This is a genomic window from Chryseobacterium pennae (genome assembly GCF_003385515.1).
GTDB lineage: Bacteria > Bacteroidota > Bacteroidia > Flavobacteriales > Weeksellaceae > Chryseobacterium > Chryseobacterium pennae.
Genome location: NZ_QNVT01000002.1, coordinates 115,343 through 173,013, shown reverse-complemented (window position 1 = coordinate 173,013; position 57,671 = coordinate 115,343). Strand labels below are relative to the sequence as shown.

The 57,671-nt window shown below is 35.7% G+C and carries 52 protein-coding genes, 1 tRNA gene and 1 pseudogene (1 of these 54 cut by a window edge); 26 read left to right on the top strand and 28 right to left on the bottom strand.

All coding sequences use genetic code 11. The annotated features are described in order from the left end of the window. The 10 genes and pseudogenes from DRF65_RS03335 to DRF65_RS03290 all read left to right on the top strand — a co-directional run. On the top strand, window positions 1-421 hold the 3' end of the coding sequence (locus DRF65_RS03335) for a hypothetical protein (RefSeq protein ID WP_115968832.1). It extends 491 nt beyond the left edge of the window; the window shows 421 of its 912 coding nt (coding positions 492-912); its start codon lies off the left edge, out of view; the stop codon is at window positions 419-421. 657 nt (window positions 422-1,078) lie between these two features. After that, window positions 1,079-1,501, top strand: a complete 423-nt coding sequence (locus DRF65_RS03330; protein ID WP_115968831.1) for a hypothetical protein — start codon at window positions 1,079-1,081, stop codon at window positions 1,499-1,501. A gap of 136 nt (window positions 1,502-1,637) precedes the next feature. After that, window positions 1,638-5,986 (top strand): annotated as a pseudogene (locus tag DRF65_RS03325) (CusA/CzcA family heavy metal efflux RND transporter). A gap of 2 nt (window positions 5,987-5,988) precedes the next feature. Continuing rightward, a complete protein-coding gene (locus tag DRF65_RS03320; protein ID WP_115968830.1) occupies window positions 5,989-7,143 on the top strand; it encodes an efflux RND transporter periplasmic adaptor subunit in 1,155 nt (384 codons plus the stop codon). 34 nt (window positions 7,144-7,177) lie between these two features. Next, window positions 7,178-7,648: a heme-binding domain-containing protein gene (locus DRF65_RS03315; protein ID WP_115968829.1), complete on the top strand. Its 471-nt coding sequence runs from the start codon at window positions 7,178-7,180 to the stop codon at window positions 7,646-7,648. A 144-nt stretch (window positions 7,649-7,792) separates the two neighbouring features. After that, window positions 7,793-8,182 (top strand): hypothetical protein, encoded by a 390-nt coding sequence (locus DRF65_RS03310; protein WP_115968828.1) that lies wholly within the window; start codon window positions 7,793-7,795, stop codon window positions 8,180-8,182. 77 nt (window positions 8,183-8,259) lie between these two features. Beyond that, entirely contained in the window at window positions 8,260-8,703 is a 444-nt protein-coding gene (locus DRF65_RS03305) for a thioredoxin family protein (RefSeq protein WP_115968827.1), read from the top strand. A gap of 7 nt (window positions 8,704-8,710) precedes the next feature. After that, a complete protein-coding gene (locus DRF65_RS03300; RefSeq protein WP_115968826.1) occupies window positions 8,711-9,637 on the top strand; it encodes an FAD:protein FMN transferase in 927 nt (308 codons plus the stop codon). Continuing rightward, complete coding sequence (locus tag DRF65_RS03295; protein ID WP_115968825.1) at window positions 9,634-9,855, top strand: DUF4266 domain-containing protein; 222 nt, start codon at window positions 9,634-9,636, stop codon at window positions 9,853-9,855. Before DRF65_RS03300 ends, DRF65_RS03295 begins: the two co-directional genes overlap by 4 nt. Before the next feature lie 35 nt (window positions 9,856-9,890). Further along, window positions 9,891-11,081 (top strand): DUF3570 domain-containing protein, encoded by a 1,191-nt coding sequence (locus tag DRF65_RS03290; RefSeq protein WP_115968824.1) that lies wholly within the window; start codon window positions 9,891-9,893, stop codon window positions 11,079-11,081. A gap of 341 nt (window positions 11,082-11,422) precedes the next feature. Here the strand turns inward: DRF65_RS03290 and DRF65_RS29225 are convergent, their stop codons facing one another. Both DRF65_RS29225 and DRF65_RS03285 read right to left on the bottom strand, forming a co-directional pair. After that, complete coding sequence (locus tag DRF65_RS29225) at window positions 11,423-11,752, bottom strand: DUF6629 family protein (RefSeq protein ID WP_394337812.1); 330 nt, start codon at window positions 11,750-11,752, stop codon at window positions 11,423-11,425. Next, entirely contained in the window at window positions 11,721-12,401 is a 681-nt protein-coding gene (locus tag DRF65_RS03285; RefSeq protein ID WP_115968823.1) for a BON domain-containing protein, read from the bottom strand. The genes DRF65_RS29225 and DRF65_RS03285 overlap by 32 nt, the downstream gene beginning before the upstream one ends. A 145-nt stretch (window positions 12,402-12,546) precedes the next feature. Between DRF65_RS03285 and DRF65_RS03280 the strand changes: the two genes are divergently transcribed. Beyond that, window positions 12,547-15,048 carry a cation-translocating P-type ATPase gene (locus tag DRF65_RS03280; protein WP_115968822.1) on the top strand — a complete coding sequence of 834 codons (2,502 nt, stop codon included), beginning with the start codon at window positions 12,547-12,549 and terminating at the stop codon, window positions 15,046-15,048. 89 nt (window positions 15,049-15,137) lie between these two features. Continuing rightward, window positions 15,138-15,695, top strand: coding sequence for an inorganic diphosphatase (locus DRF65_RS03275; protein WP_115968821.1), 558 nt, complete (start codon window positions 15,138-15,140; stop codon window positions 15,693-15,695). Between the two features lie 86 nt (window positions 15,696-15,781). Here the strand turns inward: DRF65_RS03275 and DRF65_RS03270 are convergent, their stop codons facing one another. The 4 genes from DRF65_RS03270 to DRF65_RS03255 form a co-directional block, all read right to left on the bottom strand. Further along, window positions 15,782-16,843 (bottom strand): MlaD family protein, encoded by a 1,062-nt coding sequence (locus DRF65_RS03270; RefSeq protein WP_115968820.1) that lies wholly within the window; start codon window positions 16,841-16,843, stop codon window positions 15,782-15,784. Between the two features lie 8 nt (window positions 16,844-16,851). Next, window positions 16,852-17,634 carry an ABC transporter ATP-binding protein gene (locus tag DRF65_RS03265; RefSeq protein WP_115968819.1) on the bottom strand — a complete coding sequence of 261 codons (783 nt, stop codon included), beginning with the start codon at window positions 17,632-17,634 and terminating at the stop codon, window positions 16,852-16,854. Beyond that, window positions 17,634-18,398, bottom strand: a complete 765-nt coding sequence (locus DRF65_RS03260; RefSeq protein ID WP_115968818.1) for an MlaE family ABC transporter permease — start codon at window positions 18,396-18,398, stop codon at window positions 17,634-17,636. The genes DRF65_RS03265 and DRF65_RS03260 overlap by 1 nt, the downstream gene beginning before the upstream one ends. Before the next feature lie 108 nt (window positions 18,399-18,506). Next, entirely contained in the window at window positions 18,507-19,169 is a 663-nt protein-coding gene (locus tag DRF65_RS03255; RefSeq protein WP_115968817.1) for a BON domain-containing protein, read from the bottom strand. A gap of 165 nt (window positions 19,170-19,334) precedes the next feature. Between DRF65_RS03255 and DRF65_RS03250 the strand changes: the two genes are divergently transcribed. After that, on the top strand, window positions 19,335-20,267 hold the full coding sequence (locus DRF65_RS03250; protein ID WP_115968816.1) for a 1-phosphofructokinase family hexose kinase: 933 nt from the start codon (window positions 19,335-19,337) through the stop codon (window positions 20,265-20,267). A 52-nt stretch (window positions 20,268-20,319) separates the two neighbouring features. On the opposite strand, the gene DRF65_RS03245 is transcribed toward DRF65_RS03250, so the two are convergent. Together DRF65_RS03245 and DRF65_RS03240 are read right to left on the bottom strand one after the other, a co-directional pair. Then, window positions 20,320-20,796, bottom strand: a complete 477-nt coding sequence (locus DRF65_RS03245; protein WP_115968815.1) for a Dps family protein — start codon at window positions 20,794-20,796, stop codon at window positions 20,320-20,322. A 46-nt stretch (window positions 20,797-20,842) separates the two neighbouring features. Then, window positions 20,843-21,604, bottom strand: coding sequence for an SDR family NAD(P)-dependent oxidoreductase (locus tag DRF65_RS03240; protein ID WP_115968814.1), 762 nt, complete (start codon window positions 21,602-21,604; stop codon window positions 20,843-20,845). Between the two features lie 492 nt (window positions 21,605-22,096). On the opposite strand from DRF65_RS03240, the gene DRF65_RS03230 reads away from it, so the two are divergent. The 7 genes from DRF65_RS03230 (at window position 22,097) to DRF65_RS03200 (ending at window position 29,170) form a co-directional block, all read left to right on the top strand. After that, complete coding sequence (locus DRF65_RS03230) at window positions 22,097-23,467, top strand: L,D-transpeptidase family protein (protein WP_115968813.1); 1,371 nt, start codon at window positions 22,097-22,099, stop codon at window positions 23,465-23,467. Window positions 23,468-23,474: 7 nt separating this feature from the next. Further along, a complete protein-coding gene (locus DRF65_RS03225) occupies window positions 23,475-24,350 on the top strand; it encodes a universal stress protein (protein ID WP_115968812.1) in 876 nt (291 codons plus the stop codon). A gap of 131 nt (window positions 24,351-24,481) precedes the next feature. Next, complete coding sequence (locus tag DRF65_RS03220; protein ID WP_115969169.1) at window positions 24,482-25,669, top strand: PAS domain-containing sensor histidine kinase; 1,188 nt, start codon at window positions 24,482-24,484, stop codon at window positions 25,667-25,669. A gap of 24 nt (window positions 25,670-25,693) precedes the next feature. Continuing rightward, on the top strand, window positions 25,694-26,746 hold the full coding sequence (locus tag DRF65_RS03215; protein WP_115968811.1) for a response regulator: 1,053 nt from the start codon (window positions 25,694-25,696) through the stop codon (window positions 26,744-26,746). A 79-nt stretch (window positions 26,747-26,825) separates the two neighbouring features. Continuing rightward, on the top strand, window positions 26,826-27,206 hold the full coding sequence (locus tag DRF65_RS03210; protein WP_228438481.1) for a Rossmann-fold NAD(P)-binding domain-containing protein: 381 nt from the start codon (window positions 26,826-26,828) through the stop codon (window positions 27,204-27,206). 66 nt (window positions 27,207-27,272) lie between these two features. Then, entirely contained in the window at window positions 27,273-27,692 is a 420-nt protein-coding gene (locus DRF65_RS03205) for an Hsp20/alpha crystallin family protein (protein WP_115968809.1), read from the top strand. Between the two features lie 110 nt (window positions 27,693-27,802). After that, a complete protein-coding gene (locus DRF65_RS03200) occupies window positions 27,803-29,170 on the top strand; it encodes an MBL fold metallo-hydrolase RNA specificity domain-containing protein (RefSeq protein WP_115968808.1) in 1,368 nt (455 codons plus the stop codon). Between the two features lie 376 nt (window positions 29,171-29,546). Here the strand turns inward: DRF65_RS03200 and DRF65_RS03195 are convergent, their stop codons facing one another. Then, window positions 29,547-29,909 (bottom strand): helix-turn-helix domain-containing protein, encoded by a 363-nt coding sequence (locus DRF65_RS03195; RefSeq protein WP_228438479.1) that lies wholly within the window; start codon window positions 29,907-29,909, stop codon window positions 29,547-29,549. A 50-nt stretch (window positions 29,910-29,959) separates the two neighbouring features. Between DRF65_RS03195 and DRF65_RS03190 the strand changes: the two genes are divergently transcribed. Further along, window positions 29,960-31,555 carry a T9SS type B sorting domain-containing protein gene (locus tag DRF65_RS03190; protein ID WP_115968806.1) on the top strand — a complete coding sequence of 532 codons (1,596 nt, stop codon included), beginning with the start codon at window positions 29,960-29,962 and terminating at the stop codon, window positions 31,553-31,555. 95 nt (window positions 31,556-31,650) lie between these two features. Here DRF65_RS03190 and DRF65_RS03185 read toward each other — a convergent pair. The 3 genes from DRF65_RS03185 to uvrA form a co-directional block, all read right to left on the bottom strand. Next, a tRNA-Arg gene (locus DRF65_RS03185) sits at window positions 31,651-31,722 on the bottom strand. A gap of 541 nt (window positions 31,723-32,263) precedes the next feature. After that, window positions 32,264-32,980 carry an alpha/beta hydrolase gene (locus tag DRF65_RS03180; RefSeq protein WP_115968805.1) on the bottom strand — a complete coding sequence of 239 codons (717 nt, stop codon included), beginning with the start codon at window positions 32,978-32,980 and terminating at the stop codon, window positions 32,264-32,266. Between the two features lie 304 nt (window positions 32,981-33,284). Next, window positions 33,285-36,077 (bottom strand): excinuclease ABC subunit UvrA, encoded by a 2,793-nt coding sequence (uvrA, locus tag DRF65_RS03175; protein WP_115969167.1) that lies wholly within the window; start codon window positions 36,075-36,077, stop codon window positions 33,285-33,287. Between the two features lie 637 nt (window positions 36,078-36,714). Here uvrA and DRF65_RS03170 point away from each other — a divergent pair. Both DRF65_RS03170 and DRF65_RS03165 read left to right on the top strand, forming a co-directional pair. Further along, window positions 36,715-38,526 carry a TonB-dependent receptor plug domain-containing protein gene (locus DRF65_RS03170; RefSeq protein WP_115969165.1) on the top strand — a complete coding sequence of 604 codons (1,812 nt, stop codon included), beginning with the start codon at window positions 36,715-36,717 and terminating at the stop codon, window positions 38,524-38,526. A 71-nt stretch (window positions 38,527-38,597) separates the two neighbouring features. Then, window positions 38,598-39,314, top strand: coding sequence for a DUF2490 domain-containing protein (locus DRF65_RS03165; protein WP_115968804.1), 717 nt, complete (start codon window positions 38,598-38,600; stop codon window positions 39,312-39,314). Here the strand turns inward: DRF65_RS03165 and DRF65_RS03160 are convergent. The 12 genes from DRF65_RS03160 to DRF65_RS03100 form a co-directional block, all read right to left on the bottom strand. Beyond that, window positions 39,311-39,757 (bottom strand): phosphohydrolase, encoded by a 447-nt coding sequence (locus DRF65_RS03160; protein ID WP_165852161.1) that lies wholly within the window; start codon window positions 39,755-39,757, stop codon window positions 39,311-39,313. The two genes, DRF65_RS03165 and DRF65_RS03160, sit on opposite strands and share 4 nt — an antisense overlap. 81 nt (window positions 39,758-39,838) lie before the next feature. After that, window positions 39,839-40,174 carry a YegP family protein gene (locus tag DRF65_RS03155; RefSeq protein WP_115968802.1) on the bottom strand — a complete coding sequence of 112 codons (336 nt, stop codon included), beginning with the start codon at window positions 40,172-40,174 and terminating at the stop codon, window positions 39,839-39,841. A 167-nt stretch (window positions 40,175-40,341) separates the two neighbouring features. Next, window positions 40,342-40,797, bottom strand: coding sequence for a hypothetical protein (locus tag DRF65_RS03150; protein ID WP_115968801.1), 456 nt, complete (start codon window positions 40,795-40,797; stop codon window positions 40,342-40,344). Between the two features lie 198 nt (window positions 40,798-40,995). Continuing rightward, window positions 40,996-42,771, bottom strand: coding sequence for an acyl-CoA dehydrogenase family protein (locus DRF65_RS03145; protein ID WP_115968800.1), 1,776 nt, complete (start codon window positions 42,769-42,771; stop codon window positions 40,996-40,998). Between the two features lie 113 nt (window positions 42,772-42,884). Further along, on the bottom strand, window positions 42,885-43,253 hold the full coding sequence (locus tag DRF65_RS03140) for a four helix bundle protein (protein ID WP_115968799.1): 369 nt from the start codon (window positions 43,251-43,253) through the stop codon (window positions 42,885-42,887). A 98-nt stretch (window positions 43,254-43,351) separates the two neighbouring features. Beyond that, window positions 43,352-44,530 carry an acetyl-CoA C-acyltransferase gene (locus tag DRF65_RS03135; RefSeq protein ID WP_115969163.1) on the bottom strand — a complete coding sequence of 393 codons (1,179 nt, stop codon included), beginning with the start codon at window positions 44,528-44,530 and terminating at the stop codon, window positions 43,352-43,354. A 112-nt stretch (window positions 44,531-44,642) separates the two neighbouring features. Then, on the bottom strand, window positions 44,643-45,107 hold the full coding sequence (gene tnpA / locus DRF65_RS03130; protein WP_115969161.1) for an IS200/IS605 family transposase: 465 nt from the start codon (window positions 45,105-45,107) through the stop codon (window positions 44,643-44,645). A gap of 88 nt (window positions 45,108-45,195) precedes the next feature. Then, complete coding sequence (locus DRF65_RS03125; protein WP_115968798.1) at window positions 45,196-47,589, bottom strand: 3-hydroxyacyl-CoA dehydrogenase/enoyl-CoA hydratase family protein; 2,394 nt, start codon at window positions 47,587-47,589, stop codon at window positions 45,196-45,198. Window positions 47,590-47,642: 53 nt separating this feature from the next. Beyond that, the gene (locus DRF65_RS03120) at window positions 47,643-48,095 is read right to left on the bottom strand and encodes a MarR family winged helix-turn-helix transcriptional regulator (protein WP_045502437.1); all 453 of its coding nucleotides are present in this window, start codon (window positions 48,093-48,095) and stop codon (window positions 47,643-47,645) included. A gap of 165 nt (window positions 48,096-48,260) precedes the next feature. After that, the gene (locus DRF65_RS03115; protein WP_115968797.1) at window positions 48,261-49,184 is read right to left on the bottom strand and encodes an ABC transporter ATP-binding protein; all 924 of its coding nucleotides are present in this window, start codon (window positions 49,182-49,184) and stop codon (window positions 48,261-48,263) included. A 527-nt stretch (window positions 49,185-49,711) separates the two neighbouring features. Further along, window positions 49,712-50,683 (bottom strand): iron ABC transporter permease, encoded by a 972-nt coding sequence (locus DRF65_RS03105; RefSeq protein ID WP_185148449.1) that lies wholly within the window; start codon window positions 50,681-50,683, stop codon window positions 49,712-49,714. Between the two features lie 20 nt (window positions 50,684-50,703). Further along, window positions 50,704-51,267 carry a TlpA family protein disulfide reductase gene (locus DRF65_RS03100; RefSeq protein WP_115968794.1) on the bottom strand — a complete coding sequence of 188 codons (564 nt, stop codon included), beginning with the start codon at window positions 51,265-51,267 and terminating at the stop codon, window positions 50,704-50,706. Between the two features lie 32 nt (window positions 51,268-51,299). Between DRF65_RS03100 and DRF65_RS03095 the strand changes: the two genes are divergently transcribed. Continuing rightward, window positions 51,300-52,424 (top strand): ferredoxin--NADP reductase, encoded by a 1,125-nt coding sequence (locus tag DRF65_RS03095; protein ID WP_115968793.1) that lies wholly within the window; start codon window positions 51,300-51,302, stop codon window positions 52,422-52,424. A gap of 56 nt (window positions 52,425-52,480) precedes the next feature. Further along, the gene (locus tag DRF65_RS03090) at window positions 52,481-53,038 is read left to right on the top strand and encodes a SanA/YdcF family protein (protein WP_394337811.1); all 558 of its coding nucleotides are present in this window, start codon (window positions 52,481-52,483) and stop codon (window positions 53,036-53,038) included. Here the strand turns inward: DRF65_RS03090 and tamL are convergent. Further along, complete coding sequence (tamL, locus tag DRF65_RS03085) at window positions 53,035-55,635, bottom strand: translocation and assembly module lipoprotein TamL (protein ID WP_115968791.1); 2,601 nt, start codon at window positions 55,633-55,635, stop codon at window positions 53,035-53,037. The genes DRF65_RS03090 and tamL overlap by 4 nt on opposite strands. On the opposite strand from tamL, the gene DRF65_RS03080 reads away from it, so the two are divergent. Further along, the gene (locus DRF65_RS03080) at window positions 55,621-56,346 is read left to right on the top strand and encodes a TrmH family RNA methyltransferase (protein ID WP_115968790.1); all 726 of its coding nucleotides are present in this window, start codon (window positions 55,621-55,623) and stop codon (window positions 56,344-56,346) included. The genes tamL and DRF65_RS03080 overlap by 15 nt on opposite strands. A 68-nt stretch (window positions 56,347-56,414) precedes the next feature. Here the strand turns inward: DRF65_RS03080 and DRF65_RS03075 are convergent, their stop codons facing one another. The 3 genes from DRF65_RS03075 to DRF65_RS03065 all read right to left on the bottom strand — a co-directional run bounded on the left by DRF65_RS03075 (window position 56,415) and on the right by DRF65_RS03065 (window position 57,656). Continuing rightward, window positions 56,415-56,912, bottom strand: a complete 498-nt coding sequence (locus tag DRF65_RS03075) for a phosphoribosyl-ATP pyrophosphatase (RefSeq protein ID WP_115968789.1) — start codon at window positions 56,910-56,912, stop codon at window positions 56,415-56,417. Beyond that, window positions 56,905-57,225: a phage holin family protein gene (locus DRF65_RS03070; RefSeq protein WP_045496351.1), complete on the bottom strand. Its 321-nt coding sequence runs from the start codon at window positions 57,223-57,225 to the stop codon at window positions 56,905-56,907. The genes DRF65_RS03075 and DRF65_RS03070 overlap by 8 nt, the downstream gene beginning before the upstream one ends. 80 nt (window positions 57,226-57,305) lie before the next feature. Next, window positions 57,306-57,656 carry a YtxH domain-containing protein gene (locus DRF65_RS03065; protein WP_115968788.1) on the bottom strand — a complete coding sequence of 117 codons (351 nt, stop codon included), beginning with the start codon at window positions 57,654-57,656 and terminating at the stop codon, window positions 57,306-57,308. Between the last annotated feature and the right edge of the window lie 15 nt (window positions 57,657-57,671).

The window sequence follows — 57,671 nt, the reverse complement described above, 5'->3', positions numbered from 1 at the left end:
TTCACAATCTGTCAGCAATATAAGTTATCTAACGATTCCCGAACCTGGTGTATATCTTTTTGAGATGTATCAGACAGCATTTTGTACCGGACTGCCAACAACATCATCTAATACTGGTCAGATTGCTATCAATACCATATTTGCTACAGCCGGTAATGGAAGTTCTGCTTATTCTACCAATACAATTTTCAGAGATTATGCGATTGCTCGAAGAAATGCGACAGGAGGAATTCATACCAGCAGTTATGCGTATGCTAATCCACAGAAGCTTATTGTTGCCTATCAAAGTACGGCAGTAAATGAAAAAGTAGCGTTGTTTGTTAATTATGCTGGAGGAGACAGCTATAATACCCAAACGTGTCAAATGAATATTCCAAATGGGAGTGATAATTATGGTTACTTAATCGTCACCAAACTTTAGATGAACTAAAATCACACTTCAAGATTCTAAAAACAAAAATAAAGAAAAATTATTCCCACGAACTCCTGCAACTTTACTCTATCCAGAGAACAGAAGCAGGAGTTTTTAAATACAGAATTTAGAAAAAAGAGTAATTCTATTCATATTTTACCTTCTGAATTCCTTACATATTACCAATTGCAATATTTATTTGGAGGATTAGTCTGCCTCTGCATGAAAAATGATATTTCCTTTACAGATATAATGCGGTGAGAGGTACGGTGAATGGTATTGCAGCAGCATCTGATGTTAAGTTGATATTTCAGGCAGACAAAAATAACAAATAGTGGGACTTCCAGAAGTGCATCTGCAGCAAGAACCGGTGGTTCATGTTGATTTCAAGTTAATCAAAAAAGGGATAATACTTTGAATTTTTTTGGTTTTAACCAATTATAATTAGTTATTCTTTATTAAGGTTTTTTATAGTATCAAACAACAGATGGTAATATCAATAAAGTGTAGTTTTGAGTTAGATTTATTTTTAATGATTTACACCTGGTTCCTCTTACTTTTCTTATAAAGTGTTTCGGAATAAATATAAAGACTATGGTTCCCTTGGCAGAACTAACAAGTATTTATTTGTTCTAATAATTAATAAGCAGTATTTGATTGTTTAAAATGATTCTTAATGAAAAAAGTTGTAATTTTGATACAGTGAAAAAGCTGATTTCCATATTGTTGTTAACATTGTATTTGGTTTCTACAACTGAACTATATCAGCTTTTGAAAATGCCGCTTCTTATTGAGCATTACATTCAGCACAAAAACCTGAATCCTGAAATGTCACTTACGGCATTTCTGAAAACTCATTACGATCATCCTGTAAAAGACAGTGACCATGATCAGGACCAGAGACTGCCTTTTGTCTCACATGGAAGCCTACTGTCTGCAGTTTTTACCATCAATTCTTCCTTAGATTTTCATTGTATAGAGAAGGTATTTACTCCTATTGAGATCAAGAAGACCTTTTATAAAAGTGCTCTTTACAATAAGGAAATTCTTAATTCTATCTGGCAGCCGCCAAGATTTCTTCAATCTTAATCTATTTTTCTCAGTCATTTTTTGATTGGGAAGGTATTCTGTTTTTTAGAAGTATCTGTATGTAATACGGATGCGCTGATTTATGCGTCAGAATATCGAAATTTTATCACGATAATTAAGATTAATCAATCATTATATGCTTACAAAAATCATTGAGTTTTCTGTAAAGAATAAACTCATTATTGCATTGTTGGTATTGGGACTTATTGGCGTGGGCGCCTATCAGGTTACCAAACTGCCGATAGATGCGGTACCGGATATTACCAACAATCAGGTACAGGTTATTACCACTGCGCCATCTTTTGGTGCAACAGATATAGAACGTCTTGTTACCTTTCCTATAGAGCAGGCGAACAATAATATTTCAGGATTAAAGGAAATCAGGAGTTTCTCCAGGTTTGGACTTTCCCTGGTTACCATTGTCTTTGAAGATGATGTTGACATCTATTGGGCAAGGCAGCAGGTTGCCGAAAGGCTTCAGCAGATACAGGCCATTATTCCACAGGGAATAGGAAGTCCTCAGCTCGGACCTATTTCCACAGGGCTTGGCGAAATTTTCCAATATGTGGTAAGACCTGAAAAAGGATATGAAAAAAAATACAATATCACCGAACTCCGTACCATTCAGGACTGGATTGTAAGAAGACAGCTTCTGGGAGTAAAAGGAGTGGCGGAAGTAAGCAGCTTTGGAGGCAAACTGAAACAATATGAAATTGCTGTAAACCCTGACAGGCTTAATGCGTATGGAATAACAATCAATGACGTGTTTGATGCATTACAGGCCAATAATCAGAATACTGGAGGTGCTTATATCGAAAAAGGCCCCACTGTTCTCTACATCAGGAGTGAAGGATTAGTAGGAAGTATTGAAGAAATCAAAAATATTTCTATTGCTACAAAAACAAATGATGTACCGTTATTTATAAGAGATATTGCGGAAGTGAAAACCGGCTTTGCAACCCGTTATGGAGCCATGACCTTTAATGACCAGGGTGAAGTGTCAGGAGCTGTAGTAATGATGCTCAAAGGTGAGAACAGTAATCAGGTCATAAAAAATGTAAAGGAAAAAATTGCCCAGGTTCAGAAAACACTTCCGAAAGGAGTGGTGATAGAGCCTTTTCTGGACAGAACTAAAATGGTAAACAATGCCATTGGAACAGTAGAAAAAAACCTTACAGAAGGAGCCCTGATTGTAGTCTTTGTACTGGTTTTATTTCTAGGTAATATAAGAGCAGGTTTGCTGGTCGCCTCTGTTATTCCTTTGGCTATGCTTTTTGCAATATGTATGATGAACCTCTTTGGAGTCAGTGGAAACCTGATGAGTCTTGGAGCCTTAGATTTCGGGTTGATTATTGATGGAGCAGTGATTATTGTAGAATCTGTCTTACATCAGTTCAGTCATAATTCAAAGTTTAAAAAGATATTCTCCGTTGGAAAATCAGAAATGGACACTGTGGTTATAGAATCTGCAGGAAAAATGATGAACAGCGCCGTTTTCGGACAGATCATCATTCTGATTGTCTATCTTCCGATTCTTACCTTACAGGGAATTGAAGGAAAAATGTTCAAGCCTATGGCCCAGACCGTAGCTTTTGCACTGCTTGGAGCATTTTTGCTTTCACTGACCTATATTCCGATGATGAGTGCGGTATTGCTGAGAAAAAGAAGTGACAAACCTACTTTATCAGACAGAATGATGAAAAAGGTGGAGAAAATATATCTTACAGTTTTACTTAAACTTCTCAGAGTACCCAAAATAGTTTTTGGTGTTGTGGCAATCCTGTTTATAACCGCTGTTTTAATCTTATCCAAAATGGGAGGTGAATTTATTCCTTCTCTTGAAGAGGGCGATTTTGCTGTAGATACAAGGGTTTTACCCGGAAGCAATCTGACAACAACGATTGAAAGTACCCAGAAGGCAGCACATATTCTCAAATCCAGATTCCCGGAAGTGGAAAAGGTCGTTACAAAAATTGGAAGCGGTGAAGTCCCTACTGATCCGATGCCGATGGATGCTTCTGATATGATGGTTATTTTAAAGGATAAAAAAGAATGGACCTCAGCTTCCACTTTTCCGGAACTGGCTGATAAGATGGGTAAACAGCTGCAGGATGTACCTGGAATTACTGCCAGTTTTCAATATCCCGTTCAGATGCGTTTTAATGAATTGATGACCGGGGCAAGGCAGGATGTGGTAATCAAAATTTTTGGAGAGAACCTTGATGTTCTTTCACAAAATGCCCAAAAGCTTGGGAAAATTATTGAAACAGTGGAAGGAACCCAAAATCTCTATATAGAACCTGTTTCGGGAATGCCACAGGTAATTATCGAATACAACCGTCCTCTGATTGCCCAGTATCATTTATCCATTTCTGACATCAACCGGGTGGTCAATACTGCATTTGCGGGACAAAGTACTGGATTGGTTTTTGAAGGTGAGAAACGCTTCGATATGGTTGTACGCCTGGATACCAAAGACCGGAAAAATGTTACCGATATTAAAAACCTTTTGGTTCCCACACCTTTTGGAAATCAGATTCCGCTGTCTCAGCTTGCTAAAGTGGAAGTGAAGAATGGTCCCAATCAGATTCAGAGGGAAAATGCTCAACGAAGAATTGTAGTAGGCTTTAATATAAAAGACCGGGATGTTCAGAGTATTGTAGAAGAACTTCAGCATAAGGTAGATCAGAAGATGAAACTTCCTACGGGATATTATATGACGTATGGAGGTTCGTTTGAAAATCTCAATAATGCCAAACAGCGCCTCATGATAGCAGTTCCCATTGCTCTGGCTCTTATTTTTGTCATGCTTTTCCTGGCCTTTAATTCTGTTAAAGAAAGCTTGCTGATTTATACTGCGATTCCACTTTCTATTATTGGCGGTGTATTTCTGATGGCGCTTAGAGGAATGCCTTTCAGCATCAGTGCAGGAGTGGGGTTTATTGCTCTCTTCGGAGTAGCAGTACTGAACGGAATTGTGTTGATCTCAGAGTTTAACCGTCTTCATAAGAAAGGAATTAAAAATATTGTAAGAATCATTACAGATGGTGGAGAATCGAGGCTTCGACCGGTGCTGATGACGGCTTTTGTCGCTTCGTTGGGCTTTATTCCGATGGCTGTCAGTAACGGAGCGGGAGCAGAAGTACAGCGACCTCTTGCAACGGTGGTTATTGGAGGGCTTATGGTTGCAACTTTTCTTACCTTATTTGTCTTACCATTATTGTATGTAACTATTGAAAAAGGATTTAAAAAATGAAAGAAATAAAAAATAAAAAACAGATTTCCGCTCTGGCATTTTTTGTATGCTTCGGTTTTGTGGGGCTGGTCAACTCCCAGACTCCCGTTACGCTGCAGGAAGCTGTTGATATCGCTCTGAAAAATAACAGAAATCTTAAAAATGAAAAACTAAAGTCAGAATATACAAAAGCTCTTATCAGGTCATCATCTGATATTCCTCAAACGGGAGTAACAGTAGATTATGGGCAGATCAACAGTGCTCTGACGGATATGAAATTCGGAATTTCACAGAATATAGCATTTCCAACCGTATATAAAAAGCAGAAGAATGTATACACGGAAGAATGGAAAAAGTCTCTGCTGAATGTTTCTCTTAAAGAATATGAACTGAAGAAAGCCGTGAGTCTTACCTTTTATAATATTCTGTATGGGAAACAAAAAGAAAAGCTTCTTCTGGAAACATTAAAGCTGTATACTGATTTTCTGGATAAGGCAAATATCCGTCTGAAAGCAGGTGAGAGTAATATTCTGGAAAAAACTACGGCTTCCAATCAGAAATCTTCTATTGAAATTCAGTTAAAGCAATTACGGCAGGAGCTTTCTGTGCTTGGATATCAGCTTCAGTGGCTTTTAAATGCAGAAACAGATTTTCTTCCGGAAGATCAGAAAATTTATAACGGAGGTCTTAAAGAAGAACTCACTTTACATCCGGCAATCAAAGTACTACAGCAGCAGAAAAACATCTCTGAACAGCAAATTGCGCTTGAAAAGGCAAAAATGCTTCCCGGACTTCAGCTGGCCTACAACCTCAACAGCTTCAGAGGGATGGGGGCAGATGATAAAGTATACAACGGTGCACCACAGTTTCATTCTGTGCAGCTTGGGGTTTCGGTTCCTGTTTTTTCAGGTGGGCAGAAAGCCAGAGTACAGGCCGCAAAAATAGCTGAATCTGTTGTAGAAGGTGATATCGCCAATATGGAATTCAATCTGCAGAATCAGTACAGAAAGGCGTCGGGTATTTATCAGGCTAACCTTGACATTGTTTCGCAATATGAGAGTTCTGAATTGAAAAACGCCGATATCATCACTGAAACAGCTAAAAAACAGTTTCTTGCCGGTGAGATCAATTATCTTGAATTTGTTATCCAGATCAATCAGGCGGTTACTTTAAAAAACAGCTACACCGATGCGGTCTGGAAACTTAATCAGAGTGCTATAGAGCTGGAATACCTTACTTTAAATTCATAACAATGAAACGTACATTTAAAATTATATCATATTCCCTGTCAATAATGGGATTGCTCATGTTTTATGAGTGTAAAGACCATGGAAAAATGGAGCCGGAACCCGCAGCACGATCTTCCAAAGATGAAAACGTTGTAACGCTTACCGATGCTCAGCTTAAAAATGCACCTGTAGCAACAACAGTACTTTCTTTACAGAAGATATCCTCTGTTTTAAAGCTTAACGGAATGATAGATGTACCGCCACAAAATCTGGTTTCTGTAAGTATTCCTTTAGGCGGATACCTGAAGTCGAGCAGCCTGCTCCCAGGAAAACCGGTGTCAAAAGGCCAGGTGATTGCTGTTATAGAAAATCCACAGTTTATTCAGCTCCAGCAGGATTATTTAATGGCAAAGTCTAAAAATCATTTTGCCCAATTGGATTATAACCGTCAGAAAACCCTTAACCAAAGTCAGGCTACCAGCGATAAGGTGATGCAGCAGGCTCAGTCTGAAATGAACAGCCAGAAAATCCTGATGAACTCTCTGGCTCAGCAGCTCCGTCTTATCAATATCAATCCTGAATCTCTGAATTCGGGAAGTATTCAGAAAAGTGTACCTGTTTACAGCAGTATCAATGGTTTTGTAAGCAAGGTCAACGTGAATATCGGTAAATATGTAAATCCATCCGATGTCCTTTTTGAGCTTATCAACCCGGATGATATTCATCTTAATCTTAAAGTATATGAAAAAGATCTGGCGAATCTGAAGAAGGGGCAGAGGTTTGCTGCGTATACCAATACTGAGCCTGATAAAAAATACTATGGTGAAATCCTACTGATCAGCAAAGATGTGAGCCCAGGCGGATGGGCTGAAGTACACTGTCATTTTGAAAAATATGATCAGAGCCTTGTACCGGGAATGTATATGAATGCTGATATAGAGACCAGTACTTCTTTTTCCAATGCAGTTCCTGAAGAGAGTATTATCAATTTTGAAGGAAAAGACTTTGTGTTCGTAGAAGAAAAAAGGCAAACCTACCGATTGACTTCTGTAACATTAGGTGAAACAGAAAACGGATTTGTGCAGATCATGAATGCTGACGATTTTAAGAACAAAAAAATTGTCATCAGGAATGCATACACACTTCTTATGAAACTTAAAAATGCTGCTGACGAGTAAACGGCAGAGTTTAAACTTTTTAAATAGATAAATAATGAAAACATCATCTTTAATAAAAACAGGAATAGGATTTACAGTCCTGTTTCTGATTGCGATTCAGTTTTTTAATACTGATAAAAATATAGCGACGGTTCCTTCGGAAAATACTATTGAAAAACATTACCGGGTTCCGGATCATGTACAGGGATTATTAAAAACCAGTTGTTATGACTGTCATTCCAACACTACAGCTTATCCGTGGTACAATAACATACAGCCTGTAAAATGGTGGCTGGCAGATCATGTGAACTCAGGAAAACGGCATTTCAATTTTGATGAATTTAACAGCTATTCAAAAGAGAAAAAATTAAAGAAACTTGATGAAGTTGCAGAAACCATCAGAGAGGGTGAAATGCCGCTTACATCTTATACTATTGTTCATCGGAATGCAAAGTTGTCTGATATCCAAAAGTCAGAAATAGAGCAATGGGTAAAAGAGTTGAAAAAACAGATTGAAGAACAATAGTGTAACTCCTACTTGTGTATCAAGAGTTATTGATTGTTATTAATATTTTGGTTTTTGTAGTGCGTGATTTATAAGTTGGTGGAAAGACATTTGAGAATAAAATAAAAAAATCACTCGTAATAAAATATTTCATAATTTTGATTAGTGAAAAAGTTGATTTCCATTTTGTTGTTATTTTTATATTTGGTTTCCACAACCGAATTATATCAGCTTTTGAAAATCCCGGAACTGATCGAGCATTACATCGAGCATAAAGAATTGAATCCGGATATGACGCTTACGGCATTTTTGAGAACACACTATGATCACCCTGTAAAAGACGGAGATTATGGAAAAGATCAGAGACTTCCGTTTATCATTCATTCTGCACCTTTGTCATTGATTTTTACAATTAATCCGGGCTTCAGTTTTGAAACAGCAACATATCATTTCAGTCCTTTACAATATCATAAAATTCCTTCAAAAGATGAAGATCTTTGCTATAAAGGTTTCCTGAATTCTGTTTGGGAACCGCCAAAGGCTGCTTGTTCATAATTCGGGCAGAAAAATGATTTGTAGTTTCTACAAATCAATATCGTCAATTACTTAATTTATATTATTAATTCAGAATAATGAAAACACTATTTTCAGCCATTTTAATGGTTGTATTCGCTGTTGGCATTCATGCACAAAACCGTTTGGAAAATGCCAAAACACAAGCCTCACAAAATAAAGAGCTTATCCTTTTAAATTTTTCAGGTTCAGACTGGTGTATTCCCTGTATAAAACTCCATAGGAATATTATCGAAACCGATGAATTTAAAAAGCTGGAAACGGAAAATGTAGTCGTTTACATCAATGCAGATTTTCCAAGAAACAAAAAAAATCAGCTTTCCTCAGAACTGAAAAAAGAAAATGCTTCACTTGCTGATCAGTATAATCAAAAAGGATTATTTCCTTACACATTATTACTAAATTCTGAAGGCAAAATCCTGAAAAGCTGGGAGGGTCTTCCTTCGGAAAATGCATTGGCTTTCAGCAAAGAAATAAGAAGTATCAAAGAAAATCAAAAATAAAAGGTATATGTTAAGAGAATTCAAAAGACCTCAGAAATTAATGGGGAACGCTTTTGAAATTACCGTTGTAAGCGATGATGAAAATTCGGCAAATCAGCATATCGATGCAGCTATTGACGAAATCCGGAGAATTGAAAAACTTCTGACGACCTTCAGTGAAGAAAGCCAGACCAATCTCATCAACAGAAATGCGGGTATCAATCCTGTAAAAGTGGATGGGGAGATTTTTGATCTGATTGAAAGAAGTTTGAGAATCAGCAAAATAACAGACGGATATTTCGATATTTCCTATGGCGGAATCGATAAAAGTTTCTGGAATTTTGACCGTGAAATGAAAGAACTTCCTAGTCCTGAATTAATGAAAAATCATCTGAAACTCGTTAATTATCAGAATATTATTCTTGACGGCAAAAAGCAAACTGTTTTCCTGAAAGAAAAAGGAATGCGGATCGGTTTCGGAGGAATAGGAAAGGGCTACGCTGCTGAAATGGCAAAACAAATGCTTCAAAGCCGAGGTGTGACTTCCGGAATTGTGAATGCTTCGGGTGATTTAACGACCTGGGGAAATCAGGCGGACGGAAAGCCCTGGACTGTAGGAATTGCCGATCCAGATAACGCCAAACAGCCGTTTTCGTATATGAATATCGCAGATATGGCAGTTGCAACTTCGGGAAATTATGAAAAATTCGTCTTTATCAACGGTAAAAAATATTCTCATACCATTAATCCCAAAACAGGGATGCCTGTTTCGGGTGTAAAAAGTGTTACGATTTTTTGTCCCAATGCAGAAATTGCCGATGCAATGGCAACTCCCGTAAGTATTATGGGAATTGATGCGGCGCTCAATATGATCAACCAGATCAATCATCTGGAATGCATCATTATTGATGATCAGGACAAAATTTATTCATCTCAAAACATTAATTTAAAATGAAAACCTTTATAAAAATATTAGCTTGCTTACTGATCACAGTTGCTTCAGTACAGTCTTGTACAACCGTAAAAGAGTACGAAAAAAATAAATTAAATGACGCTGAAATGGCTCTCGGAAACCGAAAAATTGAAAAAACCGAACTGAGCTTTCAATCGTACAGAGAAGGATCTTCGGGCGCCAATGCCGGAAAAGTTGGCGGTGGTTGCGGCTGTAACTAAAAAGAGTAATCGTAAAATTTAATCGTGATTTAAAAATGAAAAAATTGATCGTAAGTGTTATTGCTCTTTTCGGAATTTTCAACGCAAAAGCACAGGAGAACACAAACAATGAACAGCCTAAAAAACTAACTTTTGATGAAGCTAACTTAGTTTCAAGCTATTACAAACAAAACGGGAACAACTCTGCAGTTACGGGAGGAATCGGTACGGAAAAACTAACCGATATTTCCAATACCATTGACGTAACTATGGTAAAATACGACAAGAAAGACAGGAAAAATAAATTCGATTTCAGTGTTGGTATTGATCATTATACGTCCGCTTCGTCGGATATGATCGATCTGAAAGCCAATTCATCGGCTTCCCACGCAGACAACAGGATTTATCCTGCATTAAGCTGGAGTCGTGAAAATAACGAAAAAGGAACGACTTTAATGGCGGGTGTTTCTACGTCTTTTGAATTTGATTATGCATCTTACGGTGCAAACATCGGGTTTTCACAAAAAACCAAGAACAGAATGGGAGAGTTTGCTGCAAAATTCCAGGCTTATCTGGATCAGGTAAAACTGATTGCCCCGATTGAGCTCAGGACAAACGGAAGCACCGGAGGTGAACACGAAAGTTATGGAACCAGTGGAAGAAATACTTTTGCACTTTCTCTTTCCTATTCACAAATCATCAATCAGAACTTTCAGGTTGAATTTTTGGCGGATGGTGTTCAGCAGACAGGATATTTGAGTTTGCCTTTCCACAGAGTTTATTTCAATGATAATTCAGTTCATCAGGAAGCTTTGCCGGATAAACGGTTTAAAATTCCTTTGGGCGTAAGAGCGAATTATTTTCTTGGAGACAAAGTGATTCTGAGAGCATATTACCGTTATTATACCGACGATTGGGGATTAAAATCAAATACAATTAGCCTGGAAACGCCCGTGAAAATTTCACCTTTTATTTCGGTAAGTCCGTTTTACAGATATTATTCTCAGACTGCGGCTAAATATTTTGCCCCTTATCAGCAGCATACGGCTTTTGATGATTATTATACCAGTAATTATGATCTTTCAAAATTCAGCAGTAATTTTTATGGAGCAGGGATCAGAATCAGTCCGAAGAACGGTTTATTTGGGATAGAAAGGCTGAATATGCTTGAAATCAGATACGGACATTACACGAAATCTGTTGGGATGAAGTCTGATATTATTTCCCTGAATTTAAGATTTAAATAGCATCTTTTTCTTGTTAGGATTTTCAAGATTAAACCTTTATCAATATTTATTAAAAAATAGCGCTACTTGGCTTCAAGTGGCGCTATTTGGTTATGTTTGAATTTGAATGGCTGCTGATCATGAAATGAATAATATTGAGCAAAATAAATGGAAATGAAAAGACATCTGTAAATGTTCAGTTCAAGAAATATAGTGATCTCTTGAAAAGTTGGGGAAATCCATTTTTAATAAATTTAAAATACCATGCCTAATGTTCCGAGCTTGTATTTCTTCATCTTTTCTACTATAGCTAAATTATTCTTATTTGACATAAATTTCAGGATACTCTCTTTGCTTTTTATCTATTTAACTATATAAACAGGCATGCTTATGATCGCTGCGAAAAAACACCAAACAGAGAGTATGTAATGATCGTAAAAGATCTCTGAAACTATATAAGAAACCAAAATGGCTACACCAAAAAAGTGCATTCTTTTTAGTTGGAAAAAAAACGGTGGAGCAATTGTTGCCACACCGTATAATATAATTATAATACTGTAATTTCTCAATGAAGCAGGATAGTTTTGGATGTAAGTAATATGATGACCAATAATCTTTGCTTCTACATGATATGACAAAAGATTGAGCTGAAGCTTACAATTAGGACGATAAACTATTGTTTGAATATTCATAATCTACCAATAGCCTATTATCTACATGTTTTACCCCTGGAGTTTTCCATGCAATACGGCCGGCTTCTTCTTTTTGATGCCATGAATTTACTGTTCCTGTTAAAATCACTGTAGCGCCGGATACTTGAATGTGAATATCATTATTATAAAGTGCCCAGTTCATGTTCATTGCGTGCTCAATATCTTTTTGTTTAATATCATCGATTATATCTGATATGATTTTAATATGATTGATTACCCCTTTTACACCTGAAAGATACCGGATTGCATTTTGTGTAATTTCCCGTTGATAATCCCATTGCAAGTCACCTTCTAAAGTCACCTGACCATTTTCTACAATTACTTTTATTTTGTTTTCTGGAATCAATGCATTGGATTTAAAAGTTTTTAAAATCTCTGTGGCAATTTCATCATCAGTTATTGATAAGGAATCTTGAGATTTAACGATAATGTTTTCCACTAAAACTTTTACTCCAATAACTTTTTTTGCAGCATTCTCGGCTTCTATTTTTTTTGCATAATGATCAACTACTCCAGTAAGGGCAACGACACCGTCTTTTGCAGTTACCCCTATTTCTGCTGCATGCAATAATGGCTCTCTTTTAATGGCATCCTGAACATTTTTTTGTAATTCTGTATTTGTCTTCATGATAACGTAATTTATCAATCAAAATTCCAGAAACTTTGGAAAAAACGCTATGATATGCATCACGCTGAAACCTGATAATGGTCAAGCAGAGAAATTGAATTTGTATATAATAATTGCTTATTTTTAGATAACCTATTTATTTGTTATGTCTTACAATATACCCGAAGGTCTTACACATGATGAAGTGGCAGCTTCCCGGCAACGAAATGGATATAATCGTTTGGAGGGAATCCATAAAAATACGTGGTTTGATCTGGTCGTTGATATTTTAAAAGAACCTATGCTAATCTTGCTTATCATTATTTCGGTCATTTATGTGATTGTGGGAGATTATGGCGAGGCTGCTTTTATGTTTGTGGCTATTGTGGCAGTAACTGCTGTTTCTTTTTATCAGGATAATCGCAGTAAAAAAGCTTTGGAGGAACTTGAGAAACTGAACGAACCTTTAAGTAAGGTCATCAGAAACTCGCAAATAGTAGAAATTCCAACCCATGAAATTGTTGTAGGTGATTTATGTGTTACTGAAGAAGGGAAAAATATAAATGCTGATGGAATGATTGTGCACAGCAATGATTTCTCTGTGAATGAATCATCTCTTACGGGTGAAAGTTTTTCAGTTTTTAAGGATAGTAAATCCGAGGACAATCTTGTATATAGCGGTACGGCTACAGTTTCAGGTTTGGCAGTTTTTAAAGTTGAAAAAATAGGCTCAGAAACGCGCGTAGGAAAAATTGGAGAATCTATATTGAATATAAAAGAAGAAATATCACCGTTACAGATCCAGATCCGAAAGTTTGTAAAATGGATGGCTGTTATTGGGATCATTATTTTTCTTATGGTTTGTATCTTCAGTTATATTAAAACCGGAGACCTCATAACGAGTCTTCTTAGTGGATTAACACTGGCAATGTCTGTATTGCCTGAGGAAATTCCTGTAGCATTTACAACCTTTATGGCGTTGGGAGCATGGAAGCTCATGCGTGAGGGAATTATCATTAAGCGGAGCAGTATTGTAGAAACTTTAGGAAGTACTACCATCATCTGCACTGATAAAACAGGAACCATTACAGAAAATTCAATGCACTTGAAACATTTGTACGATTACCAATCAGGAAGGACTTATGGAGAAAAAGAATTTAATGTTGAAAATTTGAAAGAACTTATTGATTATGCAATGTGGAGTAGTGAACCTGTCCCTTTTGATCCCATGGAAATTACTCTGCATAACACCTATCAGCAGACTCAAAAAAATGATGCAAGGAAAGAATATAAGATGTTTCATGAATATCCGCTTGAAGGCAAGCCACCCATGATGACTCATCTTTTTGAGAATGCAAATAAAGATAGAATTATTGCAGCAAAAGGAGCTCCGGAAGCAATTTTGAATGTTTCCCGCCTTCCAGAGACAGAAAAAGAAAAGATAAGGGATATTATAAAAACATTTGGACAGCAAGGTTACCGTGTTTTGGGAGTTGCGAAGTCACATTTTGAAGGAAACAATTTTCCTCAAAGACAGCAGGATTTTGTATTTGAATTTCTAGGACTTACGGTATTTTATGACCCTCCCAAACAAGGAATTCATAAAGTATTTCAAGAGATTTATGATGCCGGTATTAAGGTAAAGGTTATAACGGGAGATAATGAAGATACAACCAAAGCAATTGCAATACAGGCAGGAATTATCAACACTACTCCTGCCATCAATGGTAGTGAAATAATGAGTAATACTGAAGAAGCATTAATGGAAATCTCAGAAAAGACTACTTTATTCACCAGGATGTTTCCGGATGCGAAACTTGCAATAGTACATGCGCTGAAAAAGAAAGGCGAAGTGGTGGCTATGCTTGGAGATGGTGTTAATGATGGCCCTGCCTTAAAAGCGGCGCATATTGGTGTTGCAATGGGAAGTAAAGGAACCGAAATTGCTAAATCAGCTGCTGCATTGGTTATTACAAATGATGATTTAGAAAAACTGATTGTGGGAATTGCTGCAGGAAGGAGAATTTATAACAATATTAAAAAGGCGGTTCAGTATATTATTTCAATTCATATTCCTATTATACTGACGGTTTCTATGCCCCTGTTTTTGGGATGGATATTTCCACACATATTTACTCCGGTTCACGTTATTTTCCTTGAATTAGTAATGGGGCCGACTTGTTCTATTGTTTATGAGAATGAGCCCATGGAAAAAAACACAATGAAACAGCCGCCACGAGCCATCGGAAATACTTTTTTAAGTTTGAGTGAGTTGGGAATCAGCTTGATTCAGGGGGGCGTGATAACCCTCGGAGTTTTATTTGTATATCAGTTTACAGTTCAGAATGGAGGGGATGAAACCAAGACAAGGGCAATGGTATTCAGTACATTGATCTTTGCCAATATATTACTGAGTTTTGTTAACAGATCATTCTTTTATAGTGTGTTGGAAAGTTTCAGAAACCGTAATCCCTTGCTTATTGGTATTTCTGCCTTAGTTCTGGGATTGCTTTTTGCAATATTATACGTAAAGCCTGTCTCTCTATTCTTTAAGGTAACAGCACTTAATATAGGTGAATTGGGATTCACTGTTTTCATCGCAGCGGTTTCTGTTTTATGGTTTGAGATCTATAAGTATGTAAGAAGAATAAGAAAAGCAAAAGCATAGTGATACTACCAATTCTTAGAAATACTATATTCTTGAAACTTACAGGGATAAATTAAGAATAATAGAAATAAATAATTAATACTAAAATAATGATAGGAAACCAACATCCGTGGCATGATGTTTCACCAGGAGAGCATCTGCCACAAATAGTTACAGCAGTTATTGAAATCCCTACTGGCAGCCACACAAAATATGAAATAGACAAACCTTCAGGATTAATAAGATTGGATAGGATTCTTTTATCTTCCATGTATTATCCTGCCAATTATGGGATCATACCACAGACCTATTACAGTGACGGAGATCCGCTGGATATTCTTGTGTTATGTTCGGAAAGCCTCGTTCCCCTTACTCTGGTTAATGCGAGGGTGATAGGAATAATGGAGATGACAGACGAAGATAAAAAAGATCATAAAATAATAGCAGTGGCTGAAAATGATTCTTCTCTGCTGCATATTCATGATATTGAAGACCTGCCCGCTTATACCATTAATGAGATTCAGAATTTTTTTGAAGAATATAAAAAATTAGAAAGGAAAACAGTACAGGTATTTGGTTTCAAAAATAAGAAAGAAGCTTTCACTTGTATTGAAGAAAGTTTAATGATGTATATCAAAGAAATTAAACCCAAAATAAAAAATATTTAACTGGGTTCTTTTTTGTATATCTTAATAGTACGTTGGCATTATGTAAGGCTAAATGAATCATACCTTTTGAATGGATTAGGCAGCAATCATCTTTTTTCTTTTTCAGCTTCTTTCTTCTTTTTATTAAAATAACCTCTTAACAAAAAGTTATTCTTAGCGGCGGCTTCTATTTCTCTCAACTCACCAACACCTTTTTCAATATTTGTGATAGTGGAGTCTACAGACTTCCCTAGTTTAGGATTGTCAGTAAGTTTCGATAATACATTCTCATCATTATTTAATTTTGAAGTAAATTGTATGAGATCATCAGAGCTTTTTTCAAGGTTACGGACTGTCTTTTCTATTGAAAGAGCCAAAGTATCATTGGAAGCTAGCAGCTGAGAAAGCACATTATTTTTATCATTGAGTTTTGTAGTAAACATATTGATTTCACGGGAGCTGTTCTGTAGATTAGAAATGCTGGTTTCAATATTATCGGACCATTTCTTATCAGTAAATATTTTTGCCACCGTTCCGTTTTTATTATTTAGTATAGGGGTGAATTTTGCCAGTTCCTGAGAGCTTATCTCTAGATTTTCTATGGTTCTGTCTATTCTCGCAGCAAAATCTTTATTAGTCATTATTTTTGTTAATAAACTATTCTTGTTATTCATGTTAGTACTGAACTCGACAAGCTCATCAGTAATTGCTTTGGCGTTGTCGGCGCTTTGTTTTATACTTGAGAATAGATCATCTATTTCAATGGTTTTATAAGAAGCAATCATATCATTATCCTTTACCATGATAGTGGAGGAGGTGCCGGGCGAAATAATAAGAATTTTGTCACCCATTAATCCGTCTGATGCTATACTGGCAACCGCATCGGTTTTAATGTATTTTTGTACATCTTTTCTGATTAACAACTTGACCAGAACCAATGAATCTGAAATAAAATCTATATTGTTGACCGTTCCTATATTAATACCGGAAAGACGGACATTACTGCCCTGTTTTAATCCGCTGACATTCTTAAACTCTGAACTCTGAACGAAATTAGAGCCAAACAAATTTCTGTTGACACCAATAAAGTAGATGGCTATTATGAAAAGAAGGATGCCTGCTACAACAAAAATTCCTAATTTCCAGTTGTTTGACGATTTATTGTTCATGGCTTTATTTATTTTTCAAAAAAAGATTTTACCCAATCATCGGCGTTATTTTCTATGTCTTTATAGCTGCCTTCAGCTTTAATTAGACCGTCCTTCAGGACGATGACTCTGTCACCGGTATATTTTGCACAGGTTAAATCGTGTGTTATGATAATGGATGAGGTATTGTATTTTAGTCCGATATTTCGGATGAGCTCAATGATTTCACGGGCTGTGATGGTATCTAAACCTCCGGTTGGTTCATCATAAATGATAATTTCCGGTTTAATGATTAATGCTCTTGCCAGTCCTATTCTTTTTCTCATTCCTCCGGACAGCTCTGCCGGCAATTGATCAATAGCTTCTTCCAGTCCTACGTTTTGTAATGCTTCTTTAACAGCAGATTCCGTTTCCTGTTCAGTAAGGTTTTTATTATTGTGCTGTAATGTAAAGACTAAATTCTGTCTGACTGTCATAGAATCATATAAAGCTCCGTTTTGAAACAGAAAGCCAATCTTCATCCGAATCCGGTTGAGTTCTTCCTCATCCAATTTTGTTATATCTTTTCCTGATATAAATATTTCCCCTTTATCCACTTTAGTAAGGCCGACAAGGCATTTAACAGCAACGGACTTCCCTGAACCTGACTTTCCCAATATGACCAAATTTTCTCCTTTTTTAACGGTAAAGTTAATGCCGTTCAACACCTTATTATTACCATAAGATTTGTAAACATTTTTAAACTCTATCAATGGTTCATCGCTGGTTGGCAATTTTATACATTGGGTTATAAAGTTTTTCTTATTTTCCATCACAATTCAAAAAATAAATCGGTTACCTGTACGGCTACCAGGTCAATAATAAAAATCATCAGCGAGGCAATCACTACAGCAGAATTTGCCGCTTTTCCCACACTTTTTGTTCCTCCTGAAGCATTAAACCCCTCATAACAGCCAATAATCCCGATAAAAAAACCAAAGAAAAAGGTTTTGATAATAGCCGGTAAAATATCAGTGTATTCCAGAGATTCAAATATGTTAGAAAAATAATGTTCTACATTGCTTTCGCTGTGCATATTAATCCCGATAAAACCGCCCATGATTCCGATCAGATCGGCATATAGTACTAAAATAGGAATCATTAGTGTTGTAGCGAGGGTTCTGGTCACCACCAGATACCGATAGGGGTTAATCGCTGAAACTTCCATTGCATCAATTTGTTCCGTTACTTTCATAGAGCCCAGTTCGGCTCCAATTCCTGATGAAACTCTTCCAGCACAAATTAATGCCGTAATAACTGGGGCAATCTCCCTTATTAATGAAAGTGATACCATACCAGGTATCATAGACTCGGCTCCGAATCTTGCCATAGCCGGACGCGACTGTATGGTGAGTACCAGTCCCATGATAAAGCCTGTGATGGTCACTAATGCCAATGATTGATAACCAACAACAAAACACTGTCGGGTAAACTCTTTAAACTCAAAGCCCGGTTTGAAAATTTCTTTAAAAAACCGGCTGGAGAATGAAGCTATATTGCCTACAATACTAAGATTTTTTTTTAAATAGGTTTCCATGATGTTTACGGTAATGCATATTTCATGTGCAGAGTGACTATATACCTGTTAACTGATGGATAAGAATTGACCGCCCACAATACTTAGGTGTAATAAGGTATTTGTGAATTATAGGTCATACTCATAATCTACTGCTAACTCATTTTTTACGTCTTGTATACCAGGCGTTTTCCATACGATACGCTCTGCTTCCTCCTTTTGATGCCAGGTGTGTACCGTCCCGGTTAATGTAACCGTTGTTCCGGATACTGATACGTTGATTTCGCTATTATCAATTGAGCTTCTGTCCAGAGCCTTTTCAATATCACTTTTTTCAACAGTGTTCTGAACTTCCGGGTTGATAATAATGTTATTATAAATACCTTTAACGCCGGGAAGATACTTTACTGCATTTTCTGTAATATCCCTTAAATACTCCCAGGACACTTCACCATCTAAATCTACCCAACCATTTTCTACTTTTACTGTTATTTTTTCTTCGGGAATAAATGAGTTTGCTTTAAATGCGGCAATAATTTCACCGGCAATTTCTACATCAGTTTTTGACCGGGGGTCCGGTAATTTTACTTTAATATCGTCCACCAAAACCCTTACCCCCGTAATATTTTTTGCGGCATGTTCAGCCTGCAGCTTTTTTGCATAACTGTCTACATTACCTGTAAGGGAAACAATTCCGTTATTTACAACAACACCAATTTCTGTTGAATACAGCAAAGGTTCCCATTGAATGGCATCCTGAACATCTTTTTGTAATTCTGCATTTGTTTTCATTTGTTATACGATTTTATACTTCAAAGTTCCAGCAACTTCGCAGAATATAAGATGACCAATATCACAATCAATTATGATGTTAATCAGGATAAATGTTTGGTGGTGTGTATTTTATTATTGAAATTTGGATAGCTATGTACGCGTATAGCTTAAAGAATAATAAAAATGGACAAAACTATTTTAACAATAACACTGAATCCATCAGTAGACAAAAGCAGCAGTGTTCAAAGCGTCGTTCCCGAAAAGAAATTGCGTTGTAATTCTCCTATATATGAACCGGGTGGGGGCGGAGTTAATGTATCGAGAGCCTTAAAAAGATTGGGAGTAGTCTCAGATATTTTTTTTACTTCAGGGGGAAGGACCGGCAGACTGCTTGAAAAGTTGCTTAAGGGCGAGGAGCTGAATATATTCCCTTTCCATATTACTTCAGAAACGCGGGAAAATTTCATTGTTTTGGATATCTTCACCAACAAACAGTATCGATTTGGATTTCCCGGAGAAGAGCTGACGCAGGAACAGCAAAAAGAAATTCTAAGCATTTTGCCTACCGTAAATCCCTGTCCGGATTTTGTCGTCATCAGCGGTAGTTTACCACCAGGCACAAATCCGAATTTTCTAAGAAGACTTGTTAATATCTATAAGGCAATGGGAACTAAGGTAATTATCGATACATCAGGAGAAGCTCTGAAAACAGCGGTAGAAGAAGGAGTATTTTTATTAAAACCTAATATTGGAGAACTTGCCTTTTTAGTGGGAAAAGAAAAACTGGAAGAAAATGATATAGATCAAGCTGCCCGGCTTATTATTTCACAGGGTAAAGCTGAGATTATGGTAGTATCGTTGGGCTCTCAGGGAGCTGTCTTATTTTCAGAAAGTGAAAAAATTAAGATCACGGCACCGGTTGTAGAAGTGAAAAGCACTGTTGGTGCCGGAGACAGCATGGTTGCAGGAATGGTTTCAGTTTTGGTAAAAGGGGGTGATTGTAAAGAAGTCCTTTCCATGGGAATTGCTTGTGGATCTGCCACTACAATGACCCAAGGAACAGGACTTTTTACTAAGGAAAATGCACAACATTTATTTTATGAAATATGGAAATAACTGTTAGTCAAAAAAGATATATCACATTTAGATCCAATTTTTATCGGCTAATTTATTCTATGATATATGAACGTAAAGGCCAAGCCATTTTCTGATGTATTTCTAAGAGACGCGTTATAAAATGACTTGTTGCTACGTCGTGTAGGTCATCCTTACAGCTCATGGTATATTCACAAAGTCTAAGAATAAGACTTTCATGATCTTGTAACAATTCTGTAATAAAAGCCTGACTGTTATGTCTCTCCCCATTTTGTTCTGTAAAATGTGTTGAACTTAAATACGATTGTAGAGTTGCCGGAACATACTGACCGAGAGAACGTATTCTTTCTGCAATACTGTTGATAATATCATCCAATTGTTTGGATTGAGTTTCAAAAAAAGTATGTTTGTCATGATAGTCAGCTCCTTCCACATTCCAATGGGCATTTTTAGTTTTTATATACAAAACGTTTTCATCTGCTAATATTTTTATAAGTTGATCAGCGATTGCCTGACGATGATTGTTTGCTATTCCTATCTGTATTTTCATTTTTAATTGATTTTACTGTTTTTTATACTGCAGAGAATATATATAACTATTCAGCGGACATTCCGCCGTCAATAATCTGAGTTGTCCCTGTAATGAACTGGCTGTCTTCGCTTGCAAGAAATAAAACCAGTTTTGCAATTTCAATAGGTTCCGCATATCGTCCCAGCGGTATTGCTGCCTCAAATTGTTTTCTGATTTCATCACCGTGTCCAGCAGAAGAGCTCTCTTCTATAGAACGCATCATCCTGTTATTTACAGGAGAAGGATGAATTGTATTTACTCTGATTTTTCGCGAAGATGCTTCAAGGGCCGTAGTTCTCATAATGCCAACTACAGCATGTTTGCTGGTGACATAGGCGCTTAACCCTGCAAACCCCAATATTCCAGCCACAGATGAAGTTATAATGATGCTTCCACCATCGTTCATCTGGGGCAAAACATATTTATTACCCAGCCATACACCTTTGACATTGACGGATATGATTTTATCAAAAATATCTTCGGGATAATGCTCAATTGGCTTTACAACCCCTTCAATACCTGCATTGTTGAAAAACACATCTATTTTTCCAAATAATTTTACGGTCTCAGCAACATAGTATTCAACTTCAGCTGCATTTGAGACATCTGCAACACAATATTTTATATGTTCGCTGTTGAGTTCTTGAACAGCTTCTTCTAGAGAATTTTCAGAAAGATCTACCAGCATTACTTTTGCTCCCTCTTCTAAAAAGAGTTTAGCTGTAATTTTTCCTATGCTTCCAGAACCACCGGTTATGATGGCAACTTTATTTTCTAACTTTTTCATAAGTTCAACGGTATTTAATGAATTGATTTTGATGATTTTTTTATGGTAATCTATATAGAACTGATAATTGACCTGTAGGAAAAGTTATTTCGCGCAGGTCAAAGATTAAATCCAGGATTAATAAAAAATAATATTCATAATTAACTTCCAGTTCATTTTTTACATTCCATATACCCAGAGTTTTCTTGGCAATACGGCCGGATTCTTCCTATATTGTATTTTTTTTCACAGCCATGGTTGTTAATCCATCTCAAAGGTAACTAACCAGCATGAAAAATAATATGACAGGTATCACTGCGAAAAATGATGCTAATCATTTCAACAATTCAATCTTTTAAGCGCATAAAATTTTAAATCGAATTTCTTATAATAAGCATTTAGCGAGCTTTGATAAAAAATAGATGAAAGTATAGCGATATCATTTTTTTTAGTGATGGCAGTCATTATTTCACAGTACAGTAATTAGGAAATTTGTTGTATAAACTTCAGATTATGAAAACCCTTTTAACATTCACCATTATTTTTTGCTTTGCAATATTTACGCAAGCTCAGGATAAGAAAACAGCGCAGGAGATTTCTTCTTTACTAAAAGACAATGGTACACTCTCAAAACTGCATTTTCCCCAATCGGTTATTAGGTTTTATGCCGGAATTAATTCTGAATATGCGTGGATTACTGTAGAAAAATCAGACCAGCCTGAAACTGCAATGTTACTCTTGGAGTATTCCTCTCGATTTGGTTTGTCTTTGTCTGATTATCATTGGGATACCATTTCTCTTCAGAAATTAAGAAAGTTGCGAGATACTCCAGTTGAAGAGAATCAAAGGGGAAAAGCTGAGTTCGATATTCTGATGACGGATGCTCTTATCACTTTCATCAATCATTTGCATTTAGGAAAATACAACCCTTTGTACAAATCATCATATATTGATTCCAATGATATTAATGGTTTTCGATCTGGCGATATATTGTTGAATGCAAGACAGCAGCCAGATTTTCTTAAGACAATCCTTGAGGTTCAGCCTAAAATAAAAGAATATACGGACTTCCAGAACTATTTAAATACACTGTATGAAGAAGATGACTGTATAGCGCCACAAAGGGAATCTGAAAAAATCATGATCAATATGGAGCGCTTACGATGGATTGATACCAATGATACTTCCTATATTCTGGTAAATATTCCTTCCTATACATTGAAACTTTATCACGGGGATAATGTGTTTGATTTCAAAGTGATTATAGGAAATCCAGCCACTAAAACACCAGTTTTGAGGAGCAGTATTACTTATTTTACGACAGCGCCTGACTGGAAGGTTCCTCAAAGTATTTTTGTAAAAGAAATGCTGCCTAAAATCTTAAAAAGCCCTCAATATTTAGAGGACCATCATTATTCAGTTTATGATAAAAATGGAAATCAAGTTGAAATAAGTTCATCAAAACTAAAAGAGATCCGTCAAAACCCTTCCCGATATAGTGTAAGGCAGTCACCCGGTTGTGATAATGCATTGGGAGCGGTAGTTTTTAGATTTGAAAACTCTTATGGGATATACCTCCATGATACTTCTCAGAAACAATTATTTAGTAAAGATGATAGAGCTTTGAGTCACGGGTGCATTCGTGTTGAAAATGCTAAAGAGCTCGCAGCTCTCCTATTAAAAGACGATGGCTCAGAAAGCAAGATTCCTGTTTTAGAAAGTGCAATGTCAGAGTATAAAAGAAAAGATTTCGTTCTAAAGCAGCCTGTTCCGATTATTATAACCTATCTGACCTGTCTTATAATACATGGAAAGCCTGTATTATATAAAGATATTTACCATTTAGATGATTCATTAGAAAATATGTTTAACCAAAATAAATAATCAGATTATGAGAACGATTTTAGTCGCTACAGACTACTCAAAACCAGCGCGAAATGCTTCTTTTTATGCACTGCATTTGGCTAATGCCTTGAAATCCAATATCGATTTGTGTCACGCTTTTGGATTACCGGTTGAAAGTCCGATGCTTGGGCAGACTGTTTGGTCACCATATGAATACCCAGATTTACATGAAGAAAATACAAAAGAACTTAAAAAGTTGGTTAAAATGCTGGAAAAGAGGGGGAACGTTTTATGGGGTAATGAGGCTTTTCCATTTCATCCTGCAATACATTATGCATGTGATGGCGGTGATGCCGTTCATGTGATCAACAATATGGCAGCCGATAAAAAGCCGCTTCTTATCGTAATGGGTATGCAGGGAGCAGGGATGCTTACGCGTTTTATTTTCGGAAGCAACAGCATACAGATGATTGAAAACGCAAAGTATCCGCTTCTTTTAGTTCCTTTAAACCATAAATATAATGGGCTCAAGAAGATCGCTTTTGCCACAGATCTGAATAAAAAAGACATACAAACTGCTCAATTATTAATTGAATTTGCCAAATACTTTGATGCCGAGCTTTTAATTACCCATATTATTCAGAGTGATAATGATGTGATCCAGGATGCCACTTATGAACATAAGAAAGAGGCGTTTCTAAAGAACCTTAATGGTAAAATTTGCTATAACTGTATATATAGTGAAAATATAGATTATGGCTTGGAAATATTAAAATCCAAAGACATCGATATGTTAGTGATGGGCCATCATGACAAAAGTTTTTTCAAAAGACTATTTTTGGGAAGTCATGCCGCAAGACAGGCTGTAGAATTAGAAATTCCACTATTAACGATTCCTGAAAATGGTCATGTTCATTTTTGAATATTTGAATTAATTATTACATATAATTGTTTATAATAGAAATAATATCTAATACGAAAACATTTTCATAGATCATATATGTTTATTATGCCAAAATGTATAACTTTATATGGCTGCATAATACAATAACTATGGAAAGTGCCAAACTGTTGCAAGCCATTATTGAAACGGCTATTGACGGTATTATAACCATTGATGACAGGGGGAGGATAGAAAGCCTGAATCCCTCTGCACTAAAAATATTTGGTTACAAAGAACAAGAATTAATCGGGAAAAATATCTCATTATTAATGCCGGAACCAGACAGGAGCCGGCATGATGGTTATCTACTCAATTATCAGACTACCGGCGAAAAAAAAATCATCGGAAAAGGAAGAGAAGTAAAAGGTTTAAGAAAAGATGGTACTCAATTTCCATTCAGGCTTGCAGTGAGTGAAGTACAGTATCAGGATAGGATGATTTATACAGGTTTTATCCATGATCTTTCCAAAGAAAAAGAAGCGGAAGAATCTCTTAAAAGATATGCCAGTGAGCTGGAAGAATTAGTTGGAAACCGTACAAAATCACTAAAAAAAATGCTTCATGAATTGGAGATAGCAAAAGAAGAAGCCAATGTATCTCTGGAAAAAGAAAAAGAACTGAACCGTATGAAAAGCCGTTTCGTATCAATGGCATCTCATGAATTTCGTACGCCTTTAAGCTCTATGCAGCTGTCTGTTATTTTGATAGAGAAATACCTTCAGGTTTCGGACAGCCTCCAGATTGTAAAGCACCTTCATAAAATAAAGACCGCTATTGGGGGTTTGAACGGCATTCTCAATGATTTTCTTTCATTGGAAAAGCTGGAAGCAGGGATTGTGCATCCCAATCACTGCCTATTTGATGTCATTAGGTTTTCAGAAGAACTAACGGAAGAAATGCAGCTTATCACCAAAGAAGATCAAATTATAATTTACCAGCACACAGGATCAGAAAGTGAAATCAATTTAGATCAAAATTTATTGAAGAATTGTCTTATGAACCTGATGAGTAATGCTATAAAATATTCCGGAGAACACACCCTGATTGAGTTTTCCACAGAAATAAATGAAGATAGGTATGTATTTTCAGTAAAAGACAATGGAATAGGAATACCTGAAGATGATCATTCTGGTCTTTTCCAACCATTTTTCCGTGCTCATAATACAGGAAATATTCCCGGAACCGGCTTAGGACTTAATATTGTAGACCGCTATGTCAGACTTATGGATGGAAAGATACATTTCGAAAGCACATTCGGTAAAGGAACTGAGTTTACTTTATCATTTCCTAAAAATTGATAATAATATTCCAATTGAGTTGAGATGGAAAAAATACAGATACTGATTATAGAGGACAATGAGGACATTCGTGAAAGTACTTCTGAGATCCTTGAACTTGCCAATTATCAAGTATATCAAGCTTCTAATGGTAAACAGGGCATAGATCTGGCCATAAAACATATTCCGGATGTCATACTGTGTGATATCATGATGCCGGAGCTTGATGGCTATGGTGTACTGCACCTTCTGAATAAAAGAGAAGATACTGCACTTATTCCTTTTATTTTTATAACGGCAAAAGCAGACAGGATTGAAATAAGGAAAGGTATAGAAATGGGAGCAGATGATTACCTTACAAAACCTTATGATGATATAGAACTTCTGAATGCCATAGAAAGCCGTCTGAAAAAAAGGGAACGACAGAGAAATATTTACAGTTCCAATCTTACTCAAATCACCAATTTATTTCAGGCATCACATGGACTTGAAGAATTGCAAAAAGCTTTTAGCGAGAGGAAAATTAAGTCTTTTAAAAAAAAGCAGGTGATATATTATGAAGGAGATGCGGCAAGTACAGTATATTTAATGATATCGGGTTCTGTAAAAACAACAAAAATGACAGAAGATGGGAAGGAATTTATGACTGGTGTATATGGCGCTGAAGATTATTTTGGCATTACCTCATTATTTGCTGGAAAAGAATACAAAGAAACTGCAGAAGTTCTGGAAGAAGCCACTCTATGTTCAGTTCCCAGAGAGGTTATCGATCAATTGTTTTACAAATATCCTGATGTAGCAGAAAAATTTATTAAGATTCTTGCCGGAAATGTTATCAGTCATGAGGAGCAGCTATTGCAGCTTGCCTATTTTTCAGTAAGAAAAAGAATGGCAGAAGTCTTGCTTAAACTTCACACAAAACATCCTCAAACTGAAAATTTTGAAATTTCAAGAGAAAACCTTGCTTCTATGGCGGGAATGGCTATTGAAACAGTAAGCAGAATTCTCAGTGATTTTAAAGAAGAAAATTTAATAGACAGAAATGCAGGCAAGATTACGATACTCGACGTTTCACGTCTTCAAAAATTGAAAAACTAATATCTGTCACTTTTTATAATGATTTTATACATTGAATAGTTCTAATGGGTTCAATACATTTGATTATTCAAAAGACATTATGAAAGTGATAGTTTATAATATAAATCAGGAAGAAAAAGAACTTCTTGCGTTGGCTAATCGTAAGACACACAAGATTACCATCATAACAGATCCTTTGGATGAAAATACAGTTCATTTTGCAGAGGCAAAAGATGCTGTCATTATCATCAATCAGGAAAATCAACTTTCACATAGTTTTATCCTGAAACTTATTTCATTGGGAATTCCATACCTCATTTTAAAATCGAAGGAAGAGTTTTTTATTAATTTATCGATTATTAAAAATTCCGGAATACAATACAAAATTATTAAATGTTCAGATCCAAGACTGGCTGCTTCCTTGATTATTGAAACCTTAGATAATTGGGCAAATAGTGACCAGGATCATGTAGAACCCTAACTGAAATCATGGTCAGAATGCTGTTCCCATAATACCTTTGGAGTATTAAACTAAAATAATTTTATTATGAAAACTTTAGAAAAAACCACTCAATCTCCAATGGCTCGTGTAATAGAAGAGTTCTGGAATAAAGACGGATTTTTAGATGAATCAATGAAAATGGAACCGACCATTAATATCATTGACAGAAATGGTGTCTATAAAGTCAGAGTATCCGCTCCCGGCTTTAAGAAAAAAGATTTTAAGGTAGCAGTGGAAGGCGGATCGCTAATTATCAGCGCTGAAAAGAGGTTAGAGAAAAAAGAAGAAAAGGAAAATTTTGTAAGAAAAGAGTTTTCTGCTTCCTCATTTTCCCGCAGTTTCCGTCTCCCGGAAAATATCACGTTAGGACATATAAAAGCCAATTATAAAAACGGGCTGTTAAATATTACAATCAGTAAAACTAATCTGGATAAAAGAGAAGTAAAAGAGATTAAAATACGTTGATTTTTTCACTATTAATTCATAAAGCCTGTTATTCATTTGAAAATTTACTCCTTTATGGTTTGATCAAAATTATTTTCAGATGAGCAACAGGTTTAATAAAAAATAAAGAGATGAATACTATGATTATAAAATCCCTTGGAGGAGCGGGGACCGTTACCGGATCTAAGCATTTACTAAAAACCTCGGAGCTGACCATATTAATCGATTGCGGATTATTTCAAGGGATAAAATCACTTCGTGAACAAAACTGGGAGGCACTAAATATTGATTTAGCAGAAATCGATCTTGTTATTCTTACCCATGCTCATCTGGATCATTGCGGATATATTCCCCTTCTTGTAAAAAATGGATTTAAAGGTAAAATTTATATGACTGCACCTACGAGGGAACTGACTAAATTAATCTTGCTTGACAGTGCAAAATTACAGGAAGAGGATGCAGAAAAAGCAAACTATCATCACTATACCAAGCATAATCCTGCAAAGCCTTTATACACGATAAATGATGCTGAAAAATCTTTTAAACAATTTTTTACTGTGAAGGAAAATACCAGCATACAGTTAAGTAATCACATACAATGCAGATTCAAGCCCTGTGGTCATATCATTGGAGCTTGTTCAGTAGAAATTGTATGCTTTGATAAAGCCATTATTTTTTCAGGAGATATAGGGCGTAGCCACAGTGCTATTCTTGCTCCGCCTGATTTTTTTACTAAAGCTGATTTTTTAGTGATGGAATCAACATACGGAGACAGGCTTCATGACAATACCAATTTATATGATAGTTTGGAGCATTGGATCAATCTTACTGTTAAAAACCACGGAAATGTAATTATTCCGAGTTTTGCTGTGGGTAGAGCACAAGAAATTATTTATATTCTTTCTCAGCTCAAGGAACAAAACAGAATACCCCGTAACCTTCCAATAATAATGGATAGCCCTATGGCAGCTTCAGCCACTGATATTATGGTTAAATATGCTGAGTATACTACTGTAGATGAAGAAAAATGGTTGGAAATTATTGAGCATATCAATATTAACAGAGAATATGCAAATACAGCGGAGATCATTCATGATAAACAAAGCAAAATAATTATTGCAGGAAGTGGTATGCTGACAGGAGGACGTGTGCTTGAATATTTAAAACATGATGTAGGAAATAGTCGGAATACAGTATTGATTGTTGGATTTCAGGCGGAAGGTACTCGCGGAAGAGCCTTGCTAAATGAATCTCACGAATTAAAGATTCACGGAATATATTATCCTGTGAAAGCAAATATTGTTGAATTAACAGGTTTATCTGCCCATGCCGACCAATCTGAACTGATAGAATGGATAAAAAAATATAAGAATCCACCCCGACAGATCATGTTGGTTCACGGTGAACCTTCCGCATTGGAAGCATTACGAGTTAAAATCCAGACAGATTTGAAAATACCTGTTAAAGTTCTGATAAAAGATATGGAAGTTGTCTGCTAAGATACAGACGATATAGTTTAATCAATCTAAAATTTATTCTATGGAAGTTCTTACCAAAAATGCCATACAAATTCTATAATAGAAATCTTAATTGAGCTTGATCCTTAGAGTATATTTTTATTTTAATAGTATTGAGGCTTTACAATTAATTAAATATCTGTTATTACTAATATCTTCAAGGTCAAACTCAATCATATAGAACTTCTTCTAGCAAGCTAAACTTTAGTAATCATTTATATAATCAATAAAGAAGCTTTCAGTTTCTCAATAAAATAGGAGGGGGTTACACCATGTTCATTTTTAAAGGCGGTTACAAAAACTTTGTGGGTGACAAATTCACTTTCTTCAACGAGATAACTTATTTTATATTAATACATTAAATATATTGAGACCTGAAATTTCCAGCGGTCTGCCCTGTTGCAGCTTTAAAGAATCTCATTAAATGACTGGGATCGGAGAAGTTTAATTTATAAGCAATTTCAGCTATTGTTAAGTTAGAGTATATTAAATAATCTTTTATCTCAGACAGCAGTCTTTGTTTAAGGAGATGTACAGCTGTAATGTTGAATTGTTTCTTAACAGCTTCGTTAAGAGATATGCGGCTTATATTTAACATGTCTGCATATTCGCTAACACGCTGTTTTTTGTTCATATGAACTTCAACTAACTTTTTAAACTGAAAAGCAATCTTAGTATCTGTTTTTTCTAAACCTAAGTGATTTATTTCTGCGTATTCCATGTTTAATTTCTGCAGTATGTAATAAATCAATGATCTGATACAATATACAAATGACATTTTTGTCTCCAATTGTGTTGAATAATGCTGTATTGAATACCTGTGATAAAAACTTTAATTTAAATGAAACCTTCCAGCTGAGTGATGCGGTTGCCCAGTTATTCATTCCTGCTCAAAACACTGAGCCACTTTCAGCAATGACGATAACCTATTATCTTAGTGCCGCTGATGCCGCTTTGGGAAATCCGGCCAATCAGATTGGAAACACTATGACAACAAATGTATCTACAGTAACGGTATGGGTGAGATTCCAATCCAATACTACTGGCTGTTATTCCATAGCTTCCATCCAGCTCAATACCTATTTTCCTCCTAAAGCCATTACTACTACTATTAGTGTTTGTGATGAAAATTTAGATGGCAGCTATGAAGTTAATTTATTGAATTATACCAGCTCAATGGTCAATATTCCTAATGCAATGAATGCCTTTAGCTTTTATCTGACCCAGCAGGATGCACAAAATGGAGTAAACGCCATTGCAAACCCTTCCAATTATTCTGCTCAGCCTTTTCCAACACAGATGTGGGTAAAAATCCAGAATATACTGGGTTGCGATGATATGACTATTATTAATTTTGTATTCGGGACCAAACTGACACTCCAAAATGCGGGTCCGTTCCCGCTGGACAATGTCTGCGATGCAGGAGATGACGGCATTGAAAATGTTGATTTAACCCAGTTTATGCCGCAGATGTATCCCGGTGCCAATGTAACATTTGCTTATTATTCTTCTATGGCAGAACTTAATGCAGGGACGAATGCCATTGTAAATACTACGGTCTATCTATTCAATCAGAATACAGGTTCCAGTACAGTCTATGTAAAGGTGAGTGTTCCCGGATTCTGTTCCGAAAAAGCTGAAATTAAACTGTCTTTAAAAAAGCCTCCATTTTTCATGATACCTGAACAATATTTCTGCCCTGAGGGTTCATTTACTTATACCGCGAATATTCAAGGGTATAATATTGTAAGCTATGTCTGGAAAGACCCTAACGGAAATACTATTTCAAATGCTGCAACAGTGAAGGGAATTAAAGTAGCCGGTATATACAGTCTTACCATAGTATCTGATAACGGCTGTTCTTATATGGCAACCATGGAAGTAAAACATTTCGATGTTCCGGTTATTCAGAACATTAGTATTACTGGAGGTATTTGTACGGTATTTGCTACCGGATCAAAGACAATCCTGTACTCTATAGACGGCATAATATGGCAGGGGAGCAATCTATTCAATGGTCTGCCGGAAGAGATTATTACTTTTTATGTGAAATATGAAAATGAAGAATGTATTGTAAAGCATCAGGAAGTGGTTTTAGATATAAACAATACGATTACCCCTAATGGAGACGGTAGAAATGATCGATGGATTGTAAAAAATCTTCAGATTTTTGGAGGCAAGATGACCAATGCTAAAGTATTTGACCGCTACCAAACCCTGATCTTTGAACAAAATACCAATACCAAGGTTAATTGGGACGGAACTATTGCGGGAAGACCTGTTCCTACCGCTAGCTATTGGTATGTCATCACGCTTCCAAACGGTAAAGTATTTACTGGTTGGCTACTCGTAAAGAATATTGATTAAATAAAGAATTTTGAAATAATATTAGTCGATTAAATTCTTTAATAAATCGTGTTTTTACTATTATGTTGATTACAAACCTTGTAAATAATTTTTCGAAGCCCTACCAAGAATCGAACTTGGATCTAAAGTTTAGGAAACTTTTGTTCTATCCATTGAACTATAAGGCCTTTTGAAAAATAAAAATACAAATTATTCTTGTATGTATTTTAAATCAATACGTTAGTTTTCCATCATAGATTATACAAATGTTTGTATATGTTTTTTTAAGATTTCGAGATTGAATAGGTGGGTGGCTTTTGGTATTTGGAATCTTTAGAATAAAAGAATCTGCCCTTTAGAGGCAGATTCAGTAGATAAGACATCTCATTTTTTTAATTAGACAACAATAAAAAAGCACAGCCGACAATGCTGTGCTTAAATTTTTATTTCAAATTTAATTGCAATTTCAAGAGTAGTAAGAAAAGCAAATAAAGTTTCCACTTCGATGTTTATTACATAGTAAATGTAGTAATATTTTTAATAAGAAATGTGAATTTAATGTTAAAATTCACAAGTTATCCACAATTTATTGTGGATAAGTCCGGGATTGTTCTCTCATTATTCTTTCAGAAGAAAAGAAATGTCTACAATTACTGTTCATTCAGGTATTTCATCACAAAATCATTCAATATTTTCTTCTCTTCATCACTGCCTTTATTATTCATATGACTATGATTGATAGTGGTTAGCTGTATCGTCAGGTGATATTTTTTTCTGTTCTTCTTCTGTAGGTAAAACCCCTTCATCAGCAGGATAATCATTGGAACGTAACGAATAGATTTTAGGAATACTTGTCCTCGGAAGGAGCATCCTCCGGTTATCCATCGCAATGATTTTATAATCCAGATCCGGTTTTGTTTTTTTAAGCTCATTCAATACATATAATATATTGTCGGACCCATTTTGCCAGAAAGGTCTTCTTACCATTTGGAGGTTTCCTTCCACAGGCAGGGGAGAGTCTGTGGTCTGCTCATGCTGAATGCTCACTGTGAAATACCCTTTTGAAGCCAGCGTTTCCGTTGAATAAGAATACACAAAATAATCTCCACCTTTATTGAAGCCATACCCATGATTAAAGATAATCACTTGCTGATTCTGAATTTTCTTATTGGTTTTAGGCAGATAATATGCCACCGGAATCTTACGGTTTCTGCTTGGGTCAAGTAAAGTTAATGTATCCCGCTTCACTTCATATTCATTACTTGAAGTTATATTTTTCTTTACAGAGCAGTTGAGAAGGAATAAAAGTGAGGATAAGGGAATGAAGCTTTTGATATATTTCATCTTAAAACAGGCTGCATAGTTTCTATAGATTTTGATTAAAAAAATAGCAGTGGTTTTCTTTTTTCTAAGATAAAAATTTTCCTCTACAATGATCGTATTCATTTTGAAATACACAGAAATGTCAGGTAATTCTGACTTTTGATGCTATAAGTAGAAAGAGTTTATTTGCCAAAAGATCGTCACGAATTCATGAATATTCTTATTTGTTATGCATAAAACTTATCTGTCTGCATGATTTAAAAAATAATTTAATTTATAGTATAAATAGGGATTTTATACGAGTCCATAATATAAAAGCAGCTAAAAATATTCGTGCATTCGTTACAAATAAAGAATACACTTAAAATCGTTGATTTTCCCGAGCCTTAAAATCAAAACAGAGAGCTCAACGGCTCTCTGTCTGTATTTATTGTTCAAGTTTTTCCTTGATGTATTTTGCAGTATAAGATTTTTTATTTTTCGTCAGATCTTCAGGAGTTCCGGCAAAAACAACCTCACCACCATATTTTCCGGCTTCCGGACCAATATCAATGATATAGTCTGCACATTTGATAATATCCGGCTGGTGTTCAATAACAATCACCGAATGTCCAAGGTCTATCAGTGCCTGTAATGATTTCAACAGCTTTTTAATATCGTGGAAATGGAGACCTGTAGAAGGTTCATCGAAGATAAATAATGTTTTATCTGTAGTAACCCCTTTTACAAGGAATGAAGCCAGTTTCACACGCTGTGCCTCACCACCAGAAAGGGTAGAAGAGCTTTGCCCCAACTGTAAGTAGCCCAATCCTACTTCCTGTAAAGGTCTCAGTTTGGTAACTATCTTTTCTTCATTATTATCCTTAAAGAATTCCAACGCTTCATCTACAGTCATGTGAAGAATGTCTGAGATACTTTTTTCATCAAACTTTACTTCAAGAATTTCACTTTTGAATCGGGTTCCTTTACAAACTTCACATTCAAGTTCAATATCAGCCATAAACTGCATGGAAACATTGATCACTCCTTCACCCTTACATTCATCACATCTTCCGCCATCTACGTTAAAAGAGAAGTGTTTCGGTTTGTAGCCCATCATTTTAGCCACTTTCTGCTTGGCAAAAAGATCACGGATGTCATCATAAGCTTTCAGATAGGTTACAGGGTTTGAACGTGACGATTTTCCTATTGGATTTTGATCGATCAGTTCAATATTTTTAATAAGCTTCTTCGGGAATTCTACAGAATCATAATCTCCTTTTTTACCACCCATTCCCAGCTGGATCTGAATGTCATTGGTAAGGATTTCCTTCATCAGAGTCGACTTTCCACTTCCTGAAACTCCTGAAATAACAACCAGACTTTCCAAAGGAAGATCTACATCAATGTTTTTAAGGTTATTTTGGCGTGCTCCTTTAATGTGAATCCATTCTTTTGCTTTTCTGCGTTTCTTCGGAACTTCTATTTCCAGTCTTCCTGTAAGGTATTCTGAAGTAAGGGTATTGGCTTTTTTAAGATCTTTATAATCTCCTGCAAATACAAGTTCTCCTCCCAGATAACCTGCTTCCGGGCCGATATCAATAATATAATCTGCAGCACGCATGACATCTTCATCATGTTCCACCACAATGACAGTATTTCCCAGATCACGAAGATTTTTTAATACTCCGATGAGGTTTTCCGTATCCTTGGAATGCAATCCAATGGAAGGCTCATCTAATATATAAATGGAACCTACCAAAGAACTTCCCAGGCTGGTGGCCAGGTTAATCCTCTGACTTTCCCCTCCGGAAAGGGTATTGGAGGTTCTGTTTAATGTTAAATATCCTAAACCTACTTTTAATAAAAACTCCAGGCGGGTTGTAATTTCGTACAATAGTCTCTTGGCAACTTCTTTATCGTGATCAGACAGTTGTAAACTGTTGATTAGTGGTGACAGTTCATCTAAAGGAAGTTCAATCATGGACTGAATATTATATCCGTCTACTTTTACCCAGCTTGTTTCTTCACGCAGTCTCAGTCCTTCACACGTTGGACAAAGCGTTTTTCCTCTGTAACGGGAAAGCATCACCCTGTACTGAATTTTATAAAGATTTTCTTCAAGCATTTTGAAGAAATTGTTGAGACATGGGAAATTACTTTTACCATCACCTTTCCAAAGGAAATTTTTCTGTTCTTTGGTCAATTGATGGTAAGGCTTATGAATAGGGAAGTCCCCGGCCTTTTTGATAAAATCTTTTTTCCATTCGCTCATGGTTTCTCCCCTCCAGCAGACTACAGCGTCTTCGTAGATGGATAATGTTTTATTAGGAACCACAAGATCTTCATCTATTCCGATTACTTTTCCGTACCCTTCGCAGGCAGGGCAAGCTCCATATGGATTATTGAAACTGAAAAAATGGACATTCGGCTCAAGGAATTCCATACCGTCCAATTCAAATTTATTGGAAAATTCTTTTACCTTTTCGGTATCTGTATTTTTTAGAGAACAGTAGCCGCGGCCTTCATAAAATGCCATCTGAATAGAATCTGCCAGTCGCTGTAAAAAGCTCTCATCTTCCTCGTATGAAAAACGGTCGATCACAAGATTGATCTTCATGCCTTTTTCCGGCGCAAATCCAAAACTTTCAAGATCTTCAATTCCAGCTACATTTCCATTGATCTCAAGTCTTGTAAAACCTGCCAGTTTTAAAATATTTAAGGTTTCCTTAAAATTGTCAGCATCATATTCCAGAGGAGCGGTCAATAAAAAGGAAGTATCTTTTTTAGAGGCTTTAATAAAATCAACGACATCGGAAACTGAATCTTTTTTTACCTCCTCTCCGGAAACAGGAGAAAATGTTTTCCCGATCCTTGCGAATAAAAGCTTCATATAATCATAGATCTCCGTAGAGGTTCCTACGGTAGAACGCGGATTGGATGAAATTACTTTCTGTTGGATGGCAATAGATGGTGCAAGCCCTTTAATATCATCCACTTTAGGCTTTTCTAATTTTCCCAGGAACTGGCGGGCATAAGAGCTCAAACTTTCTACATATCTTCTTTGTCCTTCTGCATAGATGGTATCAAAAGCCAGGGATGACTTTCCACTTCCTGATACTCCTGTAATAACAATCAATTTATTTTTTGGGATCAGGACATCTATATGTTTCAGATTGTTAAGATGGGCATTCTTAACGAAAATCTGTTTTTTAATATCTATTTCTGTAGTATCAGCCATATTTTGTTTATTCATAAAAGCAACTGTACAGCGTTGTAAGCAGCCAGTCTAATGGTGTTTCCGGAACATTCCGGATGTCATTAATTGAACTTTCAAATTTGTTTTCCGATTCATCAGACAAAGGCAAGACATTAGAAATGCTGCTCAAAATACAGTTGAAAAAGAAGACTTCTGTCGAAAAATTAAGACCCACAAAATTACGAAATTTTTAGCAAAAATTATAAGCTTTTCCTATGACTAAAATTGTATATAAAAAAACAAAAATTGGTGTTTTGATACCACAATATTGTACTCAAAAAAAGAATATTTAAGAAGTTTTTTGTGGAATTATTCTGTGTTTACCTTTTATTTTTGTTGAATTTCAAACAGTTTCACTTGCTTTAATATGTTTTTTTATTCAGGTATTGTTTTATGTTTTAAAATTATTTAAAATTGTATTCATAAATATGTAATATAGAAATGAGAAAATTATTCAGAGATCTAGTTACACATTTAATGAGAAAAAGATAGAATTACCCCCTCACAAAAACATAGACGCAGCATTCAGCCGCGTCTTTTTTTATGACAAGTATCATTTGCCTGTCTTCATGAACTCCCTTACTTTTGATCCTTGTTAAAAGAAACTGCGGAAACGATTATGATCAAAAAGATAGGAAGTGTTTTTTTTCTGGGATCTCTGCTTTGGGCACAGGCACAGGAAAAGACTACAGATATTGAAAACATAGAATTTCAGGGGAAATTTATCTCCACACCTTATAAAAGTGCTAACCAGAATATCACTGTTATTACAAAAGAAGATATTGCCAATGCTCCATCTAAAAGTATTGATGAAATTCTTCAGCAGGTTCCGGGTATGGACATCAGAAGGAGAGGATCCAATGGAGTTCAGAGTGATATCAGTTTCCGTGGAAGCTCCTTTGAACAGGTTCTGTTATTATTGAACGGAGTAAGAATCAATGATTCTCAAACAGGTCACAATTCCATGAACATTCCGGTAGATCTGGAAGATGTGGAGAAAATTGAGATTATAAAAGGTCCTGCAGCAAGACGTTTTGGGCAAAATGCTTATGCAGGCGTCATTAATGTGATTACTAAGCCCGGAATAGGGAAGAAAGTTAAAATAAGTGCTGAAGGCGGTGACTATGGTTCCTATGGTTTAGGCTTTAATGCCCAGCTGGGAAATGAGAAATTTGCAAATACTCTTCAGGCCAATACTTCGGGATCAGAAGGGTATATGTATAATACCGATTACGAGATCAGAAACGTATTCTATCAGGGAAAACTGAATATTAAAAACGGAGATCTGAGACTTCAGGCCGGTTTTTCAGAAAAAAAATTCGGTGCTAATGGATTTTATGCTTCCAAAAATGCTGTAGACCAGTATGAAGAAATGCAGGCTTCTATTGTGAGTATTGCTCATCAGCAGACATTCGGAAAACTAAAGATTAATTCTAACATATACTGGAGAAGAGGGCAGGACATGTATCTTTATACCAGACAGAATCCTAAGGGTTATAGAAATATGCATATAGGAAATAATGTGGGTGGTGAAGTGAATTCCAGTTACCAGTGGGGATTGGGAACTACCGGAGTAGGTGTAGAACTGAGAAAGGAGTTTTTGGTGAGCAGCAATTTAGGAAATCCGAACCGTTTTGTTTCCCAGGTTTTCTTTGAACACCATTTTTCTTTATTAGATAAAAAACTGAACATTACCCCGGGAATCTCGTGGGCTAATTATTCTAAGGAAGGAAATTTCTTTTATCCGGGACTGGATGTAGGTTATAATTTCAATCCTAACAATAAAATATACGGAAATATTGCAAAAGTACACCGTATACCTACTTTTACAGATCTTTATTATGTAAGTCCACAGGAGCGCGGAAACCCGAATCTGCTGCCTGAAAATGGCGTTTCATCCGAGGTGGGATACCAATATCAGGATCAAAAGATTTTAGCTAAAATCAGTGGGTTTTTGAGAGATTCAAAGAATTCTATTGATTGGGTTAAAAAAGATATCAATGATAAGACATGGGCTGCCGAAAATGTAGGGAACATCAAAATCAAAGGAATAGAAGCAGAAGTAAACTACAAAATGAACAATTGGCTGAAGCTGATGGCAGGGTATACCTATATTGATGGTAAATTTCAAAAATCCAATGAATTTGTTTCAAAATATATTATGGATAATCTGAGACACCAGTTCATCGGTAAAATGGAAACAAAATTCCTTGGTTCTTTCACGAATGAGGTTGTTTATCGATACAATCAGAGACAGAGTTTAGGCAGCTATCAGCTTGTAGATGATAAATTAAGCTTTAGCAGAAAAGACTATTCCGTCTATGTTCTGGTAAATAATATTACCAATACGAAATATACGGAAGCTTTTGGAGTGGAAATGCCACAAAGATGGTTCCATATTGGTTTTTCTTATACAATTAATATGAAGTAAGTGTTAATTCAATATTAATGAAAGTTAATATTAATAAATTGTTAAAAAAATTACATTTGCAAAAATTTTTTATGAAACGTTTTTTAGGTTTAGGTCTACTTCTTAGTCTTTCTTTCTTTAAAGCTCAGGAACATATTTCCAGCTTCAATGCAGTGACTTTAACCTATAAGTTTCATCCCAAGTTTTTCTTATACGGAGAAGGCCAATTGCGAGGTAACGAAGAATATTCGTATCCGGATTATTATGAAATAAAAGGAGGGGTAGGATATAATCTTACCAAGAATCACAAACCATTTGTGGGGCTTGGAAGATATGTTAACTATAAAGACCATAAATTAAGCAGGGAAGAGTTCAGGGTATGGCTTCAGGATGTCATTGACATTAAAAAAGGCATCGTGAAATTTGAAAACCGTTTCCGTGTGGAAAAAAGCTGGTTTTATGAACCTCAAAGCGATAATACTTCTCAAAGGATGCGTTACCGTTACCGTCTGAATGTAAGCGTACCTTTAAACTCCAAAACTATAGAGAAAGGAACTGTTTTTGCCAATGCTTATGATGAGATTTTCTTCGTAACCCCGATGAAGCCTACTTTTGCCAGAAACAGAGTCTATGGTGGTTTCGGCTATCAGATCGATGATTATTTTGGAATAGCAACCGGATATCTTTGGCAACGTGAATTTGAAGCAAAAGGAAATAAAAATTTACATTTTATTTATCTGGCTCTGAATATCAACATTGATGATACCGGTCATCATGTAAAAACGTACGATTTCCCTGGTGCAGATTAATACTTCTCCACCAGATAACGATAAGCTTTAAGGTATTTATTAAACCTTTTAATGTCTTTAGGAGTAAGCTCTCGGTTTACTCTTCTAAGGTCCATATTATCACGCAGATCGTTTATCTTTACGGCAACAGAAAGCAGAGATCTTTCTGTTCGTTTAATGAAATCATCATAATCCTCTTCCGGATCAAACTTGGTAAGGCAGCTGATTGCAAAGATCATGTATTCCGGAAATCCTTCGCTTCTTAAATAGTCCAGACTGAATTCCACCGGATGATCTTCTACAACATCATGTAATACCCCAACAATTTTTTCATCGATTGTTTTACCGTATTCCATTACACGCATCACATGTCCTATATAAGGAGCATGGTATTTGTCCGTTTGTCCTTTATGAGCCTTATCGGCAATCTTTATTGCTTTATTTAGTAATTCTTCTTTTGTCATCTTTTCTATCAAAATAGAGTACAAAAATAAAAAATGCCTTAAAAAAATAAGACATTTTTATTGAGATTATTTAAGATTATTCTACAAATCTGTTTGATCCTCTACAGAAGCGCTGGGAGCATTGTTTTTTACAGATTCTATCCCGTTTTCCATGCCGTTATCAGTTTCATACATCTGGCTTGTTCCAATGATCTGCCCATTTCCGGCCTTAAGATTAAAGTAACATCTTCCATCTCTGGCGGTATTCCTTTCATATTTGGCATCTTCCTGTGAATTGGTTTTTACAGAATTGATTCCGTTTTCGCAGGATGGTTTTGTACCGTATCCCTGACTTGTTAAGATGACCTGACCGTTTCCGGCCTTAAGGTTGAATTGAAAATCGCCACTGGCTCTTTTAGAAATAATAAATTTTCCCATAGGTTTGTATTTTGAATTAATGGTGTTTAGTTATAATAAAATTAGGAAAAAAATATTAAATCATCTGTTATTCAGTCTGTAATTGATTTATTAAAACTGTACTTTTTTATAAATATTTATAAAACATTTTTTCTGATAAAAAGAACGGAGTAATTACATAGCAGATTTTAATGAATATTTAATCTTGAAATAGAAATGATTTTTCTGTCCGAAGCCAGTCTAAATTCAAAATAATCATCTTCATTATTTTTTAAGTCTTCAAAAAACATATCCTGCGATTGTAATTTGTCTGTAAAATATTTAAAATTTGTTGATAGTTGCAGCTCTTTATTTACTGATGATACACATTGAATGCTATACATGGCTTCACAATGTTCATTATTACCGCTGATATCACTTACTGATGCAGTTCCGATAAGCATAGATGCACACCGGAACTCCAATAGACTGTTTTCAGCATCTTTTTTTATATGTATATTGGTTGCATATATAATGGTTTCGTTGTTATTTATCTTTTCACAGGCGCATATCCCTGTCTGAGGATTCGATTTATTGATGTCTTTTGATTCCTTACAGTTACAGGCTGAAAGTAGGAGAGCGGCGATGAGAAGAGTTGTTTTCATAATTAATGACTGTGGATAAAAACCTGGTTATAGGAAAACTATATTTAAATATACATAGAATAAATCATTTTGAAGGTTAATGGACAATCGTTAAAATATGAATGTGAGTGATGTTATATAAGCATTATGTAATCAAATTTTAAACGAAAAAACGCCCCAAAAATGGGACGTTTTGAAATCAAATTTATGTTATAAAGACTAATAAGCTCCTTTATCAATATAGTGAGCAGCCACTTTTTCAGTTAATGCTACTACATTTGGATTGTTAGTGTATTTTGTAAATCTTCTTAATCCGGAAAGCATCATTCTCTGCTCATCTCCTTCAGCGAAAGAAATAATTCCTTCTTTAGCTGCTACAGTGATTTTCTCAACAGCTTTGTAAAGGTTCAACTGAGCCATAGCTGCTTCTACAGAATCAGGAGAGAAGTGTTTCTCAGCTCTTAATACTGTAGATTCTGCCATATAGATCTGGTTTAGGATTTCAGAAGCATTCAACAATAAGTGCTGCTGTTTTTCGATATCCATCATATATTTTTGAAGAGCTGCTCCGGAAACCATAAGGAATACTTTCTTAAGGTTAGCGATGATTGCTTTTTCCTCACTCATGAATGCTGAATAATCTGGAACTTCAAATGAAGGAATACCCATCAATTCTTTGCTGATTGCCATTGCAGGGGATAAAAGGTCTAATTCACCTTTCATTGCTCTCTTAATAAGCATTCCTACTGCTAATAATCTGTTGATCTCGTTAGTCCCTTCATAGATTCTTGAAATTCTAGAATCTCTCCAAGCCGCTTCCATCGGAGTGTCTTCAGAGAATCCCATACCTCCGTATACCTGAATTCCTTCATCCGCAGTGTGTTGTGCAAGATCAGAAACGAATACTTTAAGGATAGAACATTCTACAGCGAATTCTTCAACACCTTTAAGCTCTGCAGCCTGGTGATCCATTCCGCCTGCTACCAATTCGTCAATTTTATCCTGAACATTTTTCGCTGCTCTGTAAGAACCGGCTTCACTTACGAAAACTCCGGTTGCCATTTCAGCAATCTTCTTTCTGATTGCTCCAAAAGTGGCGATAGAAACTCCAAACTGCTTTCTTTCGTTAGAATATTGGATAGAGTGGTTTAAGATTCTTCTTTGTGCATCTAAACAAGCTGCTGCTAATTTGATACGACCTACGTTCAATGCATTTAAAGCGATTTTGAAACCATTGTTTCTTTCTCCTAAAAGATTCTCTACAGGAACTTTCATGTCATTGAAGAAAACCTGACGCGTTGAAGATGCACGAATACCCAATTTGTGCTCTTCCTCACCGAAAGTTAAGCTTTCAGGGTTTTCCAATTCAGAACGGTTGATTACAAAACCGGTGATATTTTTATCATCATCAATTTTTGCAAATAAAGTGAATGTATCAGCAAATCCTGCATTAGAAATCCACATTTTCTGTCCGTTGATGATATAATGTTTTCCATCTTCAGAAAGCTTAGCTCTTGTTTTTCCAGAGTTCGCATCTGAACCTGCATCAGGCTCAGTTAAGCAATAAGCTCCGAATTTTGTTCCTGTTGCTAAGTCCGGAAGATATTTTTTCTTTTGCTCTTCAGTTCCGTAAAGAACGATAGGCAGGGTTCCAATTCCGGTGTGCGCCCCATAAGCTGTCGCCAATGATCCTGTAGTTCCTGAAATGTAATCACAAGCCAGCATCGTTGTTACAAAGCCCATTCCAAGACCTCCGTACTCTTCAGGAACTGCTATTCCCAGCATTCCCATATCACCAAGCTTACGCATTGTTTCTTCAGTAAACGCGTAATCTTTCTTTTCGAAACGCTCTCTTTGAGGCACCACCTCTCTATCTATAAATTCCTTCGCTGAATCACGAAGCATTTTTTGTTCTTCATTCAGTTCTTCAATACTGAAAATTTCGTTTGCAGGAATTTCCTTGATTAGGAATTCACCTCCTTTTAATGTAGCCATATATTATTTTATTTTTTTATTATTTTTTGAGACTATTTAGATAATAGACGGATAGATGATAGATGTTTAACATTGTCTATTATTGATCTGTTTTTATTATCTTTTTCTCTTAATTAATCTTTATTTAAAGTATTCTGAAATACCATTGTTGCTTTTTGAAATTCTTCAATTTTAACTTCAAAGATTTCACTTTTTTCATCAGATAAATATTTTCTGTGATTTGCTAACAATATTTGTGTTTGCAATTCAAATGATGAACCTAAAGAAATATCCAGAAAATGACTAAAAGACTTATTCGTTCTGCTTGATCCTTCAGCTATATTTGATGGAATTGAAATTGCACATCTGTCCATTTGACTTTTCAAACCATATTTTTCATATGTTGGAAAGGTATCAGTAAGATCTAAAGTGCTTTTTGATAATTCCAGACCTAGCTGCCAGATTTTAAGCTTTTTGAAATTGTGCCTTTTAAAACCATTCATTCTTCTTTGTATTTTTGAGACTATTTAGATAATAGACGGATAGATGATAGATGTTCAAATTTGTCTATTATCTCTCTGTCTATTATCTATTCATCTATTTATAGTAGTTCAAAAATACTTGCTGCTCCTTGCCCTGTTCCCACACACATCGAAACCATTCCGTATTTGTTACCACGTCTTCTCATTTCGTCAAGAAGTTGAACCGTTAGTTTAGTTCCTGTACATCCTAGCGGGTGACCAAGAGCGATGGCTCCTCCGTTTACGTTTAAGATATCAGGATTTAAGCCTAATTCTTTTTTGATAGCCACTGATTGTGATGCGAATGCTTCGTTTAGCTCGATCAAATCGATATCCTTTAGTTCAAGACCTGCCTGTTTTAATGCTTTTGGAATAGCATAAACGGGTCCCATACCCATAATTCTTGGTTCAAGACCTGCAGCAGCATAGGCTACTAATCTTGCTTCCGGTTCAAGACCTAATTCTTTTACCATTTCTTCGCTCATAACCATAACGAAAGCAGCTCCATCACTCATTTGAGAAGAGTTTCCGGCAGTTACACTTCCTCCGTTAGCGAAAACAGGTCTAAGCTTAGACAAACCAGCAAAAGAAGTATCTGCTCTTGGACCTTCATCCACAGAGAAATCGAATTTCTTAGTCTGGATCTTCTGGTTTTCATCAAGGAAATTATACTCTACAGGGATTGGAACAATCTGATTGGCAAATTTACCTTCCTGATTTGCTTTTAAAGCTTTCATATGGGACTCAAAAGCAAACTGGTCCTGTTCTTCTCTTGTAATATTATACTGTTTTGCTACCTCTTCTGCAGTATAACCCATTCCCCAGTAATAATCAGGGTTTGTTTTAGCGATATCTGTTTCAGGAACCGGCTTATAACCTCCCATCGGGATATAGGACATAGATTCTGTGCCACCAGCGATGATGCAATCTGCCATACCAGCCTGAATTTTTGCGGAAGCGATGGCAATAGCCTCACTTCCTGATGCGCAGTATCTGTTTACAGTTACTCCCGGAACTTTATCTGTATTTAAACCCATTAAGGAAATCAAACGGGCAACGTTTAATCCTTGCTCTGCCTCAGGCATTGCATTTCCTACAATAAGGTCATCAATTCTGTTTTTATCTAATTGCGGAAGCTCAGCCATTAATTTTTCAATAACGGTAGCTGCCATTACGTCAGGACGTGTAAAACGCAGGGAACCTTTTGGTGCTTTTCCTACTGCTGATCTGAATCCTTTTACGATGTATGCTGTTTTCATTTTTTGTTTAATTAAATTGTTTTTGAAAGATTTTCGCCTCATAGAGGTAAACTGTTCATAGATATTTGTTTATGCTTTTTTGCAATCTGTGGAGCTCCGTAGGAGCGACCTGTTAATCTTCAATCCATTTAAATAGATATTTTGGATCATATTCAATTTCAAATTTTGACATCAAATCCAGATATTCTTCTCTAAAAGTTTTCTTTTTATGATGTTCCTCCTGGTTTAAAATATATTTCACCACTGGATCAACACTGCTTTTAGAATAAGAGAAAGCTCCGTATCCTTCCTGCCAATTGAATTTTCCATTTATCCATCCTTTTTCATTGATGAATTTTGAAGACCCAGCTTTAATGTCTCTTACTAAATCTGAAACTGACTGTGTCGGATTCATACTTACGAGAATGTGTACATGGTCTGGCATTGCAAAAACTGCGAATAATTTTTGATTTCTATTAGAAACGATACCTGTAATCAATTTATGTAATTCTTCTCTGTTTTCTTTTGAAATCAGGTTTTGTCTTCCTTTGACTGCAAAGACAATTTGAATATAAATCTGTGTATAGGTATTGGCCATAAAATCTAACAGGTCGCCTCTACGAGGCTCTCTCATCTTCTAAAATTATTCAATAGCTATTAACAGTTCGGTCCTACGGAGCTCCCCGTTAGTTTCTTAATGGCTTCCCATTCTGTAGCATATACTGAATTCTCTCTAAAGTTTTTCTTTCACCACAAAGCTGAAGGAATGTTTCTCTTTCAAGATTCAATAAGTATTGCTCAGTAACCACTGTGGGTTCAGACAAGTTTCCACCTACCAATACATTAGCTAACTTATCAGCAATTTTCTTGTCGTGTTCAGAAATATATTTTCCTGTTAACATCTGGTCTGTTCCTACGTAGAACATTCCTAATGCATCTCTACCTAAAACTTTTACTTTTTGTTCGATAGGCTGAGTATATCCCTGTTCAGCTAATAGTTTTGCCACCTTTTTAGCTTCGGCAATCTGTCTGTTTTTGCTTACAGAAACAATGTCTTTTCCTTTTTCAAGGATTCCCATATCATAAGCTTCATATGCTGAAGTAGCTACTTTACCCATAGCGATATTCATGAAAGCATCACGAAGCCTGTTGTTTTTAACATCATCGCTGTGGAATTCTCTGGAAGTTCTTAAGGCAAGTTCTTTAGTACCACCACCACCAGGAATTACACCCACTCCGGTTTCAACCAGTCCGATGTAAGTTTCTGCTGCGGCAACCACTCTGTCTGCATGCATTGTCATTTCGCATCCGCCTCCTAAAGTCATTCCATGAGGAGCAACTACTACAGGGATAGAAGAGTAACGCACTCGCATCATCGATTTTTGGAAATAAGCAATGGCCATATTCAAGTCATCCCAATCCTGCTCAATAGCCATCATAAGAATCATGGCAAGGTTAGCTCCTACAGAGAAGTTTGCGCCTTGGTTTCCTACTACTAATCCGTCATATTCTTTTTCTGCTAAATCAATAGCTCTGTTTAATCCATCTAAAACTTCGCCTCCTAGAGAGTTCATTTTTGAACGGATCTCAAAGTTGATGATACCATCACCTAAATCAAGAATGGCTGAACCTGAATTACTCCAAAGCGTTTTATTTTTTCTGATATTATCAAGGATAATGAAAGCATCCTGTCCAGGAATTTTGTTATATTCTCCTGAATTTTTGTCAACATAAATACTCTGTCCTTCATCGTTAACTTTGTAGAATGTTTCTACATTTTTAACCCAGTCAGAAACTTCATATCCGGCATCTTTAGCCAATTCAATACCTTTCTGAACACCTACAGCATCCCAGATTTCAAATGGACCATTTTCCCATCCGAAACCAGCTCTCATAGCGTCGTCAATTTTGTAAACTTCGTCAGAAATTTCAGGAACTTTATGAGAAACATAAGCGAATAATGCGCCTAATGATTTTCTGTAAAGTTCACCAGCTTTATCTTTACCACCGATCAATACTTTGAATCTGTCGATTGGCTTATCAATAGCTTTTGTTAATTCTAATGTAGGGAATGAAGACTTTCCTTGAAGCTCATATTCTAATGTGTCAAGGTTTAATCCGTGAATTTCAGATTTACCTTCTGCGTTTTTCACTTTTTTATAGAATCCCTGTTCTGTTTTTGAACCTAACCATTTATTATCCATCATTTTCTGGATATAGGCAGGAAGAGCAAATACATCGTTAAAGTCATTCGCTTCAGCACCGCTTTGACGAACGCCGTTGGCTACCATTACCAAAGTATCAAGACCTACAACATCAGCAGTTCTGAAAGTTGCAGATTTTGGACGACCAATTACCGGACCTGTTAATTTATCAACATCAGAAACGGTAAGTCCTAATTTCTGTACATTGTGAAGAAGATCCATCATAGAGAATACCCCAATTCTGTTTGCAATAAATGCAGGAGTATCTTTTGCTAAAACGGTTGTTTTACCTAAGAATTTAGCACCATAGTTCATATAGAAGTCTATGATTTCCGGATCTGTATCGTTTGTTGGAATAATCTCAAGAAGAGGAAGATATCTTACCGGGTTGAAAAAGTGAGTTCCTGCAAAGTATTTTTTGAAGTCTTCGCTTCTTCCTTCTGTCAAGAAGTGGATTGGAATCCCTGAAGTATTGGAAGAAATTAGTGTTCCCGGTTTTCTGAACTGTTCAATTTTTTCGTATACAGACTTTTTAATGTCAAGTCTTTCTACTACTACTTCAATAATCCAGTCTGTATTTTTAATTTTTGGTAAATCATCATCGAAGTTTCCAACTTTGATTCTATCTGCAAACTTTGGTGAATAAAGAAGTGCAGGGCTTGCTTTTTTCAGTTTTTCGAAGTTTTCGGTAGCAATTCTGTTTCTTACTGCCTTATCTTCTTTAGTCAAACCTTTTTTCTGTTCAGCTTCAGACAATTCAAAAGGTACAATATCCAAAAGTGACACTTCCACACCAATGTTGGCGAAGTGAGCTGCAATACCGCTACCCATAATTCCTGAACCAAGAACCGTTACATGTTTGATTCTTCTTTTCATATCTATTTTTTTATTATTTATAAGGTTACATGAACCATACAGTTCATGATAATTTATTTTCTGTTATTGAGGAGTTCATTTGCAATCTTCATAATCTCAGTCATCACATCTTTAAAAGTATCCATCTTTTCCGGGCTGATCTTTTCCATTACTTTTTTATTGAAATTGACAACAACTTCCTTAGACATATTTCTGGAGTTTAAGCCTTTGTCTGTAAGTTTGATAATCACCTCTCTTTTATCTGTGGTGGTTTTCTCCTTATAGATGTATCCGTTATCTTCCAGAAGTTTAATGATTCTCGTTAGGGAAGTGGGTTCTATGGCCATTTTAGGTCCAAGATTCGTACTTCGCGTTCCTTCTTTGGGATCAATTTTAAGAAGGGTAAGTGCTTGTACTGCCGTGGAATCATGTTCCTGAGCCAATTCTGTGTACATTTTAGAAACAGCCAACCAGGTCTGTTTTAAAATTAAATCTACGTTTTCTATTTTTTCCTTATTATTATCCATCATTTTTGCGCCAATGGTTTTACCCAAATTTAGTAAATATTATGCATGCATAGTATTTATTAAAGTTAAATTTTGTTAATAACCTGATAATAAATGAGTTAAATTGTATGATTTGCATAATACTATGCATGCATAGTATGTGAAATAAGTAAAGAAAACTATTGATTAGTAAATGTTTCCAATGAAATTTATGATTTCTTCAAAGGATTCGCATTGTTGTTTCAGCGAATCGTTAGTAATTACCCAAAAACCATCCTGAAATTCAAAATTAAGAGAAGAAAGGTCTTTTGAGAAGTTTTTTTGAAGCAAAGAATAGAGCATTTCCTTCTGAACCTGTGGTGCAGAAATATGTGGTGGAATAAAATTCTCGTTCATTTGAAATAATGAGGCATTGGTGAGTTCATCATGCTGAAGTAATATATCTTCCACAATTCCTGAATGAAGCTGTGAATCTTTTACATACCATATTTTATCTGCAAATTCCTTAGCCAGGCGCCAGTCGTGTGAAGAAAACAGAATAAGTTTATTCTGTTCCTTGGCCAGTCTCCTTAAAGTTTTAAGGATAATAATCTTATTTTTTTCATCCAAATGGGTGGTAGGCTCATCCAGAATAATGATAGGGGAGTTCTGGGTGATGGCACGTCCGATAAATGCTTTCTGAAGGTTCCCATCCGAAAGATTCTTAAGGAGCGTATATTTATATTGTTCAAGATCCAGTTCTTCAATAATATGGGCTATCTCTTCACGATCTTCCTTTTTTAATTCAAAATAAAAAGGGTAGTAGATGTATTTTCCCAACGAAATAAGATCCTCAACTGTATAATGCTGTGGAACAACAGACTTTGAAAATACAATAGCAATATTCTCTGCAATTTCTTTTACAGACAGCTTTTTTACATTCTTGCTATTAATTAAGATTTCCCCACCCAATAATGAAATCTGGTGAAGAATAGATTTGATTAAAGTTGTTTTTCCAACTCCGTTATTTCCAATCAACAAGCAAACATCACCAAGTTTCAATCCTGCATTAGCATTTGAAATTAATGTTTTATTGTATCCTATGTTAGCTTGTTTGATCTGTAGGTGCATGTTTAAAAAGAAAGGAGAGTTAAAAAAATAATAAAAGGAAGAATACTAAATAAGAAATATAGAAGTTTATTTTTATTGATTTTCCATAAACTATAGCCTCCTAAAATGAGAGATCCCAAAAGAAGACAAGGAAAAGCAACCATTAGCCACCAGTTATGGCCCCAAGAATAAATCCAATGTAATTCTTCATTCATTCTGAACATTTTAGAATACTCCAAAAAAGCAAAACTTATTGCAAACAAAGCTATGTGTGCAATAATCAATTGTTTTTGGGATATTCTAATTTTCATAGTTTGAATTACTATTGGGGATTTAATAACTGAGTTTGTTTTTCAGCCTATTTTCGTCATGCTAAAAGTATCTCTCCAAAGTGTAGTTTAGATTCCTATGGAAATGACATAAAGTGAAAAATTTTACCATTATTAATAAATATTTAGAAAGGTATGAAATTATTCGTAAACATCTCCGAGCGATTTAAAGCTATGTACAGATAGAAAAATTTGCGTCTTCGCGTTTCCCAACAAAAATCACACTTTATTCTGCTTCAAAAGCATGAGTAAAACCACAGGAATTCCAAAAACAGAACTTATCACATTCAAAGGGATTTGGGTTTTTTCTGCAATCACAGAGAAGATCAGCATAACCAACATTCCCAGAAACATATTCAAGATCCATTGCTGCCATAATTTTGCAGGGTTGTAAATCAATCGGCAAAAGTGAGGAACAATTATCCCAATAAAAAGAATTGGCCCTAAAAAAGCAGTAATAGAGGCAGAAAGTAGGGAAGAGGCTACGATGATTAGAAGTTTTAAATGCTTCAGATTAACTCCTAAACTTTGTGCATATGAAGTTCCCAATGAATTTCCAATTAATGGTTTTATAGATTTAAAACAGAAAAATAATCCTATCAATACTAAAGCTGATAAAACATAGATCTGATTCCTCGTTACCATATTATTAGCTCCGAAAGACCATAAAATATAGTTTTTCAGACTTTGATTCTCTGCATAAAACTGTAACAGGGAAACGATGGCTCCGGCAAAAGCAGATACCAGAAATCCGAAAATAATCAGGTAAGATTTATCCTGAAATTTATTGGACATGGATAACAGAACGAGCATCAATAACAAACTTCCTCCAATAGCTGATAGACTAAGAAAACTGTTTTGCAGAAATTCAGGAAGCAGAATATTATGAGAGAAGAAAATATAAAATGCCACTGATAGGCTGGCTACAGAGGTGATGCCCAGAATATCAGGTCCGGCTAATGGATTTTGAAAATATTCCTGCATCAGAAATCCGGAGGTAGGAATTGAAATTCCAGCCAATAGCATAACAAAAACTCTGTTAATACGAATTTCAGCAATTTGACTTTGGGCAGAATCCTGAAAGAAATCCTGAAGGCTTAAGCTTAAAAATCCTGTGTTCAGATTAATAATTGCGCCTCCAATGATTGCAATAGTTAACAATAAACACAGGATCTTAAATCTTTTTGACATGATTCAGAAAGATGTATATTTTATTTTAGAAAAGCATTGATTTTAGAGTTCAATACTTCTTCGGTCATCATACCAAGGTATTCATCCGTTTGACTTCCTTTTCTCATAAAGGTAAAAGGAATTGAACCACCATCCCATTGTTTAAAGTTTTTGGAGAAGAAATTCGGATCTAATTTTTGTCCATCCAGCAGAATAACATTGGCTCCAAGATTATGTTCTACTACAAAATCTTTCACTGCAGTATCCCATTCTGCTTTGTCATCAAGGTTTACAAAGGTGAATTTTACAGGCTTGTCTTTTAATTCCTCCATTTTATTTTTAAAACTTGGAATTTCTCTGATACAAGGACCACACCATGTTGCAAAGAAATTGGTAACATATAAAGTGTCATTATTTTTAGCTAAATGCTGACCTACATTTTCAGGAGAAAGTTCTTTGGGAATATACGTACTTACCTGATCTGCTGTGTTTGGAGTTACAGTAACTGAATCCGTAACAGGAGTGTTGTCTTCAGCTTTTGAAGTTTCTTTTTTACAGCTGTAAAGAGCTGTCAGGATCAACGTGGATAAAATTATCTTCTTCATAAATTATTTTTTATCTATTTTTGAATTGAAGTATGGAACAACAAATCTATAAAGGGAAACTGATACAGTTTCATCCGTTAAAAATAGCGAAAAAGGTAGAGCTGACCAAAAATACTTTTTCTCTGGAGATCGATATTCCGGAGAATCTGAAAGAAAATTTCAAGTTTGATGCCGGGCAGTTCGTTAGTGTAAAATTCCTATCACATGGAAAAGAAGTTATTAATGATTATTCAATGACTTCGGCTCCTTATGAAGGGAAAATATGTTTGGGAATAAAGGTTAATTCTCCTGATGGAGCTACTTCTCAGCTGTTTCAAAACTATGGGGAAGGGGATGAATTAATGATAAGTGAACCCGCAGGCAGATTTACTATAGTATCTAAGCCCAGCGAATTCAGAACTATAGTTGCTTTTGCTGCCGGTATTGGAATTACTCCTATTTTAAGTCATTTTAAGAACATCCTTCATAACGAACCAAGAACAAGACTGTTTTTATTCTTTGGAAATAAAAGTTCAGATGATCTCATCTACAGAGATCAGTTGGATAATCTTGCCAGAACCTGTGGAGACAGACTTCAGATTTTTTACTTCTTTTCTCAGGAGAAAACAGCTGATCAGTTTTTCTATGGCAGATTAGATGAAAAGAAATTAAACTTAATTATCAATCAGATCCTTCACCTGGATGATACAGATGAAGAATCTACAATTTGGGATGCTGTAGACGAAGTTCTGATCTGTGGAAAAGGGGAAATGATTAAAACGTTGGCAAACGCCTGCTATCATCACGGAATTCCAAAAAGAAATATTCATTTTGAGCTTTTTGAAGAATATAATGATGATATTTATCCTGTAGAAAAAGAATTTCCACTTATTGAAAATATAGAGGTAGAATTTACGATGCTCGGAAAAAAATATACAACCCAACTTACTGATAATAAGGATAGAATTCTGCAGCAACTTTTGTTTCAGAAATTCCCGGTTCCTTACTCATGCAAATCCGGAATCTGCGGAAGTTGTGAATGTTCTTTGGATGAAGGAGAAGTGGAACTGCTGGAAAATGAATATCTTACCGAAAAAGAAGAAGGGCAGGGGCATATATTAGCTTGCATGTCAATAGTGAAAAGTAAAAAAATAAAGCTTAACTTTGATCTTAGTTGAGAATTATTAGGAACATATTTAACCTGGGATTTGTATCATTAGAATTGGGGATTTTAATGATATGCTTCTGTAATGTGTGGGTTTTCGGACTCACCAATGGCCGTACTTATACCAAAATTTCAAAAATCCCACCAAGAGAAATTGCATTGGTATTGGGAACCTCTCCAAAGATGAGATCAGGTCTTTCCAACCCGTATTTTACGAAAAGGATGGATGCAGCAGCTCTTCTTTACCATCATGGAAAGATCAAGAAAATTATTGTAAGCGGTGAAAAAAGTAAAGGTTATAATGAGCCTGCTGCCATGAAGAATTATCTGGTCTACCAGGAGGGAGTTCCTGGAGATATTATTATTGAAGATCCGAAAGGCTTTAATACCTATAAAAGTATTCTTCGCTGTAAAGACGTTTATAAGAAGAAAAACGTCATTATTGTTTCCCAGGGATACCATAATCTTCGGGCCTTATTTTTTGCAAGAAATAATGATATGAATGCTTTGGGGTTTGATGCACAGGATGTAACGAAGCCTGAAAGTTTCTACAGAAATCAGGCGAGGGAAGTCCTCGCCCGTGTTATTGCTGTAGTATATTTTATTCTTGGAGTTTCTCCGGATTAGAAAGGATATCCGAAGGCAAAGTTAACAGTAGGTTTGAAAGGCTGCAGTGTTTTGAATCTCCAACGGTCTCCTTCGGGTTTGTTTGGATCAAAGATCTTATAGGCAAGGTCTATTCTCAAAGTAATATAGGCTACATTTACTCTTATCCCGAATCCACTACCAATACCCATTTGGCTCAGGAATTTATTGAATTTAAACTGATCCTCATGAGCATCATTGTGATTTCGAAGGCTCCAGGTATTTCCTATATCTGTAAAAATGGCTCCTTCATACATGTTATTAAATGGAATTCTGTATTCTATATTGGTTGTCAGTTTTACATCATTGGTCATGTATGCACGTACTCTTTCGTCCACCTGAGAGTCAGCAGGACCTAATCCTCCGAATGCTACCCAGGCTCTGATATCATTGGAACCACCATTGAAATAAGACTTGATAATAGGCATATCTTTAGAGTTTCCATATGGAATACCCACTCCAATAAACTGTCGAAGAACTAACGTCTGGTTACCATTGAATTTAAAATATTTTCTTGTGTCGATATCGAATTTTACGAATTGGGCATAAGGAATTCCAAAGATGGTTTTCTGAGGTGCTGTAACCAGTCCTCCATCATTACTTTTCTTATTGAACAAGCTTAAAATATTACCACCAAGTTCTACTTTACCATTAAAATAAAATGCATTAGGATAATCTTTTTTACCAATTTCGTTGTAAACAAAATTATAGATCATGGAAGAAATAAAGACATCTTCCGTCTGTCTTTCTTTGTTAATAAGAGTTCCTCTGAATGTTGTAAAGAGATCCTGACCCTGTTGATTAAGACCATCCTGATATCCTTTATTATTAAGGATTTCTTCAGTGACAGCATCCCCTGTAAGTTTCCCTGATTTATAATCAGTTCCAATGTTGGGGTAATTAGCAAAATAGTCATTAAATATTTCGTCCCTTACCACTCCATCATTAACGAAATAATCATAATAAGCATTCTTATTTTTCGTTAAACTGATCTGGGTATTGAAGAGGGTAAGTTTATGATACACCTGTTCATTTACTGTGGCCTGATAATTTAATCCCGTATTAAAGTTAACCCTTCCCAATCCAATATTATTCTGGATAGATGCTCCCAACAAAATAGATGAAGTAGGGGTATATCTTTTGGGAATGAATTTATAATAATTAAATGGTAATAGTAATCTCGGAAAGTTTAGTGATGCCTGAGCAGATATTTCATACGCCAATACTCTCTTATCATTATTTTCTGTACTTGCAATAGATCCAAATGTACCGGAAAGACTTGTAGAAAGGTTTTCTGCCCCTTTGAAAATATTTCGGGTAGTAAGGTCCACAGAAGGAGAGATTCCCAGATTCAGGATCTGAGAATAATTAAGATCTGTTCCTACTTTAAGCTCATACTTAGGAAGCGGTTTCAGTATATATAAAACATCTACAATACTGTCATTAGGGGAAGTGATACCTCCCTGTCTTAAAGAGTCTCTTGCCTTTACGATACTGAAATTGTTCATGGTCATAAGATTTCTCTTAGTCACATCCAGTTTTTGCTGATCATAAGGCTGCTTACTGTCTACAATGATGGTTTTCCATAATGATGATGTTTTATATTTATCATTCATTTTATGGAACCTTATTCTTCTTAAGCTGTCTTTAACGGTATTCTTAGGAAAATCGCTGGCTTCATCTACGATCGCAACATCAATATTTCCAAAAGTGGCTTTCTTATAAGGGCGATCTAAAGAATCTTTATGAATTTCCAGAGTAACAGGAACCTGTTTTTTACTTTTTAAAGAATCTGCAACAAAATAAACCTCGTCATTCGTATTGTTGAATTTATAATATCCGGACTCTCTCATCAGGTCTGTAATTCTTGTTACCTCTTTTTCAAGAACAGTCTGATCAAGAATCTGTCCTGATCTTATAAGGGTTTTATTCAGATGATAGTTATAGACCTGTTTTATCCCCTGATCAGGAATATTAAAAAAATAATCTTTAATATAGGTAGGATCATTGTGTTTTATAAAATACTTTACTGCTGCTTTCTTGGAAGCTGAGTCTATATCATGTCTGTATTTTACTTCTGAATCCCAAAAGCCCCGGTACGTAAGCCTTTTTTTAATAGATTCTATACTTTTTTCGCTTCTGGTCTGATCTAAAATGACAGGCGGAGAACCCCAGCTATGCAATAAACGGTCGAAGAAAAGGTTTTTTCCGACACTGCTTTTCATATTATACCTGATAAATAATGAGTCTCTCAGTTTCTGATCTCTCATTTCACTGGGATACGTCATATATTCATTAAGGATCGTATCGTATTTTGGATTGGCCATGTTATAAAACATAAGACCTAACGGCATGAAAAGAAATTGCTTTTTATTGGGCTTCTGCTGAACGTAATCTTTTAATTCTTCATCAAAAAATTCTTTCTTATCCTCGAACTCAAAGTTGTTCTTAGTAAGCAGATATTCACCATCCGGAACTTTTTTTGTGGTACTACACGCATAAAGGAGACCAACAAATGTTGCAAATGAGATAATTTTATAATATTTTTGAGGAGAATTCTTATAATGCTTACAGCTCATACAATAAAAGTTTTACAATCTTTAGATAAAAAGAAGTTCAGACAAAAATACAATTTGTTTTTGGTTGAAGGTAATAAAATCATTTGTGAACTTTTCAATTCTAACTTTAAAGTTAAAGAAATATTATCAACCGATCCACAAAAATTGGACCGTACTGATGTCCCCATTACTCATATCTCTGAAAATGAGTTAAAAAAAATCAGCTTTCTTAAAACCCCAAAAGATTCTGTCGCCGTGTGCTATCTGGATCAACAGGAAACCTGGGCGGATAAGAAAGTACAATTGGTTTTGGATGGGATTCAGGATCCCGGTAATTTGGGAACGATTATCCGGTTGGCAGACTGGTTTGGAATAGAACAGATTATCTGTAGTGAAGATACAGTGGATTTTTATAATCCAAAGGTAATTCAGGCAACGATGGGATCTTTTACAAGAGTAAACATCGTTTATACAGATCTTGTGGAATATCTTTCTAAGACAGAAAACGTAAATATCGGAACAGATATGGATGGCGAAAACATCTATACATTTGAAAAACCTGAAAAAATCAACCTGATTCTAGGCAACGAAGGAAACGGAATGAGACCGGAAACGGAAAAGCTTTTGCCGAAATGTATCAGTATTCCAAGGTTTGGAAAATCCCAGTCTACAGAAAGCCTGAATGTATCAATGGCTGCCGGGATTATTTTAGGACAGTTATTTTCGAAATAAAGAAGAACAGCAAAAAAATCAGGGCTTAGGGAGTGAAAATTATTTTCTGCATCCTAAGCCCTGATTTCTTATATTAATTGTTCCATACTGGAAACACTTTTATTTTTCTGATATACTTCCAATTTTTTTCTTACATATTTAAGAGCAATAGGAGCGAGGTAGATCAATGCGGCTCCTACCAGCTTATTCTTCCAATTAGAACTTTTCATATTCTTTTTGGCGTAGTTACCAACGATAGCGGTAACGCCCAACTTGATAATGCCGTCTGCAATATTTCCCTTGAAGGCTGTATTCGCAAGTCCCACAGCTGTATTTTTACTGATGAAAAGATCTTTAACCTCTGAAGTAAGCTGCTTAGCAATGACATCCTTTCTCAGAACAACTTTTTCATCGCCGTCTTCGTCTACTTTTTCCTGAAGATACTGATCACTTAAGCCATTGGTAAATGCACTAAGGCTCTCTTTTGTATTTTTAAAAGTAAGAAGATTTTCCAGATCATTAATTTCACCTTGAAGCAGTTTTTTCTTTCTTCTTAATTCTACGATACTTTCATATTTTCTACTCATGGCTTGAATGATTTAAAAATTTAATAACCTGGTCTGCAACAGTATTCACAATCTTGTTTTTGAATGCAATGACAAAAGCCATTACTACAGCATAGAATGCTGCAACAATTAAGAATCCGTAGGAGTAATTATCCAATGCTTTACCAATAAGAAAAGCGATTCCAAAATTGAAAAGGATAATAAAAAAAGCAAAAGCAACAAGCAGTACTACAAAGTAGGTAATGAGCCCGGCAGAAAGAGAAGATTTTTCTGTAGCTTCTATTTTAAGAAGGTCTATTCTCTTCGAGGCGTATTCTTTAATAGTTTCTATCATTGTTTTTTTTTAAAGTTACAAAAAAAGGAACTTTCGCACAAAAGTTCCTTTCTGTAATTTACTTAAAAAAGATAAATTACTTATGATTTAAGATCATTCAGTTCTGCTTCTACATCTTTTACTACATCTGCAGTTTTAGAAACAATCTGATCTTTGTATTTATCATACCCATCTTTCATAGTATGTGCTACGTTGTTTGCTGTTTCTTTAAAAGTAGAAGAAATATTGCCATATTGGTCTTTCACTTTTTCAGAAACCTCTCCGTATTTGTCTTTTGCCTGATCTTTTAGATCATTTGCTTTGGTTTTGATCTTTTTTCTGGTTTCTTTTCCTTCTTCAGGTGCATATAGCATTCCTAAGATTACACCTGCTGCAGCACCTGCAAGAAGTCCCGCCAATATACCTGCTGTATTTTTTCCGTTTTTAGACATTTTAAGTTTTTTAAT

What these genes read in the sequence shown, in the direction of transcription:
- DRF65_RS03070 (WP_045496351.1), bottom strand. Translation starts at nt 57,225, where the DNA reads ATGATAGAAACTATTAAAGAATACGCCTCGAAGAGAATAGACCTTCTT.
- uvrA (WP_115969167.1), bottom strand. Translation starts at nt 36,077, where the DNA reads ATGGCTGATACTACAGAAATAGATATTAAAAAACAGATTTTCGTTAAG.
- DRF65_RS03150 (WP_115968801.1), bottom strand. Translation starts at nt 40,797, where the DNA reads ATGAAAACAACTCTTCTCATCGCCGCTCTCCTACTTTCAGCCTGTAAC.
- DRF65_RS03240 (WP_115968814.1), bottom strand. Translation starts at nt 21,604, where the DNA reads ATGAAAAAGTTAGAAAATAAAGTTGCCATCATAACCGGTGGTTCTGGA.
- DRF65_RS03205 (WP_115968809.1), top strand. Translation starts at nt 27,273, where the DNA reads ATGAAAACTTTAGAAAAAACCACTCAATCTCCAATGGCTCGTGTAATA.
- DRF65_RS03290 (WP_115968824.1), top strand. Translation starts at nt 9,891, where the DNA reads ATGAAAAAATTGATCGTAAGTGTTATTGCTCTTTTCGGAATTTTCAAC.
- DRF65_RS03300 (WP_115968826.1), top strand. Translation starts at nt 8,711, where the DNA reads ATGTTAAGAGAATTCAAAAGACCTCAGAAATTAATGGGGAACGCTTTT.
- DRF65_RS03200 (WP_115968808.1), top strand. Translation starts at nt 27,803, where the DNA reads ATGAATACTATGATTATAAAATCCCTTGGAGGAGCGGGGACCGTTACC.
- DRF65_RS03210 (WP_228438481.1), top strand. Translation starts at nt 26,826, where the DNA reads ATGAAAGTGATAGTTTATAATATAAATCAGGAAGAAAAAGAACTTCTT.
- DRF65_RS03160 (WP_165852161.1), bottom strand. Translation starts at nt 39,757, where the DNA reads ATGACAAAAGAAGAATTACTAAATAAAGCAATAAAGATTGCCGATAAG.
- DRF65_RS03155 (WP_115968802.1), bottom strand. Translation starts at nt 40,174, where the DNA reads ATGGGAAAATTTATTATTTCTAAAAGAGCCAGTGGCGATTTTCAATTC.
- DRF65_RS03245 (WP_115968815.1), bottom strand. Translation starts at nt 20,796, where the DNA reads ATGAAAATACAGATAGGAATAGCAAACAATCATCGTCAGGCAATCGCT.
- DRF65_RS03295 (WP_115968825.1), top strand. Translation starts at nt 9,634, where the DNA reads ATGAAAACCTTTATAAAAATATTAGCTTGCTTACTGATCACAGTTGCT.
- DRF65_RS03125 (WP_115968798.1), bottom strand. Translation starts at nt 47,589, where the DNA reads ATGAAAAGAAGAATCAAACATGTAACGGTTCTTGGTTCAGGAATTATG.
- DRF65_RS03265 (WP_115968819.1), bottom strand. Translation starts at nt 17,634, where the DNA reads ATGGAAAATAAGAAAAACTTTATAACCCAATGTATAAAATTGCCAACC.
- tnpA (WP_115969161.1), bottom strand. Translation starts at nt 45,107, where the DNA reads ATGGCCAATACCTATACACAGATTTATATTCAAATTGTCTTTGCAGTC.
- DRF65_RS29225 (WP_394337812.1), bottom strand. Translation starts at nt 11,752, where the DNA reads ATGAATATTCAAACAATAGTTTATCGTCCTAATTGTAAGCTTCAGCTC.
- DRF65_RS03320 (WP_115968830.1), top strand. Translation starts at nt 5,989, where the DNA reads ATGAAACGTACATTTAAAATTATATCATATTCCCTGTCAATAATGGGA.
- DRF65_RS03065 (WP_115968788.1), bottom strand. Translation starts at nt 57,656, where the DNA reads ATGTCTAAAAACGGAAAAAATACAGCAGGTATATTGGCGGGACTTCTT.
- DRF65_RS03305 (WP_115968827.1), top strand. Translation starts at nt 8,260, where the DNA reads ATGAAAACACTATTTTCAGCCATTTTAATGGTTGTATTCGCTGTTGGC.
- DRF65_RS03270 (WP_115968820.1), bottom strand. Translation starts at nt 16,843, where the DNA reads ATGAACAATAAATCGTCAAACAACTGGAAATTAGGAATTTTTGTTGTA.
- tamL (WP_115968791.1), bottom strand. Translation starts at nt 55,635, where the DNA reads ATGAGCTGTAAGCATTATAAGAATTCTCCTCAAAAATATTATAAAATT.
- DRF65_RS03135 (WP_115969163.1), bottom strand. Translation starts at nt 44,530, where the DNA reads ATGAAAACAGCATACATCGTAAAAGGATTCAGATCAGCAGTAGGAAAA.
- DRF65_RS03075 (WP_115968789.1), bottom strand. Translation starts at nt 56,912, where the DNA reads ATGAGTAGAAAATATGAAAGTATCGTAGAATTAAGAAGAAAGAAAAAA.
- DRF65_RS03260 (WP_115968818.1), bottom strand. Translation starts at nt 18,398, where the DNA reads ATGGAAACCTATTTAAAAAAAAATCTTAGTATTGTAGGCAATATAGCT.
- DRF65_RS03170 (WP_115969165.1), top strand. Translation starts at nt 36,715, where the DNA reads ATGATCAAAAAGATAGGAAGTGTTTTTTTTCTGGGATCTCTGCTTTGG.
- DRF65_RS03330 (WP_115968831.1), top strand. Translation starts at nt 1,079, where the DNA reads ATGATTCTTAATGAAAAAAGTTGTAATTTTGATACAGTGAAAAAGCTG.
- DRF65_RS03255 (WP_115968817.1), bottom strand. Translation starts at nt 19,169, where the DNA reads ATGAAAACAAATGCAGAATTACAAAAAGATGTTCAGGATGCCATTCAA.
- DRF65_RS03280 (WP_115968822.1), top strand. Translation starts at nt 12,547, where the DNA reads ATGTCTTACAATATACCCGAAGGTCTTACACATGATGAAGTGGCAGCT.
- DRF65_RS03120 (WP_045502437.1), bottom strand. Translation starts at nt 48,095, where the DNA reads ATGGATAATAATAAGGAAAAAATAGAAAACGTAGATTTAATTTTAAAA.
- DRF65_RS03145 (WP_115968800.1), bottom strand. Translation starts at nt 42,771, where the DNA reads ATGGCTACATTAAAAGGAGGTGAATTCCTAATCAAGGAAATTCCTGCA.
- DRF65_RS03090 (WP_394337811.1), top strand. Translation starts at nt 52,481, where the DNA reads ATGATATGCTTCTGTAATGTGTGGGTTTTCGGACTCACCAATGGCCGT.
- DRF65_RS03285 (WP_115968823.1), bottom strand. Translation starts at nt 12,401, where the DNA reads ATGAAGACAAATACAGAATTACAAAAAAATGTTCAGGATGCCATTAAA.
- DRF65_RS03105 (WP_185148449.1), bottom strand. Translation starts at nt 50,683, where the DNA reads ATGTCAAAAAGATTTAAGATCCTGTGTTTATTGTTAACTATTGCAATC.
- DRF65_RS03180 (WP_115968805.1), bottom strand. Translation starts at nt 32,980, where the DNA reads ATGAATACGATCATTGTAGAGGAAAATTTTTATCTTAGAAAAAAGAAA.
- DRF65_RS03215 (WP_115968811.1), top strand. Translation starts at nt 25,694, where the DNA reads ATGGAAAAAATACAGATACTGATTATAGAGGACAATGAGGACATTCGT.
- DRF65_RS03230 (WP_115968813.1), top strand. Translation starts at nt 22,097, where the DNA reads ATGAAAACCCTTTTAACATTCACCATTATTTTTTGCTTTGCAATATTT.
- DRF65_RS03080 (WP_115968790.1), top strand. Translation starts at nt 55,621, where the DNA reads ATGCTTACAGCTCATACAATAAAAGTTTTACAATCTTTAGATAAAAAG.
- DRF65_RS03225 (WP_115968812.1), top strand. Translation starts at nt 23,475, where the DNA reads ATGAGAACGATTTTAGTCGCTACAGACTACTCAAAACCAGCGCGAAAT.
- DRF65_RS03095 (WP_115968793.1), top strand. Translation starts at nt 51,300, where the DNA reads ATGGAACAACAAATCTATAAAGGGAAACTGATACAGTTTCATCCGTTA.
- DRF65_RS03220 (WP_115969169.1), top strand. Translation starts at nt 24,482, where the DNA reads ATGGAAAGTGCCAAACTGTTGCAAGCCATTATTGAAACGGCTATTGAC.
- DRF65_RS03140 (WP_115968799.1), bottom strand. Translation starts at nt 43,253, where the DNA reads ATGAATGGTTTTAAAAGGCACAATTTCAAAAAGCTTAAAATCTGGCAG.
- DRF65_RS03100 (WP_115968794.1), bottom strand. Translation starts at nt 51,267, where the DNA reads ATGAAGAAGATAATTTTATCCACGTTGATCCTGACAGCTCTTTACAGC.
- DRF65_RS03315 (WP_115968829.1), top strand. Translation starts at nt 7,178, where the DNA reads ATGAAAACATCATCTTTAATAAAAACAGGAATAGGATTTACAGTCCTG.
- DRF65_RS03250 (WP_115968816.1), top strand. Translation starts at nt 19,335, where the DNA reads ATGGACAAAACTATTTTAACAATAACACTGAATCCATCAGTAGACAAA.
- DRF65_RS03190 (WP_115968806.1), top strand. Translation starts at nt 29,960, where the DNA reads ATGACATTTTTGTCTCCAATTGTGTTGAATAATGCTGTATTGAATACC.
- DRF65_RS03165 (WP_115968804.1), top strand. Translation starts at nt 38,598, where the DNA reads ATGAAACGTTTTTTAGGTTTAGGTCTACTTCTTAGTCTTTCTTTCTTT.
- DRF65_RS03275 (WP_115968821.1), top strand. Translation starts at nt 15,138, where the DNA reads ATGATAGGAAACCAACATCCGTGGCATGATGTTTCACCAGGAGAGCAT.
- DRF65_RS03195 (WP_228438479.1), bottom strand. Translation starts at nt 29,909, where the DNA reads ATGGAATACGCAGAAATAAATCACTTAGGTTTAGAAAAAACAGATACT.
- DRF65_RS03115 (WP_115968797.1), bottom strand. Translation starts at nt 49,184, where the DNA reads ATGCACCTACAGATCAAACAAGCTAACATAGGATACAATAAAACATTA.